Genomic DNA, 52,172 nt, shown 5'->3' with positions numbered 1-52,172 from the left:
GTCTGACCTCGACCGATGTGGTGGATACGGCCTACGGCTACCTCTACAAGCAGGCCAATGACATCATCCGTGAGGATCTGCGTCGCTTCACCGACATCATTGCAGAGCGGGCGCGGGAGCACAAGTTCACCATCATGATGGGACGGACCCACGGAGTGCATGCGGAGCCTACGACTTTCGGTCTCAAGCTCGCAACTTGGTACAGCGAAATGAAGCGCAACATTGAGCGTTTTGAGATTGCGGCTGCGGGTGTGGAAGCCGGAAAAATCTCTGGTGCGGTTGGGAACTTTGCCAACATTCCGCCATTCGTGGAAAGCTATGTCTGTGAGAAATTAGGAATCCGTCCACAAGAGATCTCGACTCAAGTCTTGCCACGTGACCTCCACGCTGAATACTTCTCTGCCTTAGCCTTGATTGCGACGTCTATTGAGCGCATGGCGACTGAAATCCGTGGTCTGCAAAAGTCTGAGCAGCGCGAGGTGGAAGAGTTCTTTGCCAAAGGTCAAAAGGGCAGCTCTGCCATGCCGCACAAGCGCAATCCAATTGGCTCTGAAAATATGACTGGTCTGGCGCGTGTCATTCGTGGGCACATGGTGACAGCCTTTGAGAATGTCTCTCTCTGGCATGAGCGCGACATTTCCCACTCATCAGCTGAGCGGATTATCGCACCGGACACGACCATTCTCATCGACTACATGCTCAACCGCTTTGGTAATATCGTCAAGAACCTGACCGTCTTCCCTGAAAATATGAAGCGCAACATGAACTCGACCTTTGGTCTTATCTTTAGCCAGCGGGCTATGTTGACCTTGATTGAAAAAGGCATGACACGGGAGCAGGCCTATGACCTGGTGCAGCCAAAGACTGCTCAGTCTTGGGACAATCAAGTAGACTTCAAGCCTCTGCTCGAAGCGGATCCAGAAGTCACTTCCCGCCTGACTCAGGAAGAGATTGATGAAATCTTCAACCCGGTTTACTACACCAAGCGCGTAGATGAAATCTTTGAGCGCATTGGATTGTGAGAGTAGATAATGAATGTAGATAATATATTAAACTGGTTGAGCAATGTGATAAAAACCATACCGGATGGTATAATTCAATCATTAATTTTAGGTATTTGTATATTAATTTTCAGGAAAATATTCGCTAAACTACCGAAGATAGGCCCAAGGTTTTCTGAATGGAGTAATAAACTATCAAACTTTTTTAATAAGAACTCACTAGAAATTTCAGAAAATACAATAATAATTCCAACGCCTAGATATAAACCAGGATTGGATTTTAAATTTATAAGAAAGAAACCTAAGCAAGATCAAACTAATAAAAATATGAGTGATGATGATTTTTGGGGAATTATTATTTTATCGTTAATTGGTATTGTTGGAATAGTTTCTATGTTTATAAAGTATAAAAATGAAATTTCACTAGTTTTAAAATGGTATGGTTTAGTTCCTCTAATTTCCTCAATAGTAATTTTATTCATTGTTGCGATTAGTGGCCGTATCCAAAAATCTACATTAGTTTATCTTTTTTATTCAATACCTATCTCTATGCTAACTATTTATTATGGAGTTAACCTATTAACAATCTCTGAAGGGATGTCAGCAGCTTTGACAAATAGCGAGTTTATTCAAAGTGCGTATAAAATAATTGGTTTATTAATTGCGATTGTCCAACAATTCCTGGCATATGCTATGATGTTTAGAAACTTGTTAATTCATTTTGCAAGAAAAATAAAAGTTCCTGAATTTATAAAAAGAGTTATACATAATACAGCATTTTTAGAGTCGCAAGTTGTCCTATTTATAATGATTATTTTATTTTCCTTGTTGTCATACTTGATGACATCGGGTATACTAATCTCGTGGCTTCAAAATTATTCAAAATAATATAGCATGCGGATTATAAATCTTTAAAAAACATCAATAAGTCCATTCACTATGCTACAAAAGCGCGTGGGGCTGGATTAAACAAAAAAACGAGCCTGGGCAAAAAGTCCAGGCTTTTGAATTTAAATTAGAAAAATAAATGATGCAGTGGTTGATTGGCATCTTCCTTCGCTTTTTAAGCTTCAAAGATGACTTAATCAACTGTCCGGGGGTGGGAAGACGAACTTTTTTAACTTGTTTGAAGTTCTTTCCCACTCCCATTTTCTTTATCTTAAATTTGACTGGCCAGTTGCCCGATTTTCTTGAGCATTTCTTGGCGTTGTTGGTCTGTTTTACGTTCTACTCCGTTGAGCTCGGTCAGTTTGACTGGAGAAATACCACAAAGTTTCAGGATTTGATTTTTAAGTACCTTGCCGTAGTCTTGGACAAAAGGCAGGGCAAAACCTGGTGTATTATGACTGACGATAATCCAGCCGGATTTCCCTTGCAGGTGGCCTTGGAGTCCGATTTTCTTATAAGAGTAGGCAAAGTCAGCCGCAAAGACGCGGTCGATAAAGCCTTTGAGAATGGCCGGCATACCGCTCCACCAGATAGGGAAAATGAAAATCAGATGGTCTGCCCAAGTAATCAAATCCCTGTATTTTGCCATTTCAGGGTCTTTGTGCAGGTCACGGCGTCTATGTTCTTGGTCAAAGCGCAAGATTGGATCAAAATTTTCAGCATACAAGTCCAAGGTTTTTACCTCATGCTTCTTAGAAAGATTGCTTTGAACTTCTTTGAGAATAGCAGCATTGAAGCCTGTTGGGCTGGGGTGGGTGTAAATAATCAAGGTTTTCATGATCGTTCTCCTTTGATATAAATGTCAAGCATGTGCTCGATCGTGCTTTGGATGGCTCGAGGATCAAGGTCTTGGCCGATAGGACTGTTGGTCAGAACGGCCAGACCTGTGATAAAGCTCCAAAAGTGAAAAAGGCTTTCCGCTTCGCTATTGTTAAACTTTTCCTCCTTGCGAAGCTTTAAAACGAGCTCCTTAAATTTATCAAATCCAGGCAGGTCAGACTCCAAGAGAATAGTGTCCTGCGTCACCTTCATATATTTAAAAGGGAATTTGATAAAGAGTGCTTCGAAAAAATGAGGGTAGGTCTTGGCAAAAATAATGAAATTAAGACCAAGCTGGGTCAGCTGATCACGCGCAGAACCTGTCGCATCAATATTTTCATTGATTTCCTGATTGAGAAACAGCGAAAGCTGGGTCAAAACCACCTTGAGGTAGCCTTCCTTGCTCTCAAAATGGCGGTAAGGGCTGCCGTGAGTTACACCGCAGGCCTTGGCAACAGTCCTTAGCGAGAGCTGTTCAATTCCATGTTTTCCGATTTCGTCAATCCCTGTTTGAATGAGCTGTTCTTTCAGCTGGGCAGTATTGCGTTTCATTCATTTTCTCCTAAAGTATACACTGTCTACTTATCTATTTTTAGTATACACTGTCTACTTTTTCTTGTCAACTAATTTGATGCTTTCTTCTAGTCTAAGATGTGGCAGAATTTGCTTTCGGTAAGATAAAATGTTAAAATAACATTAAAATGATAGCGCTTTCTTTTTAGGGCGAATTGCTCATTTTAGAGAAGCGCCGAGAAATGGAGGACACCTATGAAGAAAATTATCAACGACCCAACAGCGGTTGTGGACGAGATGCTGGACGGCTTGGCCTATATTCACAGCGATTTGGTTTATCGGGTGGAGGGCTTTGATATCATTGCCCGCAAGAGTGAGAAGACAGCCAAGGTTGGCCTGATTTCTGGCGGTGGCAGTGGTCATGAGCCTTCCCATGCTGGCTTTGTCGGTGAGGGCATGCTGTCGGCTGCTATCTGCGGAGCGGTCTTTACTTCGCCAACACCTGACCAAGTCTTGCAAGCTATCAAGGAAGCGGATGAGGGAGCCGGCGTCTTCATGGTAATCAAGAATTACTCCGGTGACATCATGAACTTTGAAATGGCTCAGGAAATGGCTGAGATGGAAGGGATTGAGGTGGCTAGTGTCGTCGTAGATGACGATATCGCAGTGGAAGACAGTCTCTATACTCAAGGTCGCCGTGGAGTGGCTGGCACCATTCTTGTCCATAAAATTCTAGGAGATGCGGCGCGTGCAGGCAAATCTCTGACTGAAATCAAGGCTCTAGCTGATGAGCTGGTCAAAAATATCCACACGGTCGGCTTGGCTCTGAGCGGAGCAACCGTTCCGGAAGTCGGCAAGCCTGGTTTTGTTTTGGCTGATGATGAGATAGAGTTCGGCATTGGCATCCATGGTGAGCCCGGCTATCGCAAGGAAAAGATGCAGCCGTCTAAGGACTTAGCCAAGGAATTGATCGAAAAACTCAGTCAGTCCTTTGAGCTCAAATCTGGTAAGAAAATTGGCATTCTCATCAATGGTATGGGTGCAACACCGCTTATGGAGCAGTATGTCTTTGCGGCCGATGTAGCAAATCTCTTGGCAGATGCTGGAGTTGAAGTTGTCTATAAAAAGCTGGGTAATTACATGACCTCCATTGACATGGCAGGGATTTCTCTGACCTTTATCGAGCTGGACCAGTCAGACTGGCTGACAGCTCTCAATAGTCCTGTCACGACAGCCGCTTGGTAAGGAGGTGCTTATGGACACAGCAAGAGCAAAAAAATGGATGCAGTTGTTCAATGAGAAAATTCAGGAGCAAAAGGCCTATCTATCTGACCTTGATACTCCCATCGGCGACGGAGATCACGGTGGCAATATGGCCAGGGGAATGGCAGCAGCAGTAGAGAGTCTAACTGCTAAGGACTTTGCCAATGCGGCTGAGGTTTTTCAAGCTGTTTCCATGCAGCTGATCAGCAAGGTCGGTGGTGCTTCCGGCCCTCTCTATGGCTCGGCCTTCATGGGCATGGCCAAGGCCGAAAAAGACGGCAAAGACTTGTCAGAAGTCATCCAAGCTGGGCTGGACATGATTCAGAAGCGGGGCAAGGCTGTGCCGGGTGAGAAGACCATGGTGGATGTCTGGTCGGGGATTCCTGTTTCTCTGCAGTCCGGATGCTTGACGCATGAAAAAATTGGCTCCCTAGTGGAAGCGACCAAAGATCTGAAAGCGACCAAGGGGCGGGCTTCCTATGTCGGTGAGCGGTCTATCGGTCATATTGATCCCGGTTCGGCTTCATCTGGTCTCCTCTTTGAGGCTCTGTTAGAAACGGAGGCAGGCTGATGGCAGATACTGGCATTCTTATCGTTTCCCATTCCAAAAACCTAGCCCAAGGCTTGTTTGACCTCATTTCGCAGGTGGCGGCAGATGTGGCCATCAGCTATGTGGGCGGGTTGGACGACGGTAGCATTGGGACCAGCTTTGAAGGGATTCAGGCAGCTTTAGATGCCAATGACAAGGACACTATTTTGGCCTTTTTCGATTTGGGCTCAGCTCGCATGAATCTAGAAATGGTCGCAGACTTTTCTGACAAGGAAATCATTATCAATAATGTTCCTTTGGTAGAGGGAGCCTATACGGCTGCTGCCCTTCTTCAGGCTGGGGCAGATTTGCCTAATGTTTTGCTTCAGGTCCGTGAATTAGAAATAAAGAAATAGCAGGTTTTCTAAAGACTTGATAAACGAATTCATTTGCAAAATAAGGAACATTTTATATCGAAAAGTTGGGATTGAATCCCAGCTTTTTTGCTTTATCATTGTACTAATTTTCAGGAGAACAGCCTGTGTTTCTTATTTTTTCTTCTTTAGAATAATTAAAAAATAGAACAAAACAATAAACTGTGCTTACTTTTTGACACAATTCACTTTTTAATGAACAAAAGTTCTTAGAATGGATTGCAAATTGGTATAGATAGACTTATAATAGATATAAGTACACAAGATGAAAGAAAAAACGACAGCCGATTAGAAGCCATCGTTTTTAATCTTAGTGGTCCCGATTGCAGGAAATGAACTTAATCTTGAAGAAGTCACCGCGTTTGTAAGTTTCGCTGTACTCTAAGATCTGTCCAGTACTTTCCAGCTGGGTAATCTTCACCTGATGAACGGTCGGGAAGTTGGTATCAACTTCCAGTACTTTCGCAACATCTTTTGGTGTTGGAAAGACAATTTCATTGGTCTCTTCAAAATGTTCATCATTCATGTGAATGTGGTAGTCAGTTTTGAAGCGGTTGTAAATGGAGCTGTAGTAGTCCATATCTGGATAGTTAGGATTGATGTATTGCTCAGGGATATAGGTTTGGTGATAGATATAGACTTTATCGCCAGTCCGTCTGATCCGGTCAATCTTATAGTAGAACTGCGTTGGTGCCAGTTCTAGCTTATCCAAGATTTTCAGGTCATTCCCACGTTTGATGGAGAGAACAGTCACCTTATCTTTTTGGATAGGGAATGTCTCAACGTCAGAAAATTCCACCAGCTTGTGCTTTCTTGCACGTGAAACGAAGGTTCCCTTGCCTTGCTGGCGGATGATGTAACCATCGTTGGCCAGTTCATTCAAAGCGCGGACAACAGTAATGGAGCTGACATTAAACATCTGAATCAGCTCAGCCTCTGTGTAAAACTTATCGCCATTTTCAAATTTGCCAGAAATGATTTGCTGCTTGAGCTCATCTTTGATTTGTTGGTATTTTGGAATAGCCATTTTGTTCACCTCTCTTTTTTTACTTTTCTTACTTAAGATTTTAACATATTTTTAAAAAAAATGTTGACATTTATGCAAAAATTTATTATATTAATATTAATAAGAGATGAAAGCGGTTTTACACCGAAGGGAACATCAGATGGCAAGATTCAAAATTGGTCATTCTTTCTGTTTGGATGATCGGGAGTTTAAGATTTTATCGGGAGCCATTCACTATTTTCGGGTACAGCCTGAGGATTGGTATCATTCCCTTTATAATCTCAAAGCTCTGGGCTTTAATACAGTGGAGACCTATCTTCCCTGGAATATGCACGAACCTCAAAAAGGTGTCTTTAACTTCCAAGGGATTTTAGATATTGAGGCATTTTTACAGACGGCTCAGGATTTGGGACTTTATGCCATTATCCGCCCTTCGCCTTTTATCTGCGCGGAGTGGGAGTTCGGTGGTCTGCCGGCCTGGCTGCTCAATGAAAATATGCGCATCCGCTCATCAGATGAGGCCTTTCTGCAGGCTGTAGCCAGCTATTATGACGAGCTGCTGCCGCGACTGACTCCAAGGCTTCTGGACAATGGGGGAAACATCCTCATGATGCAGGTGGAAAATGAGTACGGTTCCTATGGGGAAGACAAGGCCTACCTGAGAGCAATCAGACAGCTCATGGAAGAACGAGGTGTAACCTGTCCACTCTTTACTTCAGACGGACCTTGGCGGGCTACGCTTCAAGCAGGTACACTGATTGATGATGATGTCTTTGTAACAGGAAATTTCGGCTCTAAGGCAGATTACAATTTTGCCCAGATGCAGGAATTCTTTGACGAGCATGGCAAAAAGTGGCCGCTCATGTGTATGGAGTTCTGGGATGGCTGGTTCAATCGTTGGAAAGAGCCTGTCATCAAGCGAGATCCAGACGAGTTGGCTCAAGCTGTCCATGAAGTGCTCCAGCAGGGCTCAATCAATCTCTATATGTTTCATGGCGGTACCAACTTTGGCTTTATGAACGGCTGTTCGGCCAGAGGGGTCATTGACCTGCCACAGGTAACTTCCTATGACTATGATGCTCTACTCGATGAGCGTGGCAATCCGACGGACAAGTACTATGCAGTCCAGAGGATGCTGAAAGAGCATTATCCAGAGTATCCACAGATGGAGCCGCTGGTGAAAGAGTCTTTTGAACTCAGGAATATCCCGCTCAGTCAGAAAGTTAGTCTCTTTGAGACACTGCCTGACTTGGCTCAGCCTATCGAAAGTCTCTATCCGATGAAGATGGAGGAGCTGGGGCAAAATGTCGGCTACCTGCTCTATCGGACTTGGGCTAGTTGGGATGCTGATCAGGAAAGGCTCCGTGTCATTGACGGCCGCGACCGTATGCAGCTCTATGTGGACGGTCAGCACATAGCAACCCAGTACCAGACAGAAATCGGTCAGGATATCATGGTGGACGGCCAGAAAAAGGCAGAGCACCAGATTGATATTTTGATGGAAAATATGGGCCGGGTCAATTATGGCCACAAGCTCTTGGCAGATACCCAGCAAAAAGGCATCCGTACCGGTGTCTGCAAGGACTTGCACTTCCTGCTTGACTGGCAGCATTATCCATTGCCGTTGGATCATCCAGAAAAGATTGATTTTTCAAAAGGGTGGCAGGAAAAGCAACCAGCTTTCTACGCTTTTGACTTTAAAATGAAAGCGCTTAAAGATACTTATCTGGATCTGTCCGACTTTGGCAAGGGGGCCGTCTTTGTCAACGGTGTCAGCATTGGCCGTTTCTGGAATGTCGGACCGACCCTATCGCTCTATATCCCGCATAGCTTGCTCAGAGAAGGCGACAATCGCATCATTATCTTTGAGACAGAAGGGATCTACAGCGAAACCATTCACTTAGTTAACAAACCTACATTTAAAACAATAAAGGGGGAAAATCTATGACAATAGTAGGTGCACGTATCGATGGACGTTTGATCCATGGACAGGTAGCCAATCTTTGGACTACCAAGCTTAACATTTCACGCATTATGGTGATTGACGATGAGGTAGCTGAAAATGCTATCGAAAAGAGCGGGCTCAAGCTCGCAACGCCAGCTGGTGTGAAACTTAGTGTCTTGCCAATCGCTAAGGCAGCAGAAAATATCTTGGCCGGCAAGTATGATTCACAGCGACTCTTGATTGTCGCTCGCAAGCCAGACCGCTTCCTGCGGTTGGTCGAAGCTGGTGTTCCTCTGGAAACGCTGAACGTTGGCAATATGTCTCAGTCAGACGAAACTCGCTCCATTACCCGCTCTATCAACGTGGTAGATGCAGATGTTGAAGCCTTTCACAAGCTGCACGAAAAAGGAGTCAAACTGACAGCGCAAATGGTTCCCAACGATCCGGTTGAGGACTTCATGAAGTTATTAAAATAAGACAAAATTTTAGGAGGACATTGTTATGATACAATGGTGGCAAATTTTACTACTCACTTTGTACTCAGCTTATCAAATCTGTGATGAGTTGACCATCGTTTCGTCAGCAGGATCCCCTGTATTTGCTGGTTTCATTACTGGCTTGATTATGGGTGATTTGACGACTGGTTTGTTTATCGGTGGTAGCCTGCAATTATTCGTTCTTGGTGTAGGGACATTTGGTGGGGCTTCTCGTATTGATGCAACATCAGGTGCCGTTTTGGCGACAGCCTTCTCTGTAGCACAAGGCATTAAGCCAGAGTTGGCTATTGCGACAATCGCAGTACCAGTAGCAACTTTGTTGACATACTTCGATATCTTAGGTCGCATGACAACGACTTACTTTGCTCACCGTGTGGATGCAGCAGTTGAACGCTTCGACTATAAAGGTATTGAACGCAACTATCTCTTAGGTGCCCTTCCTTGGGCTCTGTCTCGTGCCCTGCCAGTCTTTCTGGCTCTGGCTTATGGTGGAACATTTGTTCAAGCGATAGTAGATGGTGTTGCTGGTGTGAAATGGCTGGCTGCAGGCTTGACACTGGCTGGTCGTATGCTTCCAGGGCTCGGGTTCGCTATCTTGCTTCGTTACCTTCCAGTTAAACGTAATCTTCACTACTTAGCTCTTGGTTTTGGCTTGACGGCTATGCTGACTGTGCTTTACTCAAACATTCAAACTTTGGGTGGTGCTGTATCTAGCATTGTTGGAACTCTTCCAAAAGATGCTGCGATCACATTTGCCAACAACTTCAAAGGTTTGTCTATGATTGGTGTAGCTATCTTTGGTGTCTTCCTTGCAGTACAGCATTTCAAATACAGCCAAAGAACAGTAGCTGCTACTCCAGCTGCTAGCACAAACTCAGAAAGTGAGGAAATCGAAGATGACGAACTCTAATTACAAATTAACAAAAGAAGATTTTAAACAAATCAATAAACGCAGCTTGTTCACTTTCCAATTAGGCTGGAACTACGAGCGGATGCAAGGTTCTGGCTATCTCTACATGCTCTTGCCTCAGCTGCGCAAAATGTACGGAGACGGCACACCAGAATTGAAAGAAATGATGAAATTGCATACGCAATTCTTCAATACATCACCTTTCTTCCACACCATTATTGCAGGTTTTGACCTAGCTATGGAAGAAAAAGACGGTGTTAAATCAAAAGATGCGGTCAATGGTATCAAGACAGGTCTTATGGGGCCGTTTGCTCCTCTTGGAGACTCTATCTTTGGCTCTCTTGTGCCAGCCATCATGGGATCTATCGCTGCTACCATGGCTATCGCAGGCCAGCCTTGGGGAATTTTCCTTTGGATTGCTGTAGCAGTTGCTTATGACATTTTCCGTTGGAAACAGTTAGAATTCGCCTACAAAGAAGGGGTTAATCTCATCACCAACATGCAAAGTACTTTGACAGCTCTTGTTGAAGCGGCTTCTGTATTGGGTATCTTTATGGTGGGTGGTTTGATTGCTACTATGATTAACTTTGAAGTATCTTGGGTATGGAACATCGGTAAAAAGGCTATTGATTTCCAAGACATGATGAATCTGATTTTCCCACGTTTGATTCCAGCAGTCTTTACAGGCTTTATCTTCTGGCTCTTGGGCAAGAAAGGAATGAACTCTACTAAGGCTATCTTCATTATCATTATCATGGCAGTAAGCTTCTCTGCTATTGGCTATTTCCTGCTGGGACAAGTACCAGAATAATGGAGCGATTTATGAGTAAGAAATTAGTTTTAGTCAGCCATGGTCGCTTTTGTGAAGAGCTGAAAACCACTACGGAAATGATTATGGGGCCTCAGGAAGACATCCATGCAGTAGCCCTGCTTCCGGAGGAAGGTCCAGAAGACTTCGTAGCTAAATTCTTAGAGACGGTCAAAGATTTTGAGGATTACTTGGTCTTTGCGGATCTCTTGGGGGGCACTCCTTGTAATGTAGTCAGCCGTTTCATTATGGAAGGACAGGATATCGAGCTTTATGCGGGGGTCAATCTGCCCATGGTCATTGAGTTTATTAACGCTTCTTTGACAGGAGCAGAAGTCAGCTATCCATCCAAGGCAGCAGAGAATATTGTTAAGGTCAATGATGTTCTAGCTGGCCTAATGGATGATGAAGATGAATAAAAGCTTGAACAATCACTTCTAGTTAGGTCAAGTCCTTGCGCTGTCAGCAGATGGGAGACTGATGATAGCTGAGGATTGACCACAGTGGTTGATTCAAGCATACTGGTCTAAGAGGAATTTGGGAGATGCCTCTTGGCCTAGGGAAATGGATGGTTCAGCATTGCAAAATGCAGTCGCTGTCTGGTTTGAAAAAGCTTGTTAAAAGCATATTTCAAGCCTAGCCATCGTCGCGGGGGTGGGACAGCGAGCCGAAAATCTTGGATTTTCTGGATTTCTGTCTCGCTCCCCCTTTTTTCAAAATAATGGAAAGGAATGAGAAAGAGAATGTTAGATTATTCACAGGAAGAATTGCAGCGTCTGGGGGCTGACATCACAACGAGAGAAATCTATCAGCAGCCTGAGGTTTGGCAGGAAGCCTTTGACAGTTACAAGGCTCAAGCCACAGCTATCGCTGCTTTTCTGAAAAAAATCGAGAACAAACATGACTACATCAAGGTCATTTTTTCCGGAGCTGGCTCATCAGCCTATGTCGGAGATACTTTGACTCCTTATTTTAGGCAGATTTATGATGAGCGCAAATGGAATTTCAACGCCATTGCAACGACAGATATCGTGGCCAACCCCTTGGTGCATCTGAAGAGAGAAGTACCGACGGTACTGGTTTCCTTTGCCCGCAGCGGAAATTCCCCAGAAAGTGTAGCGACCGTGGACTTGGCCAAGCAGTTGGTAGATGACTTGTACCAGATTACCATTACTTGTGCTGTCCAAGGCAAGCTAGCCCAGCAGGCCCAAGGTGATGAAAAGAATCTTTTGCTCCTGCAGCCGGAAGCTTCTAATGATGCTGGCTTTGCCATGACCTCTAGCTTCAGCTCTATGATGCTGACAGCCCTTTTGGTCTTTGACCGGGCTGAACTAGACCAGAAGGAAGCTAAGGTTGCGGCTCTGATTCAGCTCAGTCAAGATGTTTTAGGACGCGTTGCAGATGTGCAGCAGCTGGTTGATTTGGATTTCAGTCGGGTCATTTATCTGGGGGCAGGGTCTTTCTTTGGTTTGGCGCATGAAGCCCAGCTTAAGATTTTAGAGCTTACAGCCGGCCAAATTGCGACTATGTACGAAAGCCCAGTCGGTTTCCGGCATGGACCTAAGTCGTTGATTAACCAAGACACAGTTGTTTTGGTCTTTGGTTCGGCATATGGCTATACCAAGGCTTATGATTTGGACTTGGTGCGTGAAGTAGCTAGTGACGGAATTGTCTGCAGACTGGTACTGCTGACTGACCAGGAGGAGGAGTTGGAAGGAGTCGAGCAAGTAGTGCTAAGTACCCAAGAGCCTCTGGGAGATAGCTATCGCATCTTCCCTTGCATCGTTTACGCTCAGCTCTTTGCCCTCTTGACCTCGCTCAAGGTTAAGAACCGTCCAGATACACCGTCTCCGACAGGAACGGTCAATCGTGTAGTACAGGGAGTTATCATTCACCCTCTTGGGCAGTAAGAAAAGGAAAATCTATGGAGAAATTACAAATCAGCCACAAAAAAGTGAGCCATTTGAAAAAACTATCAGACGAGCAGGGAATTATCGGGGCTTTGGCTATTGATCAGCGTGGATCGCTCAAGAAAATGCTGGCCAGAGGAGAAGATGTGTCTTCTGGTAATCAAGCCCTGGTTCAGTTTAAAGAATTAATCTCTAGTCAACTGACGCCCTATGCCAGCTCCATCCTATTGGATCCGGAGTTCGGTCTGCCTGCAGCCAAGCTGCGGGATGCGTCCTGCGGGCTGATAGTGGCCTACGAGAAGACTGGCTATGATGCGACAGCCGAGGGCCGCCTGCCGGACTTGCTGCCAAACTGGTCAGCTAGTCGTATCCGAGATATGGGCGCAGATGCCGTCAAGGTCTTGATTTACTATGATGTAGATGATAAGCCGGAAATCAACGACATCAAGCAGGCCTGGGTTGAGCGCGTGGGCAGTGAATGCTTAGCTGAGGATATTCCCTATTTTCTGGAGATTCTGACCTATGATGCGAAGAGTGACAGTGTCTTGGACGCTAACTATGCCAAGCTTAAGCCGCATAAGGTCAACGAGGCAGTCAAGCTCTTTTCAGATCCCCGTTACCATGTAGATGTCTTAAAGGTTGAAGTGCCGGTCAATATGAACTTTGTCGAGGGCTTCACCAAAGAAGGGGTTGAGCCAGTCTACAGCGTGACAGAAGCCCAAGCTTTCTTTAAAGAACAGTCAGATGCGACGCACTTACCTTTCATCTTCCTCAGCGCTGGTGTCAGTGCCGAACTTTTCCAAGAAACGCTGCGGCTAGCCCATGAAGCGGGCTCACAGTTTAATGGTGTTCTGTGCGGACGGGCTACCTGGAAAGATGCAGTCTCAGTCTTCGCTCAAGAGGGAGCTGTAGCAACTCGAGCGTGGCTGGACGAGACAGGCCGTCAGAATATCGAGGATCTTAATCAAGTCTTGCGCCAAACAGCGGTGTCTTGGGTGGACAAGCTTGACCTGCCTTTTGAAGACAGGACTTGGCAAGTTCGTGATTTTTAACAGGATAGATAAAAGAGGTTTGGTATGAAATCTTACCGAGAATCCATTTTTGGAAAGCTGGGCGGTCAGGAGATTCTGGCTTATACTTTTGAAAACGAACGAGGTTATCGTCTGACAGTCATGAACTACGGAGCAACCGTCGTCCAGTATGTCACTCCTGACAAAAATAATCACTTTGACAATATCGTCGTTGGCTTTGATCAGTTTGAGGATTATATTGGAAACAGCCCTAAGCATGGAGCCAGTATTGGTCCGGTGGCTGGACGTATTGCCGGAGCAGCTTTTGAGCTGAATGGTCAGACCTTTCAGCTAGAGACCAATAATGGCTTAAACTGCAACCATAGTGGCTCCAGCGGCTGGGACAGTAGCGTTTTTGAGGTTGAGGAAGTCAGCAATGACGGGCTCACCTTTTATGCAGAGCGGCCTGACGGAACTGGCGGCTTTCCTGGCAATCTGAAAATCTGGGTTTCCTATACCCTGACAGAGAAGGGCGAGCTGGAAATCTCTTATCAGGTACAGACTGATCAGGCTACCTTGGTCAATCCGACCAACCACAGCTATTTCAACCTGTCTGGTCGTTTCAATCAGCCCATTGATGATCATATCCTGCAGCTTAATACTGATGGTGTCTATCCTATCGCAGCTGACGGTCTTCCTGAAAAAAAGGCTGATGCAGAGCGTGACTTTGTCAAGAAGCTGACCAAGGGCGCTGCCCTTAAAGAAATTTTCGATGCGACCGATGAGCAAATCCAGCTGGTATCTGGCTTGGATCATCCCTTTGCGCTAAACCCAAGCCGAGACCAGGCAGGCACGCTCTATCATCCAGCATCGGGCCGCCGCCTGACCATTCAAACTCAGGCGCCCTGCCTAGTGATTTATTCAGCGAATTGCGTGGATGATTCTGTTCGGTTTGACGGACAGCCTATGATTCAGCATAATGGCTTGGCTCTGGAAGCCCAGGCTTTGCCGGATGCCATTCACAGCAGCCAGCAGTCAGATGTCATTCTCAAGGCCGGTCAGATTTTTACCAGCAGGACAGTGTATTTTGCTGATGTACCAGCAACTTTATAAAGAAACAATCGCGAAAGAGCACAGAAAACGGCAGTACCTCCTTCTGCCGTTTTTCTTTGTCCAGTTTTCAGAGACTATGTTTTCAGTAGCCAATCTTAAGCAAGGAAAAAGGCTCCACAATCAAAAGCAAAATTTTTTTGCTAACTGAATTTTACTTTAAGTTTTTCTTAAGCTAAGAGCAGTATACTATGAGTATCAAATGAAGCCCCCTAACTTTGTTTGATAATCCTAAACTTTTTCATAATAATCTCCCATAAAGGCCACCCAATCCGGTGGTCTTTTTTTGCTCAAATTTTAGAATAAGACAGGAAGTTTATCGGATTGTAACTCAAATGTTAAATTTTAAAGGATACGTTATACAAAGTTAAGGTTTCTTTAAGTTAGGGGCAGTATACTATGAGTATCAAATGAAGACCTCCTAACTTTATTTGATAGAAATCCTAAACTTTTTCATAATAATCTCCCATAAAGGCCACTCAATCCGGTGGTCTTTTTTTGTGTTCAGACGTTGATTAGATTTGCTTCCTCTGCTTTATTTTCTGCTATAATAGTTCTATGAGTAGAATTTTAGATAATGAATTAATGGGTGATGAGGAATTAGTGGAGCGCACCTTGCGTCCCCAGTATTTACAGGAGTATATCGGTCAGGACAAGGTCAAGGACCAGCTGAAGATTTTTATTGAAGCGGCTAAGCTAAGGGATGAGGCGCTGGACCACACCCTGCTTTTTGGCCCTCCAGGTCTGGGGAAGACGACCATGGCTTTTGTTATTGCCAATGAACTAGGCGTAAATCTCAAGCAGACTTCTGGTCCGGTGATTGAAAAGTCCGGAGACTTGGTTGCAATCTTAAATGACCTTGAACCGGGGGATGTCCTCTTCATAGATGAGATTCACCGCTTGCCAATGGCGGTAGAGGAAGTGCTGTATAGCGCTATGGAAGACTTTTACATCGACATTATGATTGGCTCGGGCGAGACCAGTCGCAGCGTCCATCTGGATTTGCCGCCTTTCACTCTGATTGGGGCGACCACTCGGGCAGGCATGCTGTCCAATCCTCTGCGGGCTCGCTTTGGGATTACCGGTCACATGGAGTATTATGAAGCTGGCGACTTGACGGAAATTGTCGAGCGGACGGCAGAGATTTTTGAGATAGCTATTACCCACGAGGCTGCGAAGGAGCTGGCTCTGCGTAGCCGAGGCACACCGCGGATTGCCAACCGTTTGCTCAAGCGGGTGCGGGACTATGCGCAGATTATGGGCAATGGCCTGATTGATGATAAGATAACCGACCAAGCTCTCTCCATGCTGGATGTGGACCAGGAAGGTCTGGATTACGTGGACCAGAAGATTTTGAAGACCATGATTGAGGTCTACGGTGGCGGTCCCGTGGGGCTGGGAACCCTCTCGGTCAATATTGCTGAAGAGCGCGAAACTGTTGAGGACATGTATGAGCCTTACCTGATTCAGAAAGGCTTTGTCATGCGGACACGGACTGGGCGCGTGGCTACCCGTAAAGCCTATGAGCATCTAGGATATGAGTATATGAAGGAATGATGACAGAAAAGGAGATTTTAGACCGACTAGGTCAAGATTCAGACATCCGAGCGATTTTGGAAATTATTCGCAGTCTGGAGCTCAAGGATTCTTGGTTGGCGGCTGGATGTGTGAGGAATTTTATCTGGAATATGCTGTCAGAGCGACCAGGTTTTGATTCTGACACGGATGTAGATGTCATTTTCTTTGATCCGAGTTATGCTGAGGCAGAGACGATAGAGCTGGAAGCCAAGCTCAAGGCAGACTGGCCACAGTATCGATGGGAGCTGAGAAATCAAGCCTATATGCACCGCTATAGTCCTGGAACGGCGCCTTATAAAAATGCTTGCGAAGCCATGAGTAAGTATCCTGAGCGCTGCACGGCTATCGGCCTGCGCTTACTGGAAAATGACAAACTGGAACTTTTTGCTCCCTATGGTTTGGAGGATATCTTAAACTTTCAGGTCAGACCGACTCCTCATTTTCTTGAAAATAAGGAGCGCCAGCTTGTCTATGCTGAACGTTTGGCTAAGAAGAGTTGGCAGAAACGCTGGCCGCAGTTGGAATACCACTATCCTGATAAATAGGTATAAGCTAAGAGTAAAATGTTTAAGTTATTTTAAGGAAGTTTTAAGGAATGGATATTATACTATAAGCAAGTTAAGAAATTAACTTAACTCCTAAAACTTTTTTCTTTTTAAAAAATAATCTCCCTACAAAAAGCCACCAAATGAGTGGTTTTTTTGCTATTTTTAGACATGAGAGGGGCGGGGCTTGTCAGTTTTCAACGAGAATCAGGAAACTGTAAACGATTCAGTGCTAGTTTTTGCCATTATTTTGTTATAATAGATAGCGAGGTATTGTATGAAGAAAATTGTATTTGTATGTTTGGGCAATATCTGCCGCAGTCCGATGGCAGAATTCGTCATGAAGAGTTTAACAGACCAACTGAAAATCGAGAGCCGGGCAACCTCAAGCTGGGAGCACGGCAATCCCATTCATCGGGGAACACAGGCTATTTTTAAAAAATATGCTATTACTTATGATAGGAACAAGACTTCTCAGCAGATTTCAGCAGTGGATTTTGCGGATTTTGACTACGTCATTGGTATGGATGAAAGCAATGTTCGAGATTTGAAGCGGATGGCGCCTGAGGATTTTCAGCATAAAATTTATCAGTTTGAAGAAGAAAGTGTGCCAGATCCTTGGTACACAGGAGATTTCGACCAAACCTATGATTTGGTCTTGGCTGGCTGCAAGAAGTGGCTAGAGCGTTTGGATGGATAGGAATATGGATAAAGTAAAAGAATTTTACGATAAATACAAGGTCTATCTGACCCGGCAGAATTTAGAACTCTTGGCTGTAACGGTCATTGTACTGTCAGCTATTCTGGTCTTTACTTCGGGGATTCCTGGTAAGGGCGTTTTAACGCTGGATCAGGGCAAGATCAAGTATGATGGGACCTTGGTTCGCGGGAAGATGAACGGTCAGGGCACTATGACTTTTCAAAATGGGGACAGTTATAGCGGTCAATTTCGCAATGGCATCTTTGACGGAAAAGGAACCTTTACCTCGCAGGCTGGCTGGAAATATGAAGGGGACTTCAGCAAGGGTCAGGCTGATGGACAAGGGAAGCTAACGACAGAAGGCAATGTCGTTTATGAAGGAACGTTTAAACAAGGAATTTATCAAAATGCGCATTAAATGGTTTTCGCTCGTCAGAATCACGGGGCTGCTTCTAGTTCTGCTTTATCATTACTTCCAGGGCGTTTTCCCTGGCGGTTTTATTGGAGTGGATATCTTCTTTACCTTTTCTGGCTTCTTGATTACCGCTCTGCTTATTGACGAGTTTGCCAAGAAGAAAGAAATCGATATCCAAGGCTTTTTCAAACGGCGTTTTTATCGGATTGTACCACCTCTGGTCTTTATGATTTTGGTCGTTATGCCCTTTACTCTCTTGATACGTAAGGATTTTGTGGCTGGGATTGGGACGCAGATTGCGGCTGCTTTGGGCTTTGTGACCAACTTTTATGAAATGCTCTCAGGCGGCAGTTATGAGAGTCAGTTTGTGCCGCACATCTTGATTCACACTTGGAGTCTGGCTTTAGAAGTGCACTATTATGTTCTGTGGGGATTGGCCGCTTGGGGCTTGGGCAAGATTGCCAAGTCAACGGCCCGCTATCGTGGCATGATCGCGCTGGTTTCTGCAGGTCTCTTTTTGGTCAGCTTTGTATCAATGTTTGCTGGAGCTTTGACCACTAAGAATTACTCTGATATTTATTTCTCAAGTTTGACCCACGTCTTTCCTTTCTTTGCAGGAAGCATTCTGGCGACCTTGTCTGGTATTGGCCATGTCAGCAGTCGCTTTAAGATGCTGGAGCAAAAGCTGGCTCTCAAGCAAGTACTAGGAATTATGGGGGGCAGCGCAGCTATTTTGCTTTTGCTCAGCTTCCTGCTCAAGTTTGACAATCTTTGGACCTATCTAGTAGGGTTCTTGACTTCGACTACCTTGGCCTGTCTGATGATTTTGGCAGCTAGGATGCTGCATGATAAGCTTCCTGATGTGAAGGAGCCTGGCATTGTCAACTTTATCGCAGATACCAGCTATGGTGTTTATCTCTTCCACTGGCCTTTCTATATTATCTTTACCCAGCTGATGAGTAATGGCTTGGCTGTTCTCTTGACCACGCTGCTGTCTCTTACTTTTGCAGCCCTGTCTTTCTATATCTTGGAGCCAACTCTTGCTGGTCGTCAGCCAGTTATCATGGGAACCAAGATGGACCTATCTTCTCTTACTAGACCAATTTTTTACAGTATGATTCCACTGACTTTAATCATGTTCTTTATCTCGGTGACAGCACCAAAGGTAGGAGCTTTTGAGGAAAGTTTGATTGTCAATGCTCTGAATCAAGCTGACACTAAGATGCAGACAACTCGCAGTCAGGTTGATCAGTCCAAGGCGACTGAGTACAATGTGGCGGACGGGATTACCATGATTGGTGACTCTGTTGCCCTGCGCTCTAGCGATCAATTGCAGCAGATCTTACCAGGAATCGAGCTAGACACTGTCGTTAGTCGCAGTCTGAGTACAGGCTTGGAGGTCTACAAGACAGATATTGCTAATAGAGTGCTGAAGAAGCAGGTTGTTCTGGCTCTTGGAACCAATTCGTCCGGTTACTCGAATGAACTTTTGGATGAATATGTTTCCAGCTTGCCTAAGGGGCATCAGCTGATTCTCGTGACTCCTTATGACGGTCGCTCAGAGGGCGGTGTCTTGGCCCAGCAGCGGGAGTATGAGCTGGAATTAGCCAAAAAATACGACTATGTCTTTGTGGCTGACTGGCATCAAACTGCTATCGAAAATCCGCAGATTTGGGAAGGGACAGACTATGTCCACTTTGGCTCGAACTCAGAGTCCATCATTGAAGGGGGAACTCTCTATGCCAATACCATTAAGCAAGCCATAGATGAAGCCAATTCAGGTAATGTGAAACCATAAATAATCAGCTCGGTTCGTCCGAGCTTTTTATATCCAAAAAAGAAAGCGCTTTCATATATTATGTGAAAGCAAAAGTATGTGAAAGCTCTAAAAAATTAAAAAAGTTTTTCACAAATTAGACAAAAATAATCTGATAAATAAGCGCTTATTGTATAACATTCACAAAATAACAGGAAAAAGTTTGTGAATGTTAAGTGAAAGTGTTTACAAAAATCATTAAATAGGTTATAATTAAATTGTGAAATATTTAACAAAGGTTAGTGTTCTTCGTCTAACCTAAGGCAAAACCATTGGAGGAATAGAATGGCTGAAAAGAAGAAAACGGTAGAACAAGAAGACAAGGCTTTGGCAGCACAAAAGCATGTCGATGAATTGGTGCAAAAGGGTCTGGTTGCACTAGAGGAAATGAGAAAGCTGAATCAGGAACAGGTGGACTACATTGTAGCCAAGGCCTCTGTAGCAGCTTTGGACGCTCACGGTGAGTTGGCCCTGCACGCTTATGAAGAAACAGGCCGCGGAGTTTTTGAAGACAAGGCAACGAAAAACCTTTTCGCCTGTGAGCACGTTGTGAATAATATGCGCCACACGAAGACTGTTGGCGTTATTGAAGAAGATGATGTAACTGGTTTGACCCTGATTGCGGAGCCAGTGGGTGTTGTCTGCGGTATCACACCGACTACCAACCCGACTTCAACAGCGATTTTCAAATCTTTGATTTCCTTGAAGACTCGTAATCCGATTATCTTTGCTTTCCACCCATCTGCTCAAGAATCATCTGCCCATGCAGCGCAAATCGTGCGTGATGCAGCGATTGCAGCAGGTGCGCCTGAAAACTGTGTACAGTGGATTACAGCGCCATCGATGGAAGCAACTTCTGCACTTATGAACCACGAAGGGATTGCGACTATCCTTGCGACAGGTGGTAATGCAATGGTGAAGGCAGCTTACTCATGTGGTAAGCCAGCTCTTGGGGTTGGTGCCGGAAACGTACCAGCTTATGTTGAAAAATCCGCTAATATCCGTCAAGCAGCGCACGATATCGTTATGTCTAAGTCCTTTGACAATGGTATGGTCTGTGCTTCTGAGCAAGCGGTTATCATTGATAAGGAAGTTTATGATGAATTTGTAGAAGAGTTCAAATCTTACCATACTTACTTTGTCAATAAGAAAGAAAAAGCTCTCTTGGAAGAATTCTGCTTCGGTGCTAAGGCAAACAGCAAGAACTGTGCTGGTGCTAAGCTCAATCCGGATATCGTTGGTAAGCCAGCTACTTGGATTGCAGAGCAGGCAGGCTTCAGCGTGCCAGAAGACACGAATATCTTGGCCGCAGAGTGTAAAGAAGTTGGGGAAAAAGAGCCGTTGACACGTGAAAAATTGTCACCTGTCATCGCTGTTCTCAAGTCCGAATCCCGTGAAGACGGTGTTGAAAAGGCCCGTCAAATGGTAGAATTCCATGGTCTTGGTCACTCAGCTGCTATCCATACAGCGGACGAAGAGTTGACCAAGGAATTTGGTAAAGCTGTCCGTGCTATCCGTGTTATTTGCAACTCACCTTCTACTTTCGGCGGTATCGGTGATGTTTATAATGCCTTCCTGCCATCACTGACTCTGGGCTGTGGCTCTTATGGTCGCAACTCAGTGGGTGATAACGTTAGTGCTGTGAATCTCTTGAACATCAAAAAAGTAGGAAGACGTAGAAATAATATGCAATGGATGAAACTCCCTTCAAAAACTTACTTCGAGCGTGACTCTATCCAATACCTGCAAAAATGTCGCGATGTGGAACGTGTCATGATCGTTACAGACCATGCTATGGTAGAACTTGGTTTCCTAGATCGTATCATCGAACAACTTGATCTTCGTCGGAATAAGGTTGTTTACCAAATCTTTGCAGACGTAGAGCCAGATCCAGATATCACAACAGTTGAACGTGGTACAGAGATTATGCGTACCTTCAAACCTGATACAATCATCGCGCTTGGTGGTGGTTCACCAATGGACGCAGCTAAAGTAATGTGGCTCTTCTATGAGCAACCAGAAGTGGACTTCCGTGACCTTGTTCAAAAATTCATGGATATCCGTAAACGTGCCTTCAAATTCCCATTGCTTGGTAAGAAGACTAAGTTTATCGCAATCCCAACCACATCTGGTACGGGTTCAGAAGTGACACCGTTTGCCGTTATTTCTGACAAGGCTAACAACCGCAAGTACCCAATCGCTGACTACTCTCTGACTCCAACTGTAGCCATCGTAGACCCAGCTCTGGTACTGACTGTTCCAGGATTTGTCGCAGCAGACACTGGTATGGACGTGCTGACTCACGCAACAGAAGCTTATGTCTCTCAGATGGCCAGCGACTTTACAGATGGTTTGGCTCTCCAAGCTATCAAACTAGTCTTTGAAAACCTGGAAAGCTCTGTTAAGAATGCTGATTTCCATTCTCGCGAAAAGATGCACAATGCCTCTACTATTGCTGGTATGGCCTTTGCCAATGCCTTCCTGGGAATTTCCCACTCTATGGCTCATAAGATTGGTGCTCAGTTCCATACGATCCATGGTCGTACAAATGCGATCTTGCTGCCATACGTAATCCGCTACAACGGTACACGTCCAGCTAAGACAGCGACATGGCCTAAGTACAACTACTACCGTGCGGATGAGAAATACCAAGATATCGCACGCATGCTTGGACTCCCAGCTTCTACTCCGGAAGAAGGGGTTGAATCTTACGCAAAAGCTGTTTATGAACTGGGAGAACGTGTCGGTATCGAAATGAACTTCAAGGCTCAAGGTATTGACGAAAAAGAATGGAAAGAACATTCACGCGAATTGGCCTTCCTTGCCTATGAAGACCAATGTTCTCCAGCTAACCCACGCCTTCCAATGGTTGACCACATGCAGGAAATCATCGAAGACGCTTACTATGGCTACAAGGAACGCCCAGGACGCCGCAAATAAGCGAGCAGCTTCCCCAATTAAAAATAAGACAGTTTGTCGGTCATCCCCTGCCCTTTGGTGGGGGATATTTCTATGTGTCTTAGCGAGGCAAGACCGTTGGTCGAAGCTGAGCTTAGAGACATGGTTGCTGAGGAGCGGAGCGACGTAAGCGCTAGGCCTCTTAACGAAAGGAACTTGCTGGGGTACAAAGACGTAAACCTTCTGACTACTTGTGATTGAGTGAGCTTTTGTGCTAAGATAAGGGGACAATGGAAAAAAGGAGACCAATGTGATTTTTTTATCTTTATGGGCTGGGTTGTTGAGTGGTCTTTGCTGGTTATTGGGGGATATTCTGCTGGTTGGCTTTGAGGTAGACAAGGAAAGTTATGCCTCTTTTACGGAGCAGAGTCGGATTGGCAATAAGAATCTAGCTATGCTGATGCTATCCGGCTCTGTCGGTCGGCTGCGTCTGGGCGCTCTGGTGGCTAACTTCTCAATCCCTCTTATGTTAGTCTCGCTTTATGCTCTCTTTGGTTTGACAAATAAGGGCTTGTGGGCCTATCTGTCAATAGCCTTGTTAGGAATTGGATTTGCCCTGTCGCCGGTGGCACACGTGGCCTTTTACTACGTTGGGATCATCAGCAAAAAGGCTTATAAAAGAAGCAACGGACAGGTCTGCTCAGACGAAGATAGCGGGCTTATCAATGAAGCAGTGCTCTTTCTAGATATAACCTGGCGGACAGCTATCGCTCTGACAGGTCTAGGCTGGCTCGTTTACTCACTGCTAATAGTTACCGGTCAGACAATATTGCCTGCTTATCTGGGGCTGCTGACTCCTTTACCGCTCAGTCTGTTGACTATCTTACTGGTAGAAAAGCTGAGAATCGGACGCCCCTACCTTAACGGAGCAGGCTTAAACATAGGATTTAGTTTGTTCTATTTACTGCTCCTGCTTCATATAGCTTCTTAGGCAGTGAATCGGTAAAATTTCAGAAAAACAGAAAATCTATATATTGACCTATTGAATATTTCTTCTTTCTATGGTATGATGAAAGAGGTTTCAAGAATCGTTGGGAGGATAAGACATGAAAAACCCTACTTTACTTAAAGAAATGTTACATTATCGCGGAAGAGATGAAATGCCCGACGATTTTGATACCTTTTGGGAAAAAGCTATGGTGGTGGCTGCTCATTGGTATGCTACTGACCTATCTCCAGATATGAGCTTTAAAACAAGCTTGTTTAGCATACGGTCTGAGAGGTTTTTATTCTTTCAGGCTGGAAGTCTACAAAACTGCTTCCCCCTGGGACTAGGCATTCGCCTAGTTCTTTTTAGTTGTAGAAAAATGTTGGAACAGTCACGGAAAAAATAAATATTTTAGCTATATTCGTCTGTATAAGTTTCAAACTGAGATGAAAAAAGTAATACCCGAAAAGAAAGTACTTTCTAAAAGTAAAATCATATTGAAACTAATTGCAATAAATGTTAAGATAATAAATGTAAAGACTTACAATAAATGAGTAAGGAGGATAGGAATCAAATGGAAGAGTTGAGACATAAGTTGATTGTGTCGTGTCAGGCTCTACCAAACGAACCATTACATAGCGACTTTATCATGGCTCGTATGGCAGTGGCGGCCAAAGAAGGAGGTGCTAGCGGAATTCGGGCTAACTCGGTTATAGACATCAAGGCTATTAAAGAAGCGGTGGATTTGCCAGTTATTGGGATTATCAAGAGAGATTATCCAGATGCCCAAGCTTTTATTACACCAACTATGATAGAAGTAGATGAGCTGATGGAAGCCCGTCCGGAGATTATCGCTTTAGATGCGACAAATTCCAGCAGACCTCAAGGAGAGAGTTTGAAAACATTTTTCCAGAAAGTCAAAGAAAAATATCCTCAGCAGCTTTTGATGGCTGATTGTTCAACTCTTGACGAGATGCTGGAAGCTGATCGAATGGGATTTGATTTTATCGGAACAACCTTGGTAGGCTACACTAATCAGAGCGAGGGAGATAAGATTGAAGCTAATGACTTTGAAATCATCCGAAAAGCTTTAGCTGAGATTCAGCACCCTCTGATTGCTGAGGGGAATATTGATAGTCCTGAAAAGGTGAAAAGGGTTCTAGAGCTAGGAGCCTTTAGTGTGGTAGTAGGATCTGCCATTACACGGCCGCAGCTGATTACAAGGAAGTTTGCAGACGCAACGAAAGAATAGAAAAGAGGAAGAATATGTCAAGATTAGAAAAATATGAAGGTGTCATTCCAGCTTTTTATGCTTGTTATGATGAAGCAGGAGAGGTAAGCCCAGAACGTGTTCGTGCTTTGACTCAGTACTTTATTGATAAGGGAGTTAAGGGTGTCTATGTTAATGGTTCTTCTGGTGAGTGTATTTACCTCAGTGTAGCAGACCGGAAATTAATTTTGGAAAATGTCATGCAAGTGGCTAAGGGCAAACTGACAGTTATCGCTCATGTAGCTTGCAACAACACTAAGGACAGTGTGGAACTGGCTAAGCATTCTGAAAGTTTGGGTGTTGATGCCATCGCTGCTATTCCTCCTATTTACTTCCGTTTGCCGGACTATTCTATCGCTAAGTACTGGAACGATATGAGTGCAGCAGCTCCGAATACTGACTTTGTCATCTACAATATTCCGCAGCTGTCTGGAACGACCCTGACACCAGCACTCTATGCAGAAATGCGTAAAAATCCACGAGTTATTGGGGTTAAAAACTCTTCTATGCCGACTCAAGACATTCAAATCTTTGTCGCAGAAGGTGGGGATGATCACATCGTCTTTAATGGTCCAGATGAACAGTTTATCAGCGGTCGGGTCATTGGTGCTAAGGCCGGAATTGGCGGAACCTATGCTGTGATGCCAGACCTCTTCCTCAAGCTCAACCAGCTCATCATTGACAAAGATCTGGATCGTGCTAAAGAACTGCAACATGCGATTAATAGTGTGATTTACAAGATGGTCAGCGGTCGAGCAAATCTCTATGCTGTTATGAAAGAAATTCTTCGTCTCAATGAGGACTTGGATATCGGATCTGTGCGAGCACCGTTAGAGCCTCTATCTGAGGGAGACTATGCGATTGCCAAAGAAGCAGCTGCTATGATTAAGCAGGTAAGAGAAGACTTCTTGTAATATAAAGAGTGTGACACCAGAGTATAGGGCGGGCTAAACCTGTCCACCCTAGGCTCTGATGATGAATAATAATGGAGAAATTCTATGGGAAATGTTGGTTTTACTACAATCGATATGATTATTCTGATTGTGTATTTACTAGTTGTTCTGGTAGCAGGTTTGCTCTTCTCGAAAAAAGAGATGCAGGGTAAAGAGTTCTTCAAAGGTGATGGAACGGTGCCTTGGTATGTAACATCTGTTTCCATTTTTGCTACATTGCTAAGTCCGATTTCCTTTATGACACTGGCGGGGAACTCTTATGCAGGGACTTGGCTGCTTTGGTTTGCCCAGCTGGGTATGATTTTTGCCATTCCAGTGGCTATTCGTTTCTTCTTGCCGATTTATGCACGTCTGGATATTGATACAGCTTATGACTACCTGCAAAAACGTTTTGGCTCTAAGGCCTTGCGGGCTTTGTCAGCTGTCTTCTTCATCATCTATCAAATCGGCCGCATGTCCATCATTATGTATCTACCTTCAGTAGCTCTGGCTACTCTAACGAAGATTGATGTCAACATCTTGATCATTGCGATGGGTGCGATAGCCATTGTTTACTCTTATACCGGTGGAGTCAAGTCAGTTCTGTGGACAGACTTTATCCAAGGTTCAGTACTCTTGATTGGTACAGTTGTGGGACTTTTCTTCCTGATTGCTAATCTCAAGGGTGGCTTTGGCGATATTGCTAGTGAGCTGGCCAGCGGTAAATTTATCTCAGGAAAAGAAACTATTTTCAATCCTAACTTGCTGAAAGATTCTATTTTCCTGATTATCTTGGGATCTGGTATCAATACCCTGTCCTCTTATGTATCCTCGCAAGATATCGTTCAGCGCTTTACGACAACTCAGAATGTGAAGAAACTCAATAAAATGATGTTTACGAATGGAGTTTTGTCAATCTTTATCGCCTCTGTCTTTTATCTGATTGGTACAGGCTTATATGTCTATTATCAAGTACAGCATCCAGGCACTGAGGGTAGCTCTATTCCTCAAGACCAGATCTTCACTTACTTTATCGCCTATGGTCTTCCAGTTGGAGTGACCGGTGTTCTGATTGCGGCAATTTACGCAGCGGCTCAATCTACTATTTCTACGGGTCTTAATTCTGTAGCGACTTCTTGGACTCTGGATATTCAAGATGTTGTGTCCAGCAATCTGGACGACAAGAAACGGACTAAAATTGCTCAATATGTTTCTCTAGGTGTAGGAGTCTTCTCCACAGTAGTTTCAATCGTGATGGCTCATACAGGTATTACATCGGCCTATGTTTGGTTTAATGGCTTTATGGGCTTGGTGCTAGGTGTCTTGGGAGGAATCTTTATTCTGGGAATCTTCACCAAGCGTGCCAACCTCAAGGGAGCTTATGCAGCTATGATTGCTTCCAGTATTGTTCTGCTAGTCATCAAGTACGCTCTGCCAGCAGAAGCGGTTAGTATCTGGGCTTATTCATTGATTTCAATTGTTGTTTCCTTGATTGTAGGCTATGTGGTTTCCGTCTTAACTGGCGGCAAGGCTGCGCCAGAGAATACAACAGTTTACGATATTGCAAGCATTCATGCAGATAAATCCTGGGAGGTACGGCACTAATGGAACTAGTTCAATATAAAGGAGCAGCTGTTGAGAGAGACATTCAGCATCCTGCCTTAAAAAAAGTCTTAGAATTTTTACAGACACATGATGTCAGCCAAGATGAAAAGGGCAATCACCCTGTGTCTGATGATTTCTTTTACAATGTCATTGAAATGACGACCACGACCGAAGATGAACGGGTCTGGGAAAGTCATAGGGAATTTTACGATGTGCATCTGATTTTTGAAGGACGGGAGCGCATCCACTATAACTTTTTGTCCAATATGGAAGAAGGGGATTATGATGCGGAAGGAGACTGGCAGCAGATGTCCGGCCAAGCTTTGTTTGACTTGGTATTCACTCCTGGCAACCTGCTCTTGCTGGATCCTAATGACGCCCATAAGACTGGACTGATAGCTGAAGAAGCCGGCCCCATCCGTAAGGTTGTCTTTAAAGTAAAAATTGTATAAAAGGCTGCGGGCGGGATGAGAAAGACGGATTGTTCTTAACATGCTGCCCCAGCTTTTTTAGTCAGTTTTGAACTTTATTTTCTGCTAGAGAATTCTAGCAAGGAAGGGTTGGAATTACTTTTGAGAAAGTGGTAGAATAAAGAAAATAGTTGCAGGAGGAAAATGTCTGATGATTTCTTTGGAAAAAAACATTTTGCCAGTGATTGAGTCTGTATATGGTAGTCTGACACACCTGGAAAAGAAGATTGCAGATTATTTTCTGTCTGATGAGGCACTGACAGCTGATCTATCGGCTCAGGCGGTGTCTCAGAAGCTCTATGTCTCTGTGCCTTCTCTGACTCGCTTCGCCAAAAAATGTGGCTTTTCAGGCTATCGGCAGTTTATCTTTGAATTTCAGGAATCCAGTTCAGAAAGTAAAAACGTCAGTCGGGATTTGACGAGAAATGTCTTGTCTGATTATGGCGAATTGCTTAATAAGACTTTTTCCTTGATTGATGAAGAACAGTTCCTGCGCGTGGGGGATATGCTCAACAATGCTGGTCGAGTCTATATCTACGGACAGGGGAGTTCAGGCTTAGTGGCTCGGGAAATGGAGTTTCGGTTCATGCGGTTGGGAATGGTTTGTAAGGCCATTACGGACGACCATATGATTCGGGTGAATAGAGTCATGCTGGATCCGGACTGTCTGGTTATTGGCATTTCCATATCTGGTGAGACTAAAATTATCACGCAGGCGATCCAGAATGCAAAAAAAGTCGGAGCCAAGACTGTGCTGGTAACTTCCAATAACAGCGACGATTTGAGGCAGCAGTGTGATGAACTGGTCCTAGTAGCTGTCAAGAAGCACTTAGCACAGGGCAATAATATCTCTCCTCAGTTTCCGGTTTTAGTCGTGATGGACATTTTCTATGCCTATTATATGGATTTAGACCGGGATCATCGCAGCCAAATCTTTACAAATACACTTTCAGCTTTAGAAGAAAATCAAGAAGAGAAGGAGCATGAATCGTGAATATTGTGGGAATAGATATCGGTGGGACAACGATTAAAGCAGATCTCTATCAGTCTGACGGACGTAGTCTAAATCAATTTCGAGAAGTTGCCACTGAGATCGACTTTGAAAAGAAAACGAATCAGATTTTAGAACAGGTTTGCCAGCTAATAGCATTTTATAAGGAGAAGTTTGAGCTAGATGGAGTGGCGATTTCATCTGCTGGTGTAGTTGACAGCCAGTCTGGGAAAATCAGTTACGCTGGCTATACCATTCCAGGCTATATTGGGACGGATTTCCGTAGTCGGATTTTAAAAGAATTTGGTTTACCGATTGCGATTGAAAATGACGTTAATTGTGCTGCTCTGGGTGAGGCTTGGCTAGGTGCTGCCAAAGGTCATGCTTCTGCAGTTATGATTACTGTCGGTACAGGCATTGGCGGCGGCATTATCAATAATGGAAAGATTGTCAATGGATCTACTTATACTGCTGGTGAGGTAGGCTATCTGCCCATGGAAGATGGACAGGACTGGCAATCCCTGGCCTCAACAACTGCCTTGTTAGCATTATACAGCCAAAAGACAGGCGAGCAAGGCCATACTGGGCGTAGCTTTTTTGCAGAGGTAGATCAAGGAGATAAGCTGGCGCAGGAAACACTTGATATATTCTTGGGTCGCCTAGCTAAAGGTCTCTTAACCCTGTCCTATATTCTAAATCCAGAGGTGTTGATTGTTGGTGGCGGCATATTAGCTAGATCTGAGCTTATTCTGCCACGTCTTGAAAGTCTGATGAAGCAGCAAGTAGTAGATCCGCGCTTTTTGCCTAAAAACTTAGTGGCAGCAGCCCTAGGGAATGAAGCCGGACGATTAGGCGCTGTTCGACATTTTCTGAATCAGGAGAAAAACTCTGTTTGAAAAAACTGTTTTCAGAAAGAATGTGATATAATTTATGCAAGTACGAAGCTGTACTCCAGAAGATGACTTGCCAGAAGGTTGGCTAGTTAGCCAGGAATGCAGATTTTAAAATCCGTTTTCGAAGGTTTTTGAAAACGAGGGGGTGAATAGATGGCCAATGAAACACTTGAAAAAATGCAGGAAATTGAAACTGCTGCAGAAGAAGTTTTGATGGGCTACAGGACGCAGACTCAGGAGCTGCGACAGCAAGTAGATGAAAATCTCAGGCAGCTAGGTCTGACTTATGACGCTGAAACGCAGAAGCTGGCAGAGGAATTAACTGCGACTTCCCAGCAACAGTTGGTGCTCCTGCAGCAAGACTTGGAGCAGACAACCCAGCAAAATGAGGACAAGGTTGCGGCTGCTTTGACGGACAAAAAAGCAGACTTGGCGCGAGCCATTGTAGAGAAGGTGGTAGAAGCCTATGGCCATTAGTCAAATGCGGCAGTTGTCTCTGCTTCTGCCCAAGGAACTGCTAGACCAGCTTCTCTTTTACCTACAGGGCTTAGAGTCGGTTCAGATTCATGACCTGCGGCAGGAAGAGGACTGGCAGGCAGCCTTTGAGCAGGCTTTAGTCGGTCGACCAGATCGGCAGCTATCTCAGCAGGATTTGCTCAGACGCCAAGAAAAGCTCGAGAGACTGATTGAAGAGCTGGAGCCCTTTATGCCCAAAAAGAAACTGCTGGAATCCTTAAAAGAAGAGCCTTTAGAGTTGTCCTTTACTGCTTTGGAGCAGGCAGGGAAAGCCCGGGATGAGATTGCGCTGTTAGAAGGAATCAGCAAGCAGCTCAAGGTCTTGCAAGAGGCCAAGGATCAGATAGAAGCTGACCGCTTGGAAGTGGCTGCGCTGGAGAAGTGGGAGCAGCTGGAGCTAACACCGCAAGCAGCTGCGACTTTCAGTCATCTGGGAGCGTTGATTGGGACGATTCCCAATACAGATGACGATGCTCTGCGCCTGACTCTCGGAGCACATCCTGACCTGAAATTTCAGGAAGTCTTTACCGATGATACGGAGCAGGGGGTTCTTATTTTTTACAAGACAGGCTCTCTGGAAGAAGTTCGCAAAATCTTGAAAGAGTATGGCTTTAAGCCTTTTGAGTATGACCATGCGGAACTGCCTGCTGAGCGGGTAGCCCAGCTCAAAGCCAATATTCGACAGCAGGAGGCGGTGGCAGATGCTATGACCAAGAGTCTGGCAGCTTCTAAGAACGAGTTGGATCAGCTCAAGGTTCAGCTGGACTATCTCTGCAATCTCTCTTCCCGCCAAGAAAGTAAGAACCAGTTAGCCAGCACGCAAAATCTGGCGGCTTTGGAAGGCTGGATCGAAAGCAATCAAGTTCAAGCTCTTGAGGAATGCTTAACAGAGCAGTTTGGTCAGAGCATTCTCATCCAGACCAGAGAGATTCGACAGGACGAGGAAGATAAGGTTCCGACCAAGCTAAAAAACAATGTCTTAGTGGAGCCTTTCGAGCTAGTGACGGAGATGTATTCCTTGCCTAAATATGGTGACAAGGATCCAACCCCTGTCGTTTCCCTATTTTATTTTGTATTCTTTGGCATGATGGTTGCCGACATTGGCTACGGCCTCTTACTCTTTGTGGGCACCAGCCTGGCGCTGCACTTCTTGCATGTCAAGCCGGGACTGGCTAAGAATCTGCGATTCTTCCGCTTGCTGGGCGTAGCAGTTATCATCTGGGGACTGGTTTATGGCTCTTTCTTTGGCTTTGAACTGCCCTTTGCTCTGATTAGTACCAGCTCTGACGCCATGACGATTCTGGTCATTTCGGTCGTCTTCGGCTTCATTACAGTACTGGCGGGCCTTTTCCTCAGCGGTCTGAAAAATATCCGCCTCAAGGATTATGCAGAAGCTTATAATGCAGGCTTTGCTTGGGTGCTGATTTTGCTGGGGCTGCTACTCTTGGCCCTAGGAAATTTCTTCCCATCCTTGTCCTTTGCGGCAACGATTGGTCAATGGCTAGCCGTCATCAATGCACTTGGCGTATTGGCAGTATCCATTGTCAGTGCTAAGAGTTTGGCAGGGCTGGGGTCAGGTCTCTTTAATCTTTACAATGTCAGCGGTTATGTGGGAGATCTTGTCAGCTTTACGCGGCTGATGGCTCTGGGGCTTTCGGGAGCCAGCATTGGCTCGGCCTTTAACTTGATTGTCAGCCTCTTTCCACCTGTCGCTCGCTTTAGCATTGGCATTCTGCTCTTTATTGCCCTGCATTTGGTCAATATGTTTCTATCTTTTCTGTCCGGCTATGTGCACGGAGCGCGTTTGATTTTCGTGGAATTCTTTGGAAAATTCTACGACGGCGGTGGCAAGCCTTTCACTCCGCTTAAGCCTAGTGAGAAATACGTTCAGCAAAGCAAGAAATAAAGATTAGGAACTAGGGTAAGAGATGAGAAGTTCATCTTAAAAAACACTTTCTGCAACATCAAAACAAGTATCATTCATTCAACTAGCTGTTGATTTTACGATGATTACAGCATTTTCATAGGAGTAAATCATGGAACATTTAGCATCATATTTTGGAACATACGGCGGCGCCTTTTTTGCAGGTCTGGGAGTAGCTTTGGCGGTCTTTCTCAGCGGAATGGGCTCAGCTCTGGGTGTTGGAAGCACTGGTCAGGCAGCGGCAGCTCTCTTGAAAGAACAGCCGGAAAAGTTTGCTCAAGCTCTGATTCTGCAGCTTTTGCCAGGTACCCAAGGTCTCTATGGCTTTGTTATCGGGATTACCGTCTTCTTTAATATCAAGCCAGAATTGGCTCTGCAATCAGGCGTGGCTTATTTCCTAGCCGCTTTGCCAGTTGCCATCGTAGGCTACTTTTCAGCCAAGCACCAAGGTCGAGTAGCGACAGCTGGTATTCAGATTTTAGCCAAGCGTCCGGAAGAGGTCATGAAAGGGGTTATCCTAGCGGCCATGGTTGAAACCTACGCCATCTTGGCCTTCGTTGTTTCCTTCATCATGGTTCTGAATGTGAAGTAAGGAGGCTTTTATGTCTGACATATCAGATCTCAAAGCTTCTGTCTTGGAGCAGGCTCACGAAAAGGGGCGTTTGCTTTTGGCCGAAGCTACTGAGAAAATAGAACAGGAAGCCAAGGAACGTGAGGCCCAGTTGGTTCGGCAAAAGCTTGGACAGCGGGAGCAGCAGCTGAAAGAAATCAGCCGGTGCAGTCAGCGTGAAATTCAGCAGTTGGAAAATCAAAAGCGCCAGTCTACTCTGGTCATCAAGCAGCGGGTTCTCAGAGAGCTTTTTGAGGAAGCCTATGCTCAGATGGCGGCTTGGTCACCAGCTGAAGAGGAGCATTTTCTGAAGAGTGTCCTGGCTAAATACCCAGAGGAAGAATTGACACTGACTTTCGGTGCTCTATCATCTGAGAAATTTAACTCCATCAAGTTAGAAGACTTGAAAAAGGTCTTTCCGCAAGTGCATTTTTCAGACCAGTTTATAGCCAATCAAGCAGGCTTTGTGCTGAGCCAAGGACGGGTGGATGATAGTTATCTCTATCGCGACTTGCTGAACTCTGTCTGGCAGGAGGAAAGCTACCGTCTGGCTCAGGATATTTTCAAAGACCAGGCAGAATAGGAGGCGGACCATGAGTGAAAAAAACTTCTCTCAAGTCAATACAGCCATTAGTGTGCAAGAGGCTTCCTTTTTGACACCCCAGCAATATGATCAGTTGCTGCAGGCTGACGATCCTGTCAGCCGTTCGGCTCTTCTGCAGGGAACGGTCTATGCCATGGATGCTGAAGCGATTAAGGATCTCAATGCGATTGAGCAAGTACTGATGAAGCATTTGTATTCCGTTTATAATTGGGCGCTTGAGATCAGTCCAAGTAAGGAGTTAGTGGAGATTTTCACGCTCCGCTATACCTACCACAATCTCAAAGTTTTTCTCAAGGGTCGGGCGACAGGTCAGTCCCTGGAGCATTTGCTGATGCCGGTGGGGACCTATTCGCTGGAGGTTTTAGAGCACCTAGTTATGGCCTTTTCGGCTGAGTATTGTCCAGATTTCATGCTAGACGAGGTGCTTGCGACCTGGCAGGAATACCAGGATTATCAGGATGTGCGCGTGCTGGAGGTTGGCATGGACATGGCTTATTTCCAGCATCTCAAGCGCCTGACACAGGAATTGGAAGATGACCATCTGCTGCAGCTGGTGAATCTGACTATTGATTTTTACAATGCCATCACCGTCAAGCGGGCTGTTGTCTTGGACAAACCGCGCAGCTTTATGAGGCAGCTCTTGTCTGATGAGGGAAGCCTTTCTGCTGACAACTGGATTGCCATGGTAGAGCAGGGAGATTTCTTGACTTGGTTTAGCCAGATCAATCCCTGTGGTTACGATCTGGAACTGCGCTCCTATGAGGAGAAAATGCGGAACCAGACCTTGACGACAGTAGAGTTAGAATATCTAGCGGACCTCTTGCAGGCTAAGTTGCTGGCGGCTGGTCAGTTTGAGACAGATGGCCCGCTCCCTCTGGCCCGCTATCTGTTGGGCAAGGAGCTGGAAGTCAAGAATCTGCGGCTGATTTTGACCGGTATGGACAATCAGCTGCCCGTAGAGCTTATCAGAGAAAGGATGCGACCGATTTATGGACAAGACTAGCTACAAGATTGCGGTCGTGGGGAATCGCGACACCATTCTCCCATTTAAGCTGATTGGTTTTCAGACCTTTCCAGTGAAAGAAGCTCAGGAGACGGTCAATACCCTGCGTCGGCTCGCCCGTGAAGATTTCGGCATTATCTATCTGACGGAGGATATGGCTGCGGATATTCCAGAAACTCTGGCCTACTATGACCAGCTGGAGATTCCTGCTCTTGTGCTCATTCCTACCCATAAGGGGAGCACGGGTCTGGCTCTTTCGCGGATTCATGAAAATGTCGAAAAGGCTGTCGGACAGGATATATTGTGAGGTTTTTATGCGAATGAATGAACTAGGTCAGCCCATTGGGGATGCTCTGTCGGATTTTCAGCCGGGGGACTTGCCCAACCTGGAGCGAATCGAAGGCCAGTATGTTATTATCGAGCGTTTGTCCAAGGACAATCATGGAGCGGATTTGTATGAAGTGTATGGCCCCGATTCTCCTGCAGATATGTGGACCTATCTCTTTCAAACTCCTGTCCAAAATCAGGAAGAATGGTCTCAGCTGCTAGATCAGATGCTGGCAGCACAGGATCGTTTTCACTATGCCATTGTGGACAAGGAGAGCGGTAAGGCTCTAGGAACTTTTGCCTTGATGAGGATTGACCGAAATAACCGCGTTATCGAAGTGGGAGCTGTGACCTATTCGCCCGAGCTGAAGCGCACCAGACTGGCTACTGAAGCTCAGTACTTGCTGGCACGCTATGTCTTTGAAGAGCTGGAGTATCGCCGCTATGAATGGAAATGCGATGCCCTTAATCAGCTGTCAAGGCGGGCAGCAGAGCGGCTTGGTTTCACCTATGAGGGTAGGTTTCGTCAGGCTGTTGTATATAAGGGGCGCAACCGAGATACTGACTGGCTGTCCATGATTGACAAGGATTGGCCGGCCGTCAAGAGCCGTCTAGAAAAATGGCTAAGCCCAGACAATTTCGACGAAAAGGGTCAGCAAATAAAAGCCTTATCTGATTTTTAAAATAAAAAGAAACAATACTTGCCGTAGAGTTAGCTAAGAAAGATTTCAAACTCGCGGCAAGGATCAAAAAACACTCTTTGGAAATTAAATTCAAACTAGGTCCGTATCTAACTTAGTTTGCTCTTTGATTTTCATTGAAAAGGAACAAAAATCTCCCAAGAATGGAGGAAGATTGTGAGTCAAGGAAAGATTATCAAAGTTTCTGGTCCTCTGGTGCTGGCATCAGGGATGCAGGAAGCGAATATTCAGGATATCTGCCGGGTTGGCGATTTGGGGCTGATCGGTGAAATTATTGAAATGCGGCGGGACCAAGCCTCTATTCAGGTTTATGAGGAAACTTCTGGCTTGGGTCCGGGAGAGCCGGTCATCACGACTGGAAGTCCTCTGTCCGTTGAGCTGGGACCAGGTCTGATTTCTCAGATGTTTGACGGGATTCAGCGGCCTTTGGAGCGTTTCCAGACCATCACGGAGAGCGACTTCCTCATCCGCGGTGTCCAACTGCCAAATCTAGACCGAGAGACTAAGTGGGATTTCGTTCCAAGTCTGTCTGTTGGAGATGCAGTTGAGGCTGGCGATATTCTGGGTACAGTGCAGGAGACCAATCTGGTGGAGCACCGCATCATGGTGCCGGTAGGCGTCAGTGGCCGCTTGGCCAACATCTCAGCAGGTAGTTTCACTGTTGAAGAGACTGTTTATGAGATTGAGCAGGCGGACGGGTCTATCTTTAAAGGGACTCTGATGCAAAAATGGCCAGTCCGTCGTGGGCGTCCTTTTGCTCAAAAACTGATTCCGGTTGAGCCTTTGGTGACAGGTCAGCGGGTCATTGATACCTTCTTCCCAGTGACCAAGGGTGGGGCAGCTGCTGTACCAGGACCATTCGGAGCTGGTAAGACTGTCGTTCAGCACCAGGTGGCCAAGTTTGCCAATGTTGACATCGTTATCTATGTCGGCTGCGGCGAGCGTGGCAATGAGATGACCGACGTACTCAATGAATTTCCAGAACTAATCGACCCATCGACTGGCCAGTCCATCATGCAGCGGACAGTGCTGATTGCCAACACCTCTAATATGCCGGTGGCAGCCCGGGAAGCGTCGATTTACACAGGGATTACTATTGCAGAATACTTCCGTGACATGGGTTATTCCGTGGCCATCATGGCGGACTCCACCTCTCGCTGGGCAGAAGCCCTGCGGGAAATGTCCGGCCGTCTGGAAGAAATGCCAGGTGACGAAGGCTATCCAGCCTATCTTGGCAGCCGGATTGCTGAGTATTATGAGCGGGCTGGTCGGGTCAAGACACTCGGTTCAACTGCGCGCGAAGGCTCTATAACCGCTATCGGAGCTGTATCACCTCCGGGTGGAGATATTTCTGAGCCGGTGACGCAAAATACCCTGCGGATTGTCAAGGTCTTCTGGGGCTTGGATGCCCAGCTGGCTCAACGCCGGCATTTCCCAGCTATCAACTGGTTAAGCTCTTACTCGCTCTATCTAGACGAAGTGGGAGCATATATTGACCAGCATGAGAAGATTGCTTGGGCAGAAAAAGTCACCAAGGCCATGAATATCCTGCAAAAGGAAAGTGAACTGCAGGAAATCGTGCGCTTGGTTGGCTTGGATTCCTTGTCTGAAAAGGACCGGCTGACTATGAATGCAGCCAAGATGATCCGCGAGGACTACCTGCAGCAGAATGCCTTTGATGATGTTGACACCTATACTTCTTTCAAAAAACAGGTGGCTTTATTGAGCAATATTCTGACCTTCGATGCGGAGGCCAATCGTGCCTTGGAGCTTGGGGCTTATTTCCGGGAAATCATGGAAGGAACGGTGGAGCTGCGTGACCGAATTGCCCGCAGCAAGTTTATCCATGAAGACCAGTTGGAAAAAATTCAGGCCCTCAGTCAGACTATCGAGGAAACCCTGCACCAGATTCTTGCCCAAGGAGGACTAGACAATGAGCGTCATTAAAGAATACCGCACCGTCAGTGAAGTTGTCGGCCCTCTGATGATTGTCGACCAAGTCGCTGGCGTGCATTTCAATGAATTGGTAGAAATCCAGCTGCATGACGGTAGCAAGCGTCAGGGCCAGGTTCTGGAAGTCCAAGAAGACAAGGCTATGGTCCAGCTTTTTGAGGGATCTAGCGGTATCAATCTGGAAAAAGCCAAGGTTCGCTTTACCGGCCGTCCACTAGAGCTGCCAGTGTCAGAAGACATGGTGGGACGGATTTTCAATGGAATGGGCAAGCCGATTGATGGCGGTCCAGCTATCCTGCCAGAAAAATATCTGGATATTGACGGTCAAGCCATCAATCCAGTAGCTCGCGATTATCCGGATGAGTTTATTCAGACTGGAATTTCGGCTATCGACCACCTCAATACCTTGGTTCGGGGGCAAAAACTGCCAGTATTCTCTGGCTCTGGTCTGCCACACAAGGAATTAGCTGCTCAAATCGCCCGTCAGGCTACCGTGCTTAACTCTGATGAAAACTTCGCCGTGGTCTTTGCGGCCATGGGGATTACCTTTGAAGAAGCCGAGTTCTTCATGAATGACCTCCGGGAGACGGGAGCCATTGACCGCTCGGTGCTCTTTATCAATCTGGCTAATGATCCGGCTATTGAGCGGATTGCGACGCCGCGGATTGCCCTGACAGCAGCTGAGTACCTGGCTTATGAAAAGGACATGCACGTTCTGGTTATCATGACTGACATGACCAACTACTGTGAGGCCCTGCGGGAAGTTTCCGCAGCTCGTCGTGAAGTGCCGGGCCGCCGTGGGTATCCGGGTTACCTCTATACTAACTTGTCCACCCTTTATGAGCGGGCTGGACGTCTAGTTGGCAAGAAAGGATCGGTGACGCAGATTCCGATCCTGTCCATGCCAGAGGATGATATTACCCATCCGATTCCAGACTTGACGGGTTATATTACAGAGGGGCAGATTATCCTTTCACGCGATCTCTACAACAGCGGCTATCGTCCGCCCATCAATGTCCTGCCATCTCTGTCTCGTCTCAAGGACAAGGGTTCAGGTGAGGGTAAGACTAGGGGAGACCATGCTGCGACTATGAACCAACTATTTGCTGCCTATGCGCAAGGTAAGCAAGCCAAGGAGTTGGCTGTCGTTTTGGGGGAATCCGCCCTGTCCGAAACGGACAAGCTCTATGTGCGCTTTACTGACCGCTTCGAGCAGGAATACATCAATCAAGGTTTCCAGACCAATCGAACCATTGAGGAAAGCTTGGATCTGGGCTGGGAACTCCTATCCATCTTGCCAAGAACAGAGCTTAAGCGGATTAAGGACGATATGATTGACCAATACCTGCCGCAGACCAAGGAGGAAGAAAGATGACGCGACTCAATGTCAAGCCGACTCGGATGGAGCTGAATAACTTAAAAGCCCGTCTCAAAACGGCTGTCCGCGGGCATAAACTGCTCAAGGATAAGCGGGATGAGCTGATGCGGCGCTTCATTGAGTCTGTCCGTGAGAACAATCAGCTTCGCCAAAAGGTTGAATCCGCCCTGGTCGGTCATCTACAGGATTTTGTCATGGCCAAGGCGCTGGAGAGTGACCTCATGGTCGAGGAGATTTTCGCTGTGCCCATGCGGACAATCAATCTGCATGTGGAAACGGAGAATATCATGAGTGTGCGCGTGCCCAAGATGCACGCCCATATTGACAATCCCTACGGTGATGACGAGGGAGACGTGGTTTATAGCTATGTGGCGTCTAACAGCCAGATGGATGAAACCATTGAAAGCATGAGCGATCTGCTTCCTGACCTGCTGCGACTAGCTGAGATTGAAAAAAGCTGCCAGCTCATGGCGGATGAAATCGAGAAAACCCGCCGTCGGGTCAACGGACTAGAGTATGCTACCATCCCTGACCTCAAAGAAACGATTTACTACATTGAAATGAAACTCGAAGAAGCCGAACGGGCCAGCCTCGTCCGAATGATGAAGGTGAAGTAAGATGTGGAGGCGTTAAAAAACGACTGAAAAATAGGAGCTGGACGATGGATTCGATGAATCTGACTCTAGTTCTTTTTTTACACTCTCTTTCTTACCCTATCTCTTGTATGGTATAATGGGACAAGACGAACGCTGTTAGCTTCAATAAATATACCGATGGCCGTCAGGACTATAAAATGGTAGAATGATGAGGGTGGCGATGAAGAATAAGAAAACATTGGTATGGGGCGCTGGGCTTCTCCTTGTGCTAGCTTTGGGGATGTTTAGTTTTCTCTATTTCAATAGACGAACTTCGAATAAGGATGAAACATATAATACTTTTAAATCAATTACATCAAGTGATATCATATCATTTGGAGAAAACAAACAATTTGTAGCGATGGCAGGAGGCTGGGGGCCGGGGAAGCGATATACAGTCAGTCAAGAAGGGCATCTTCTTGATAAAGTAGATGGCGAGCATGTGCCAAACCACCCTCAGCGAAAAGGCGAGTATTTTAACTTGGTCATTTTTGACTTGGATCAGGAGGGATATCCTTCCCAAAAGGTGGATCTTTATCAGGTTGTTCGGTCATATAATTCATCTTATTTTCCAATTGATTCTGACTATATTACCCATTACCAAGGAACAGATTATTTATGTTTGATTATCAGGCCTAAAGGAGCAAAGGATTCGGACAGGGATAAGAAAGTGTTTCTGAATTTAGAGACGCATGAAATCAGTGAGATTCCAGAAGATTATAAAAAGCTTAATCCAAAAAATCACTGGGCTGATCCTTCCAATCCCACTTTATCTAGAGATGTCAATGCGACAACTTTAGATGCTATTGCTCAAGAAAATGGCTACGTCCTGTTAGATCACTTGACAAGGGATACCTCCAAAAAAGGTGGCAGGATTAATTTAACAAGCGAAAATCCTCAGGTTAAAGAAATTTTAGACAGAGGAGGTACAGTGTATGGTCGTCAGGGTGTCGTAACGTCGGAGGACTGGTTTAACCATATGCTTCATTGGCTGGCGCCAGAGGGAGAAAGTGATTTAACGGTCTATCCCGTTGACAGACCCTATGCAAGCAATGCGAAACCCTTAACAGACTATCCTATACAAAGCTATCAGGACTACCTCAATTGGAAAGAGCAACAAGAGAAAAAGGAGTAACTTATGGGACAAAAAGATATTAGTCCGACACGTCTAACCTCGGCTCGTACAAGTTTTAAAGCGATGGAGGCGGCACTTATAAACTCTGCAGGCTCCTTAAAATATACCGATGGCCGACAGGACTATAGACTGGTAGAATGATGAGGGAAGCGATGAAGAATAAGAAAACATTGATATGGGGCGCTGGGCTTCTCCTTGTGTTAGCTTTGGGCTTGTTTAGTTTTTTCTACTTAAATAGAAGCGCCCATAAAGAGAAAAAAACTTATCGTACTTTTGAAGCAATAACCTCTCGTGATATTATTGTATTTGGAGAAAATAAGCAATTTGTGGCTATAACGAGAGGGGGGGCTGCAGGGAAACGATATACCATTAGCGAGGAGGGACGTATTCTTGATAAAGTAGATGGGAAACGTGTACCAGACCATCCTCAACGAAAGGAAGAATACTGGAATGTGGTTATCTTTGACTTGGATCAGGAGGGGTATCCTTCCCAAAAGGTAGACCTCTATCAGGCTGTTCGGTCATATAATCCATCTTATTTTCCAATCATGTCAAACTATCTCGTCCATTATCAAGAAGTGGACTATCTTACTGTGACGATTCGTCCTGAAGGGGAAAAGGATTCGGACAAGGATAAGAAAGTGTTTCTGAATTTAGAGACGCATGAAATCAGTGACATCCCAGAAGACTATAGCAATAATAATGCTTTCGATGATAGACCTTCTTCACTAGATCATGATTTATATGCAGATACCAATCGTACGACCTTGGCAAAGGTAGCAGATGAGAATGGTTTCTTATTGAGCAACACATTGCATAGTACATCTTCCAAGAATGAAGCTAAAATAAATTTATCCAAAGAGTACCCTGAAGTGATGAAGATATTAGATGCAAAAGGCACCATCTATCCACGATTTACTATGGTAAGCTCAGAGGATTGGTTTAACCATATGCTTCATTGGCTGGCGCCAGAAGGAGAAGAGGTATTGACAGTTTATCTTGTTGAGAATAGATATAACAAGAATAGCCAGCCCTTAACAGACTATCCTATACAAAGCTATCAGGACTACCTCAACTGGAAAGAGCAACAAGAGAAAAAGGAGTAACTTCATTAAGTTCTAGAAGTCCAAAAGAAAAAACAGAACCCCTCTAAATGGGGTTCTTTTACTTATTGCAAATATTTATATGTTACAAACAAATCTCCATATTACAGGGGGCAGACAGTTTTGTTAAATAGGTCGAAAAAGGCTTTTTTCTTAGAAAATTTATGGTAAGATGGTTTTCGTATCATGAATGATTAGGAAGGTGCATTTTGCATATGAAAATGAATAAGAAATTACTTTTGGCTTCAACTGTTGCTTTGTCAGCATTGCCTTTGTTGACAACGAAAGCTGAGGAGCAGCCACAAAACTGGACTGCCAGAACAGTTGAGCAAATTAAAGCGGATATTACGAGTAATGAAAACCAACAAACGTACACTGTTCAATATGGAGACACTTTAGGCAATATCGCTCAAGCGATGAACATTGACCTTGTTGACTTAGCTAAAATCAACCAAATTGCCAATGCTGACTTGATTTTCCCAGGTACTGTTTTGACCGTTACAACAAATGGACAAAATGAAATTGCCTCTGTAGAAATCCAAAGCTACCAAGCAGGAAATAACGCAGGATATGTAACAGAAAGTTATACAGCTGACGAGATTTTTGGTACTGAGCAAGCAGCACCCGCAACTCCTGCTCAACCAGCAGAAACTCCAGCTCCAGCTGTTGAGGAAGCTGTTGCAGCTCCAGCAGACCAAGCACCAGCGCCTGCTGAAGAAGCTCCTGCCCCAGTAGCAGAAGTTGCAAGTGAAGCAGCCCCAGCTGCGGAAGAAAATGCAGCAGCTCCTGTAGAAGCAGCGCCACAGCCAGCAGTGGCTGCAAGTCCAGAAGCTCCAGAGGTGACTGAATTAGGCCAAGACCAAGTCAATCAAGCAACTGCCGCTGTTGAACCAACAACTTACAATGCTCCAGCTGTAACAGATGCTGCTAGCGTAACAACTAACAATCCTGCTAATGAAGGTCTTCAGCCACAAACTGCAGCTTTGAAAGAAGAGATAGCAGCTAAATATGGAATTACAGAATTTAGTCTCTACCGCCCAGGTGATAGTGGTGACCATGGTAAGGGCTTGGCGGCTGACTTTATCGTTGGTGAGAATACTGAATTAGGAAACCAGGTCGCAGCCGATGTTACTTCTAACATGACTGAAAGAGGAATCTCTTACGTTATCTGGCAGCAACAGTTCTATGCACCATTTGAAAGCATTTATGGACCAGCTAATACTTGGAACCAAATGCCAGACCGTGGCAGCGTAACTGAAAACCATTACGACCACGTTCACGTATCTATGAATGAATAAGATGGATACAAGCCCAGAAATGGGCTTTTTCTTATATTCTCTGTGAAAAAGCGAGAATTTTCTGATAAATTTTGGTATAATAAAGCGAACTACAGATAAAGGATGAGAGAGAATGACCTTAGTTTATCAATCAACACGCGACGAAAAGAATAGAGTAACAGCTAGCCAGGCGATTCTGCAAGGCTTGGCAACAGACGGCGGGCTCTTTACGCCTATTACCTATCCGCAGGTCGATTTAGACTTTGCCAAGCTCAAAGACGCTTCTTATCAGGAAGTAGCCAAGCTGGTTTTGTCTGCTTTTTTGGATGATTTTTCTGAAGCAGAGCTGGACCACTGTATCAACCATGCCTATGACAGCAAGTTTGATGATGCGGCGATTGCTCCCTTGGTCAAGCTGGATGGTCAGTATAATCTAGAACTTTTCCACGGAGCGACCATTGCCTTTAAGGACATGGCTTTGTCCATCCTGCCTCATCTGATGACAACCGCAGCCAAAAAGCACGGCTTGGAAAACAAAATTGTTATTCTGACAGCTACTTCTGGCGACACAGGCAAGGCGGCTATGGCAGGCTTTGCGGATGTTCCAGGAACTGAGATTATCGTCTTTTATCCGAAAGATGGTGTCAGCAAGGTCCAAGAGCTGCAAATGACGACGCAGACAGGTGCCAATACGCATGTGGTGGCTATTGATGGCAACTTTGACGATGCCCAGACCAATGTTAAGCACATGTTCAATGACACAGACCTACGGGCTCGTCTTCTGGAGCATAAGCTGCAGTTTTCATCTGCTAATTCCATGAATATCGGCCGTTTGGTGCCTCAGATTGTCTACTATGTCTATGCTTATGCTCAGCTGGTGAAGACGGGAGAAATCACAGCAGGAGACAAGGTCAACTTTACCGTTCCGACAGGGAACTTTGGTAATATTTTGGCGGCCTACTATGCCAAGCAAATCGGTCTGCCAGTTGGCAAGCTGATCTGTTCATCGAATGAAAACAATGTCCTGACTGACTTCTTCAAGAACCACGTTTATGACAAGAAGCGGAGCTTCAAGGTGACATCTAGTCCATCCATGGATATTCTTGTTTCCTCTAACTTGGAGCGTTTGATTTTCCATCTATCTGGTAACAGCTCTGAGAAAACAGCTGCTTTGATGGCGGCTCTGAATGAGCATGGACAGTATGAACTGACGGACTTTGATGCTGAAATTTTAGAGCTCTTTGCGGCTGACTATGCGACAGAGGAAGAAACAGCTGCTGAAATCAAGCGGGTCTACCAGGCCTCTGACTACATCGAAGACCCTCATACTGCCGTTGCGTCTGCTGTCTATCAAAAATACTTGGCAGAAACAGGGGATCAGCGCAAGACTGTTATTGCGTCTACCGCTAGTCCATATAAATTCCCAGTTGTAGCCGTTGAGGCTGTGACCGGTCAAACAGGACTCAGTGACTTTGAGGCTTTGGGCCAACTGCACGAACTTTCTGGCGTAGCCCTTCCACCAGCTGTGGACGGCTTAGAAACTGCCCCCGTTCGCCACAAAACGACGGTCGCTGCAGATCAAATGCAGGCAGCAGTCGAGGATTATTTGGGATTATAAAAAACAAAAACATCAGCTTATTCATTGGCTGATGTTTCATAATCTATTTCAACACAATCAACTGCTTGCCAGCTAGGCTGTAACTGTCAGCTAGCGGTGCGATTGGTTTTTGGGCATCAATGGCTGGGTATTGGAGGTGTAGCTTCTGCTTGTTTTTGTTTTCGTAGACAGCCTCTTGGTTGCCAAAGTTGATGACGATTGTCATACTTTCTTTGCTGTCTTGAATCTTGTACTCCAATAAACTGTCTGTCAGCCAGTTGACCTGACAGGCTTGCTTGATGGCGGTGCTGGTCTTTAGATGCAGCAGCGGATGTGCCCTGCGAAAGGCAATCAGCTTTTTGACAAAAGCGATGTCTTCTGTGTAATGCAAAGAGCGCAGCCAGTCTAGCTTATTAATCTCGTCGGGCATATTATAGGTGTTGTCAATCAGATTTTTAGTCCGGAAAAATTCCTGACCGCTGTGGATAAAGGGAACACCTTGAGCCAGCAGGACGAAATGGAGAGCCAACCGCGAATTGGCCAGCCGATCCCGCAGGGTGATAGCAGGGTTGACGATGTCAAAGTAATCAAAAACCGTTGCATTGTCATGGCACTCGACATAATTAATAGCCTGCTGGGGCGCTGTGAAGTGAGCCTCGCCTTTTAGACCAACATTGGCTGTCAGGACATTTTCAAGCTGACTGGCAGGAGTCTTGCTCTCAATTTGCCGGCCTTGGGCGATGGTCTGCTTGAGACTGTCGCGGAAATGGTCACTGAAAAATCCATAATCGGGCAGTTGGGAAGCATTGTACTGATGGGCCAATCGCTCATTTGCCAATCCAGTATCCATCTGCCAGCCTTCACCATAGAGATAGATGTTAGGATAGAGCGCCTTGAGTTCGTCAGCTATCTGCTGCATGGTTTGGATATCTAAAATCCCCATCAGATCAAAGCGGAAGCCGTCAAAACCATAGAGGCTAACCCATTGCTTGACCGACTGCTTGATATAGCGGCGGACCATGGCCTTCTCACTGGCTACATCATTGCCGCAGAAGGTTCCGTTGGTCCGGTAGCCCATGTCATTGAGCCGGAAAAAATAGCCGGGCACGATTTTTTCAAAAGCATAGCTGTTGGCGTCATAGACATGATTGTAGACCACATCCATGATGACGCTGATATCAGCATTGTGGTAGGCAGTAATGGCCGCCTGCAGCTCTATGATACGGGCATGGGGATCTCGTGGGTCGCTGGCAAAACTGCCGTCTGGTACATTATACTGGACAGGGTCGTAGCCCCAGTTGTAGACGAGCTCAGGATGCTTTTCATCAACGCTGCCAAAATCGTAGACAGGCATAAGCTGCACATGGCTGATACCTAGCTCTTTCAGATAGTCCAGACCGAACTTCTGACCGTGGACGACTGGAGATTCGCTCAGCGAGGCAAACTTCCCAGGATAGGAGAAACCAACTTCTTTCTGCATAGAAAAATCGCGGACGCTCATTTCATAAATGACGGCTTCTGTCGGATTCAGCTGTGTTTTTGCTCGTTTGATAGGCTTTTTAATCTTGTCTAGATCGATGACATAGCTGTTGCCCGAATTGACATCTGAGGATAGGGCGTAGGGGTCGTGGACTTCCACCCACTTGCCATTGATCTTATGGAGATAAGAATAGGAGGCCCCCTCTAAATCTCCTTCAATCCGAGTATGCCAGACTCCCCTATCCAGACGTTTGAGATGGTGAACCTGGTCTTTCAGATGTAGGAGGACTTTTTCGGAAATGGGTGCCCAGAGTCTGAAGTCGGTGGCTTGGGGGCTGTACTGAGCTCCCAAATCGTCGCCTGCATAGTCAAAAATCTCATCGAAAATAGGCTTTTTCACGATATGGCGGTACTGCAGGTCAGTATGGTTGCGGTCTTGGTCATAGACCTTGTAGGATTGCGTCAGGTCAATGGGCTCATTAGCCGACACGGTATAGATAATCCGCTCTTCCTGATTGTTGATATTTTTGATAGTTAAAGGGCTGGAGCTGTGCTTGTCTTCCAGTGTAAAGTGGATGGAATAGGCTTCAAAGCTCTTTTCCAGTTCGATGGTGATGATATTTTCGTCATCTAAATAGGCTTGAAAAATACGAAAGGCCATGTTTTTCCTCTTTCTTTGTTAGTTTCTCTTTGGGTAATTGTTTTGAGTTTAGGGCTCTGCCCTGGTTGGGACAAGGCCGATATGTGAATCGTTGATGAATGAGCAAAAGCACTCGGATTAGCGAGTGCTGATGCTATGCGGAATCAGCTGGCGATAGCAGATTTGCTTGTCTTCTTTATTGTCCTTGATGATTTGGAAGAGGGTCCGGAAGGACTCTTTCCCAAGCTCGAGGGCATTGATATCGATATAGGCATCCACATCAATGCGCGGTTTGATAGAATCAAAGGTGATAATGGGAATCTGGTAGTCCTGATCTTTGAGATAGTGCAGGGCTCCTTCTGCTACCAGAGTATCGGAGGTTACGATGGCTTCAATCTCATCCAGCGGCAGCTCCTCCATAATCTTGTAACTGTTGTCTTCTAGAAGGAAACCGAAGGCAAATTTGATAATGCGTTCATCAAAAGGCAGACTTACTTCATTCAGGGCTTGCTTGTAGCCTGTGTAACGATCCTGGGAAACGACTAGCTCCTTATTCCCGGCTAGAAAGGCGACTTTCCGATAGCCCTTGTCTAAGAAATATCTGGTCGCGTCATAGCCGGCCTTAATATTGTCATTGTCTACCAGAGAGATGAAAGGTGAGACAGCTTTCCCTAGGATAAGGAAGGGGAAGTTGTTTCTGACTGCAAAGTCAACCAAAGGATCGTCCTGCTTAGAATAAAGGAAGATCAGTCCGTCTACCCGCTTTCCTAAAATCATCTGCTTCATATTTTCCAAGCGGTGTTCTTCATCTTGCCCTGTGCTAATCTGGATGGCATAGTCATAGTCAGAAGCAATCTGAGAAATCCCCCGCAATACAGTTGGGAAAAAAGGGTTTTGATAGAAGACATCTGAGTCGTCTGGCAGGACCAAGCCGATGACTTGGCTGGACTGGCTGACCAGACTTCTGGCATTGAGATTGGGATGATAGTCCAGCTCCTTCATAGCAGCGCGGACCCGTTTTTTAGTTTCTTCACTGATGGTTGATTTATTTTGCACGACGCGGGTCACGGTAGAGGGTGATACGCCTGCTAGTTTTGCGACTTCTTTGATAGTAACTCGCATAAAAACCTCCTAAAGGCCTGCATTTGCTGGAAATCCTTACGATAACATGAACTATTTTAATTCTACTAGCTAGAAGCACTTGCTTTCTAAGAGTCATGCAAACCTGTGCCAAAAATAGCTAGTAGGGTCAGTAATTTTGCCTGACTATTGTGGTCAAAAAAGCAAGTATAAAGCAGTTTCTCAGTAAACGCAAACGTTTTCTGTTTGTAAGAACATTTTAACACAAAAAGAGAACGCTTGCAAGAAGAGAAAAACGGTAAACAATTGGGGCAGTAGGATAGTCCTAAAAGAGCATTATATCCATTAACCAATAAATTGAAAAAAATCTCAAAAACCCCTTGCACTAAAAAAAAAAATAGGTTATAATCAAGTCGACGCAAACGTTTGCATTAAGTAAAAATGAAAAGGCGTAGAGGAAAAATAACGAGGTGACAAAATGAAAAAACGTCAAAGCGGCGTGCTCATGCACATTTCATCCCTTCCGGGCAAGTACGGTATCGGATCTTTTGGCCAAAGTGCTTATGATTTTGTAGACTTCTTGGTTCGCACCAAGCAGCGCTATTGGCAGATTTTGCCACTGGGAACTACCAGTTATGGTGATTCTCCTTATCAGTCTTTCTCTGCTTTTGCGGGGAATACCTACTTTATCGATTTTGATATTCTGATAGAAGAAGGTTTGCTGAACGAGGCAGATGTCAAGGGAGCTGATTTCGGAGATGATCCTAGAAAAGTGGATTATGCAAAGATTTTTGATGCTCGCCGTCCAATCATGGAAAAAGCAGTTGCTCGCTTCTTGAAAGCAGACGATCTGTCTGACTATGAGAGCTTTGTGGAGCAAAATGCAGCTTGGCTGGAAGTTTTCGCTGAGTACATGGCTATCAAAGAGCATTTTGATAATCTAGCTTGGACAGAGTGGCCAGATGAAGCCATCCGCCGCCGTGAGGCAGCTAGCCTCGCTTCTTATCGTGAAAAGCTGGCTGACAAGCTGACCTACCATCGTGTGACCCAGTATCTCTTCTTTAAGCAGTGGTTAAGATTAAAAGCCTATGCTAATGAACATCACATCGAGATTGTCGGAGATATGCCAATCTATGTGGCAGCTGACAGTGCTGATGTGTGGGCACAGCCTCACTTCTTTAAGACAGATGCTGTTGGCAAGCCAACTTGTGTGGCAGGATGTCCGCCAGATGAATTTTCAGAAACTGGCCAGCTTTGGGGCAATCCTATCTATGACTGGGAAGCTATGGATAAAGATGGCTATGCATGGTGGATTGAGCGTCTGCGTGAAAGCTTCAAGATTTACGACATTGTCCGTATCGACCACTTCCGCGGCTTTGAGTCTTACTGGGAAGTACCTGCTGGCTCAGAAACATCTGCTTCTGGTAAGTGGGTCAAAGGTCCAGACTACAAGCTCTTTGCAGCGGTTAAGGAAGCCTTGGGTGATTTGAATATCATCGCAGAAGACCTAGGCTTTATGACGGATGAAGTGATCGAGCTGCGCGAGCGCACTGGTTTCCCAGGAATGAAGATCTTGCAATTTGCCTTCAATCCTGATGATGAAAGCATCGACAGCCCGCATCTGGCGCCAAACAACTCAGTTATGTATACCGGAACCCATGATAACAATACTGTTCTGGGCTGGTACAAGGATGAGATTGACGACGCTACTCGCCAGTACATGGCTCAGTACACCAACCGTAAGGAGTACGAAACAGTACCCCATGCAATGCTGCGCACAATCTTTGCTTCAGTCAGCTTTATGGCCATTGCGACCATGCAAGACCTGCTGGAATTAGACAGTGCAGCACGGATGAACTATCCATCCACAATTGGTGGCAACTGGACTTGGCGGATGACAGCTGAAGAGCTGAATCCAATCGTCGAAGGTGAGCTTTACAGCTTGACCAAGACATACCGTCGTATGAATACCGATTTAATTAACGAATAAAGAACAGCCGAATCAGGCTTGAAGGGATTAATCATGTCAAACTTACAAACTTATATCAAAAATACTTATTCAAAAAATCTTGCTGATTGCAGCAACGAAGAACTTTACTTGGCTCTTTTGAACTACACTAAATTAGCCAGCGCTCAAAAGCCAGTCAACACTGGTAAGAAAAAACTCTACTACATCTCAGCTGAGTTCCTGATTGGTAAACTCTTGTCTAACAACTTGATCAACCTTGGACTTTACGATGATGTGAAGCAAGAGTTGGCAGATGCTGGTAAAGACTTGATCGAAGTAGAAGAAGTTGAGTTGGAGCCGTCTCTGGGTAACGGAGGCTTGGGCCGTCTGGCTGCCTGCTTCTTAGACTCTATTGCAACCTTGGGCCTCAATGGTGATGGTGTAGGACTGAACTACCACTTTGGTCTTTTCCAACAGGTTTTGAAAAACAACGAACAGACAACGATTCCTAACTTCTGGCTGACTGAGCAAAACTGGTTGGTTCGCTCTAGCCGCAGCTACCAAGTGCCATTTGCTCACTTCACCCTGACATCTACTCTTTATGATATTGATGTGCCAGGTTACAAGACAGAAACTAAGAACCGTCTTCGTCTCTTTGATTTGGACTCAGTGGATGCGGATATCATCACAGACGGTATTGACTTCGATAAGACAGATATTGCCCGCAACTTGACCCTCTTCCTCTATCCAGATGATAGTGACAAGCAAGGGGAATTGCTCCGTATCTTCCAGCAGTACTTCATGGTTTCAAATGGTGCTCAGCTGATTATTGACGAAGCGATTGAAAAAGGCAGCAACCTGCACGACTTGGCAGACTACGCTGTCATCCAAATCAATGATACCCACCCATCTCTGGTTATCCCAGAAATGATTCGTCTCTTGACTGAGCGTGGTTTGGTTTTGGATGAAGCAATTGCCATCGTACAGAAGATGACTGCTTATACAAATCACACGATTTTGGCAGAAGCTCTTGAAAAATGGCCTTTGGAATTCTTGAAAGAAGTAGTACCGCATCTGGTACCAATCATCAAAGAGCTTGACAAGCGCGTGAAAGCTAAATACGCAGATCCAGCAGTGCAAATCATTGATGAGGACGATCGTGTGCACATGGCTCACATGGATATCCACTACGGATACAGTGTCAATGGGGTTGCTGCTCTGCATACAGAAATCCTGAAAAACTCTGAGCTCAAGGCCTTCTACGATATCTACCCTGAAAAATTCAATAACAAGACCAACGGTATTACTTTCCGCCGCTGGCTCATGCATGCCAACCCACGTCTGTCTCATTATCTAGATGAGTTGCTGGGCCGCGACTGGCACCATGATGCAACTAAGCTCGAAGGCTTGTTGGAATTCACTGGCGCTGCAAATGTTAAAGAAAAATTGGAAGGCATCAAGGCTCACAACAAGCGTAAATTGGCTCGTCACTTGAAGGAAGCCCAAGGTGTGGAAATCAATCCAGAATCTATCTTTGATATCCAAATCAAGCGTCTGCATGAGTACAAGCGCCAACAAATGAACGCTCTGTACGTTATCCACAAGTATCTGGACATCAAGGCTGGTAACATCCCTGCTCGTCCAATCACTGTCTTCTTCGGTGGTAAGGCTGCTCCTGCTTACACAATTGCACAGGACATCATCCACCTCATCCTTTGCTTGTCAGAAGTGATTGCTAATGACCCTCAAGTGGCTCCACACCTGCAAGTAGTTATGGTAGAAAACTACAATGTTACAGCGTCTAGCTTCTTGATTGCAGCTGGTGATATTTCTGAGCAAATTTCCCTGGCTTCTAAGGAAGCATCTGGTACTGGTAACATGAAGTTCATGCTTAACGGTGCTTTGACTCTTGGTACTATGGACGGAGCGAATGTTGAGATTGCAGAGCTGGTCGGCGAAGACAACATCTATATCTTCGGTGAAGATTCTGAGACTGTTATTGACCTCTATGCAAAATCTGCTTACAAGTCTAGTGAGTACTATGCACGTGAAGCTATCAAGCCGTTGGTTGACTTTATCGTCAGCGATGAAGTATTGGCAGTTGGTAAAGCAGAACGCTTGGAACGTCTTTACAATGAGTTGATCAGCAAGGACTGGTTCATGACCTTGCTGGATCTAGAAGACTATATCCAAGTCAAAGAGCGCATGCTGGCGGACTACGAAGACCGCGATGCTTGGATGGACAAAGTTATCGTTAATACCGCCAAAGCTGGCTTCTTCTCATCTGACCGTACTATCGCTCAATACGAAGAAGAAGTATGGCACTTGAACAGCTAATATTCTTGGCTCTTTGTCAACTGTAGTGGGTTGATGAAAAGTTATAATCTGGAGAGGACTAAATCAGTCCTCTCCTTTTTGATATTCAAAGCGATGAGGATTCTAGTTTTAAAGTTTTCAA

48 protein-coding genes are annotated in these 52,172 nt (G+C 45.5%); 43 read left to right on the top strand and 5 right to left on the bottom strand.

The window, feature by feature from the left end; translation table 11 throughout:
• Together purB and RWS24_RS06545 are read left to right on the top strand one after the other, a co-directional pair.
• On the top strand, window positions 1–1,022 hold a 1,022-nt coding region (gene purB, locus RWS24_RS06550), incomplete at its 5' end, for an adenylosuccinate lyase (protein WP_314366204.1).
• 9 nt (window positions 1,023–1,031) lie between these two features.
• Window positions 1,032–1,889: a hypothetical protein gene (locus RWS24_RS06545; RefSeq protein ID WP_314366203.1), complete on the top strand. Its 858-nt coding sequence runs from the start codon at window positions 1,032–1,034 to the stop codon at window positions 1,887–1,889.
• Window positions 1,890–2,160: 271 nt separating this feature from the next.
• On the opposite strand, the gene RWS24_RS06540 is transcribed toward RWS24_RS06545, so the two are convergent.
• A complete protein-coding gene (locus RWS24_RS06540; protein WP_125348032.1) occupies window positions 2,161–2,727 on the bottom strand; it encodes an NAD(P)H-dependent oxidoreductase in 567 nt (188 codons plus the stop codon).
• Entirely contained in the window at window positions 2,724–3,320 is a 597-nt protein-coding gene (locus tag RWS24_RS06535) for a TetR/AcrR family transcriptional regulator (protein ID WP_314366202.1), read from the bottom strand. The genes RWS24_RS06540 and RWS24_RS06535 overlap by 4 nt, the downstream gene beginning before the upstream one ends.
• Before the next feature lie 216 nt (window positions 3,321–3,536).
• On the opposite strand from RWS24_RS06535, the gene dhaK reads away from it, so the two are divergent.
• The 3 genes from dhaK to dhaM are packed head-to-tail and all read left to right on the top strand — an operon-like array spanning window position 3,537 to window position 5,489.
• Window positions 3,537–4,526: a dihydroxyacetone kinase subunit DhaK gene (gene dhaK / locus RWS24_RS06530; RefSeq protein ID WP_125406409.1), complete on the top strand. Its 990-nt coding sequence runs from the start codon at window positions 3,537–3,539 to the stop codon at window positions 4,524–4,526.
• 10 nt (window positions 4,527–4,536) lie between these two features.
• The gene (dhaL, locus tag RWS24_RS06525; RefSeq protein WP_314366201.1) at window positions 4,537–5,115 is read left to right on the top strand and encodes a dihydroxyacetone kinase subunit DhaL; all 579 of its coding nucleotides are present in this window, start codon (window positions 4,537–4,539) and stop codon (window positions 5,113–5,115) included.
• On the top strand, window positions 5,115–5,489 hold the full coding sequence (gene dhaM, locus RWS24_RS06520; RefSeq protein ID WP_002898815.1) for a dihydroxyacetone kinase phosphoryl donor subunit DhaM: 375 nt from the start codon (window positions 5,115–5,117) through the stop codon (window positions 5,487–5,489). The genes dhaL and dhaM overlap by 1 nt, the downstream gene beginning before the upstream one ends.
• A 328-nt stretch (window positions 5,490–5,817) precedes the next feature.
• On the opposite strand, the gene RWS24_RS06515 is transcribed toward dhaM, so the two are convergent.
• Entirely contained in the window at window positions 5,818–6,534 is a 717-nt protein-coding gene (locus tag RWS24_RS06515; RefSeq protein ID WP_002907683.1) for a GntR family transcriptional regulator, read from the bottom strand.
• A 106-nt stretch (window positions 6,535–6,640) separates the two neighbouring features.
• Here RWS24_RS06515 and RWS24_RS06510 point away from each other — a divergent pair, with 106 nt between their 5' ends.
• From RWS24_RS06510 to thrC, 36 genes are all read left to right on the top strand, one after another.
• Entirely contained in the window at window positions 6,641–8,461 is a 1,821-nt protein-coding gene (locus RWS24_RS06510; RefSeq protein WP_314366200.1) for a beta-galactosidase, read from the top strand.
• Window positions 8,458–8,934: a PTS system mannose/fructose/N-acetylgalactosamine-transporter subunit IIB gene (locus RWS24_RS06505; RefSeq protein ID WP_002898809.1), complete on the top strand. Its 477-nt coding sequence runs from the start codon at window positions 8,458–8,460 to the stop codon at window positions 8,932–8,934. Before RWS24_RS06510 ends, RWS24_RS06505 begins: the two co-directional genes overlap by 4 nt.
• 25 nt (window positions 8,935–8,959) lie before the next feature.
• Window positions 8,960–9,865, top strand: coding sequence for a PTS mannose/fructose/sorbose/N-acetylgalactosamine transporter subunit IIC (locus tag RWS24_RS06500; protein ID WP_227965174.1), 906 nt, complete (start codon window positions 8,960–8,962; stop codon window positions 9,863–9,865).
• Window positions 9,852–10,676, top strand: a complete 825-nt coding sequence (locus RWS24_RS06495; RefSeq protein WP_002907685.1) for a PTS system mannose/fructose/sorbose family transporter subunit IID — start codon at window positions 9,852–9,854, stop codon at window positions 10,674–10,676. Before RWS24_RS06500 ends, RWS24_RS06495 begins: the two co-directional genes overlap by 14 nt.
• A gap of 11 nt (window positions 10,677–10,687) precedes the next feature.
• The gene (locus RWS24_RS06490; RefSeq protein WP_004184462.1) at window positions 10,688–11,092 is read left to right on the top strand and encodes a PTS sugar transporter subunit IIA; all 405 of its coding nucleotides are present in this window, start codon (window positions 10,688–10,690) and stop codon (window positions 11,090–11,092) included.
• 312 nt (window positions 11,093–11,404) lie between these two features.
• Window positions 11,405–12,583: an SIS domain-containing protein gene (locus RWS24_RS06485; protein WP_268697398.1), complete on the top strand. Its 1,179-nt coding sequence runs from the start codon at window positions 11,405–11,407 to the stop codon at window positions 12,581–12,583.
• A 14-nt stretch (window positions 12,584–12,597) separates the two neighbouring features.
• Window positions 12,598–13,635, top strand: coding sequence for a tagatose-bisphosphate aldolase (gene lacD, locus RWS24_RS06480; RefSeq protein ID WP_314366196.1), 1,038 nt, complete (start codon window positions 12,598–12,600; stop codon window positions 13,633–13,635).
• Window positions 13,636–13,659: 24 nt separating this feature from the next.
• Complete coding sequence (locus tag RWS24_RS06475) at window positions 13,660–14,706, top strand: aldose epimerase family protein (protein WP_314366194.1); 1,047 nt, start codon at window positions 13,660–13,662, stop codon at window positions 14,704–14,706.
• Between the two features lie 555 nt (window positions 14,707–15,261).
• Window positions 15,262–16,260: a Holliday junction branch migration DNA helicase RuvB gene (gene ruvB, locus RWS24_RS06470; protein ID WP_314366193.1), complete on the top strand. Its 999-nt coding sequence runs from the start codon at window positions 15,262–15,264 to the stop codon at window positions 16,258–16,260.
• On the top strand, window positions 16,257–16,826 hold the full coding sequence (locus RWS24_RS06465) for a nucleotidyltransferase family protein (protein ID WP_314366191.1): 570 nt from the start codon (window positions 16,257–16,259) through the stop codon (window positions 16,824–16,826). Before ruvB ends, RWS24_RS06465 begins: the two co-directional genes overlap by 4 nt.
• A 277-nt stretch (window positions 16,827–17,103) precedes the next feature.
• Window positions 17,104–17,526 carry a low molecular weight protein-tyrosine-phosphatase gene (locus RWS24_RS06460; protein ID WP_314366189.1) on the top strand — a complete coding sequence of 141 codons (423 nt, stop codon included), beginning with the start codon at window positions 17,104–17,106 and terminating at the stop codon, window positions 17,524–17,526.
• Window positions 17,519–17,944: an MORN repeat-containing protein gene (locus RWS24_RS06455; RefSeq protein WP_002907692.1), complete on the top strand. Its 426-nt coding sequence runs from the start codon at window positions 17,519–17,521 to the stop codon at window positions 17,942–17,944. The genes RWS24_RS06460 and RWS24_RS06455 overlap by 8 nt, the downstream gene beginning before the upstream one ends.
• Window positions 17,934–19,739, top strand: a complete 1,806-nt coding sequence (locus RWS24_RS06450; RefSeq protein WP_314366206.1) for an acyltransferase family protein — start codon at window positions 17,934–17,936, stop codon at window positions 19,737–19,739. The genes RWS24_RS06455 and RWS24_RS06450 overlap by 11 nt, the downstream gene beginning before the upstream one ends.
• A gap of 303 nt (window positions 19,740–20,042) precedes the next feature.
• Window positions 20,043–22,697, top strand: a complete 2,655-nt coding sequence (gene adhE, locus RWS24_RS06445) for a bifunctional acetaldehyde-CoA/alcohol dehydrogenase (RefSeq protein WP_002901984.1) — start codon at window positions 20,043–20,045, stop codon at window positions 22,695–22,697.
• A 268-nt stretch (window positions 22,698–22,965) separates the two neighbouring features.
• The gene (locus RWS24_RS06440) at window positions 22,966–23,646 is read left to right on the top strand and encodes a DUF6796 family protein (protein WP_314366188.1); all 681 of its coding nucleotides are present in this window, start codon (window positions 22,966–22,968) and stop codon (window positions 23,644–23,646) included.
• Window positions 23,647–23,761: 115 nt separating this feature from the next.
• On the top strand, window positions 23,762–24,049 hold the full coding sequence (locus tag RWS24_RS06435) for an acetylxylan esterase (RefSeq protein WP_314366186.1): 288 nt from the start codon (window positions 23,762–23,764) through the stop codon (window positions 24,047–24,049).
• A 144-nt stretch (window positions 24,050–24,193) separates the two neighbouring features.
• On the top strand, window positions 24,194–24,895 hold the full coding sequence (locus RWS24_RS06430) for an N-acetylmannosamine-6-phosphate 2-epimerase (RefSeq protein WP_314366185.1): 702 nt from the start codon (window positions 24,194–24,196) through the stop codon (window positions 24,893–24,895).
• A 14-nt stretch (window positions 24,896–24,909) separates the two neighbouring features.
• Complete coding sequence (locus RWS24_RS06425; protein ID WP_314366183.1) at window positions 24,910–25,827, top strand: dihydrodipicolinate synthase family protein; 918 nt, start codon at window positions 24,910–24,912, stop codon at window positions 25,825–25,827.
• A gap of 84 nt (window positions 25,828–25,911) precedes the next feature.
• The gene (locus RWS24_RS06420) at window positions 25,912–27,450 is read left to right on the top strand and encodes a sodium:solute symporter (RefSeq protein ID WP_314366182.1); all 1,539 of its coding nucleotides are present in this window, start codon (window positions 25,912–25,914) and stop codon (window positions 27,448–27,450) included.
• Window positions 27,450–27,902 (top strand): YhcH/YjgK/YiaL family protein, encoded by a 453-nt coding sequence (locus tag RWS24_RS06415; protein WP_125445499.1) that lies wholly within the window; start codon window positions 27,450–27,452, stop codon window positions 27,900–27,902. Before RWS24_RS06420 ends, RWS24_RS06415 begins: the two co-directional genes overlap by 1 nt.
• A gap of 169 nt (window positions 27,903–28,071) precedes the next feature.
• Complete coding sequence (locus RWS24_RS06410) at window positions 28,072–28,914, top strand: MurR/RpiR family transcriptional regulator (protein ID WP_314366180.1); 843 nt, start codon at window positions 28,072–28,074, stop codon at window positions 28,912–28,914.
• The gene (locus tag RWS24_RS06405; protein WP_314366179.1) at window positions 28,911–29,807 is read left to right on the top strand and encodes an ROK family protein; all 897 of its coding nucleotides are present in this window, start codon (window positions 28,911–28,913) and stop codon (window positions 29,805–29,807) included. The genes RWS24_RS06410 and RWS24_RS06405 overlap by 4 nt, the downstream gene beginning before the upstream one ends.
• Before the next feature lie 150 nt (window positions 29,808–29,957).
• Window positions 29,958–30,281 carry a hypothetical protein gene (locus RWS24_RS06400; RefSeq protein WP_161543990.1) on the top strand — a complete coding sequence of 108 codons (324 nt, stop codon included), beginning with the start codon at window positions 29,958–29,960 and terminating at the stop codon, window positions 30,279–30,281.
• Window positions 30,271–32,226, top strand: a complete 1,956-nt coding sequence (locus RWS24_RS06395; RefSeq protein WP_314366176.1) for a V-type ATP synthase subunit I — start codon at window positions 30,271–30,273, stop codon at window positions 32,224–32,226. Before RWS24_RS06400 ends, RWS24_RS06395 begins: the two co-directional genes overlap by 11 nt.
• A gap of 130 nt (window positions 32,227–32,356) precedes the next feature.
• Window positions 32,357–32,836, top strand: a complete 480-nt coding sequence (locus RWS24_RS06390; RefSeq protein ID WP_002898768.1) for a V-type ATP synthase subunit K — start codon at window positions 32,357–32,359, stop codon at window positions 32,834–32,836.
• Between the two features lie 10 nt (window positions 32,837–32,846).
• On the top strand, window positions 32,847–33,437 hold the full coding sequence (locus RWS24_RS06385) for a hypothetical protein (protein ID WP_314366173.1): 591 nt from the start codon (window positions 32,847–32,849) through the stop codon (window positions 33,435–33,437).
• A 10-nt stretch (window positions 33,438–33,447) separates the two neighbouring features.
• Window positions 33,448–34,461: a V-type ATPase subunit gene (locus RWS24_RS06380; protein ID WP_314366171.1), complete on the top strand. Its 1,014-nt coding sequence runs from the start codon at window positions 33,448–33,450 to the stop codon at window positions 34,459–34,461.
• On the top strand, window positions 34,448–34,768 hold the full coding sequence (locus RWS24_RS06375) for a V-type ATP synthase subunit F (protein WP_002894448.1): 321 nt from the start codon (window positions 34,448–34,450) through the stop codon (window positions 34,766–34,768). The genes RWS24_RS06380 and RWS24_RS06375 overlap by 14 nt, the downstream gene beginning before the upstream one ends.
• A 7-nt stretch (window positions 34,769–34,775) precedes the next feature.
• Complete coding sequence (locus RWS24_RS06370) at window positions 34,776–35,471, top strand: GNAT family protein (RefSeq protein ID WP_314366168.1); 696 nt, start codon at window positions 34,776–34,778, stop codon at window positions 35,469–35,471.
• 174 nt (window positions 35,472–35,645) lie between these two features.
• The gene (locus RWS24_RS06365; RefSeq protein WP_314366166.1) at window positions 35,646–37,436 is read left to right on the top strand and encodes a V-type ATP synthase subunit A; all 1,791 of its coding nucleotides are present in this window, start codon (window positions 35,646–35,648) and stop codon (window positions 37,434–37,436) included.
• Window positions 37,423–38,817, top strand: coding sequence for a V-type ATP synthase subunit B (locus RWS24_RS06360; protein WP_002902006.1), 1,395 nt, complete (start codon window positions 37,423–37,425; stop codon window positions 38,815–38,817). Before RWS24_RS06365 ends, RWS24_RS06360 begins: the two co-directional genes overlap by 14 nt.
• Complete coding sequence (locus RWS24_RS06355; RefSeq protein WP_314366163.1) at window positions 38,814–39,437, top strand: V-type ATP synthase subunit D; 624 nt, start codon at window positions 38,814–38,816, stop codon at window positions 39,435–39,437. Before RWS24_RS06360 ends, RWS24_RS06355 begins: the two co-directional genes overlap by 4 nt.
• 199 nt (window positions 39,438–39,636) lie before the next feature.
• Complete coding sequence (locus RWS24_RS06350) at window positions 39,637–40,590, top strand: hypothetical protein (RefSeq protein WP_314366161.1); 954 nt, start codon at window positions 39,637–39,639, stop codon at window positions 40,588–40,590.
• Window positions 40,591–40,742: 152 nt separating this feature from the next.
• The gene (locus tag RWS24_RS06345; RefSeq protein WP_314366160.1) at window positions 40,743–41,696 is read left to right on the top strand and encodes a hypothetical protein; all 954 of its coding nucleotides are present in this window, start codon (window positions 40,743–40,745) and stop codon (window positions 41,694–41,696) included.
• Window positions 41,697–41,908: 212 nt separating this feature from the next.
• Window positions 41,909–42,991 carry a LysM domain-containing protein gene (locus RWS24_RS06340; RefSeq protein WP_314366159.1) on the top strand — a complete coding sequence of 361 codons (1,083 nt, stop codon included), beginning with the start codon at window positions 41,909–41,911 and terminating at the stop codon, window positions 42,989–42,991.
• Window positions 42,992–43,103: 112 nt separating this feature from the next.
• Window positions 43,104–44,588 carry a threonine synthase gene (gene thrC / locus RWS24_RS06335; RefSeq protein ID WP_314366158.1) on the top strand — a complete coding sequence of 495 codons (1,485 nt, stop codon included), beginning with the start codon at window positions 43,104–43,106 and terminating at the stop codon, window positions 44,586–44,588.
• A 43-nt stretch (window positions 44,589–44,631) separates the two neighbouring features.
• Here thrC and pulA read toward each other — a convergent pair whose 3' ends face one another.
• Together pulA and RWS24_RS06325 are read right to left on the bottom strand one after the other, a co-directional pair.
• On the bottom strand, window positions 44,632–46,707 hold the full coding sequence (gene pulA, locus RWS24_RS06330; RefSeq protein WP_314366157.1) for a type I pullulanase: 2,076 nt from the start codon (window positions 46,705–46,707) through the stop codon (window positions 44,632–44,634).
• A gap of 117 nt (window positions 46,708–46,824) precedes the next feature.
• Entirely contained in the window at window positions 46,825–47,808 is a 984-nt protein-coding gene (locus RWS24_RS06325; RefSeq protein WP_314366156.1) for a LacI family DNA-binding transcriptional regulator, read from the bottom strand.
• Between the two features lie 436 nt (window positions 47,809–48,244).
• Between RWS24_RS06325 and malQ the strand changes: the two genes are divergently transcribed.
• Entirely contained in the window at window positions 48,245–49,756 is a 1,512-nt protein-coding gene (malQ, locus tag RWS24_RS06320) for a 4-alpha-glucanotransferase (RefSeq protein WP_002899306.1), read from the top strand.
• 33 nt (window positions 49,757–49,789) lie between these two features.
• Window positions 49,790–52,051 carry a glycogen/starch/alpha-glucan family phosphorylase gene (gene glgP / locus RWS24_RS06315; protein ID WP_314366155.1) on the top strand — a complete coding sequence of 754 codons (2,262 nt, stop codon included), beginning with the start codon at window positions 49,790–49,792 and terminating at the stop codon, window positions 52,049–52,051.
• Window positions 52,052–52,172: the final 121 nt, after the last annotated feature.

The organism is uncultured Streptococcus sp. (genome assembly GCF_963528215.1).
In the GTDB taxonomy this organism is placed as follows: domain Bacteria; phylum Bacillota; class Bacilli; order Lactobacillales; family Streptococcaceae; genus Streptococcus.
This window is presented reverse-complemented; position numbering and strand designations above follow the sequence as displayed.

Coding starts and splice junctions, on each gene's coding strand:
- RWS24_RS06545 (WP_314366203.1), top strand. CDS start 1,032: ATGAATGTAGATAATATATTAAACTGGTTGAGCAATGTGATAAAAACC.
- RWS24_RS06540 (WP_125348032.1), bottom strand. CDS start 2,727: ATGAAAACCTTGATTATTTACACCCACCCCAGCCCAACAGGCTTCAAT.
- RWS24_RS06535 (WP_314366202.1), bottom strand. CDS start 3,320: ATGAAACGCAATACTGCCCAGCTGAAAGAACAGCTCATTCAAACAGGG.
- dhaK (WP_125406409.1), top strand. CDS start 3,537: ATGAAGAAAATTATCAACGACCCAACAGCGGTTGTGGACGAGATGCTG.
- dhaL (WP_314366201.1), top strand. CDS start 4,537: ATGGACACAGCAAGAGCAAAAAAATGGATGCAGTTGTTCAATGAGAAA.
- dhaM (WP_002898815.1), top strand. CDS start 5,115: ATGGCAGATACTGGCATTCTTATCGTTTCCCATTCCAAAAACCTAGCC.
- RWS24_RS06515 (WP_002907683.1), bottom strand. CDS start 6,534: ATGGCTATTCCAAAATACCAACAAATCAAAGATGAGCTCAAGCAGCAA.
- RWS24_RS06510 (WP_314366200.1), top strand. CDS start 6,641: ATGAAAGCGGTTTTACACCGAAGGGAACATCAGATGGCAAGATTCAAA.
- RWS24_RS06505 (WP_002898809.1), top strand. CDS start 8,458: ATGACAATAGTAGGTGCACGTATCGATGGACGTTTGATCCATGGACAG.
- RWS24_RS06500 (WP_227965174.1), top strand. CDS start 8,960: ATGATACAATGGTGGCAAATTTTACTACTCACTTTGTACTCAGCTTAT.
- RWS24_RS06495 (WP_002907685.1), top strand. CDS start 9,852: ATGACGAACTCTAATTACAAATTAACAAAAGAAGATTTTAAACAAATC.
- RWS24_RS06490 (WP_004184462.1), top strand. CDS start 10,688: ATGAGTAAGAAATTAGTTTTAGTCAGCCATGGTCGCTTTTGTGAAGAG.
- RWS24_RS06485 (WP_268697398.1), top strand. CDS start 11,405: ATGAGAAAGAGAATGTTAGATTATTCACAGGAAGAATTGCAGCGTCTG.
- lacD (WP_314366196.1), top strand. CDS start 12,598: ATGGAGAAATTACAAATCAGCCACAAAAAAGTGAGCCATTTGAAAAAA.
- RWS24_RS06475 (WP_314366194.1), top strand. CDS start 13,660: ATGAAATCTTACCGAGAATCCATTTTTGGAAAGCTGGGCGGTCAGGAG.
- ruvB (WP_314366193.1), top strand. CDS start 15,262: ATGAGTAGAATTTTAGATAATGAATTAATGGGTGATGAGGAATTAGTG.
- RWS24_RS06465 (WP_314366191.1), top strand. CDS start 16,257: ATGATGACAGAAAAGGAGATTTTAGACCGACTAGGTCAAGATTCAGAC.
- RWS24_RS06460 (WP_314366189.1), top strand. CDS start 17,104: ATGAAGAAAATTGTATTTGTATGTTTGGGCAATATCTGCCGCAGTCCG.
- RWS24_RS06455 (WP_002907692.1), top strand. CDS start 17,519: ATGGATAGGAATATGGATAAAGTAAAAGAATTTTACGATAAATACAAG.
- RWS24_RS06450 (WP_314366206.1), top strand. CDS start 17,934: ATGCGCATTAAATGGTTTTCGCTCGTCAGAATCACGGGGCTGCTTCTA.
- adhE (WP_002901984.1), top strand. CDS start 20,043: ATGGCTGAAAAGAAGAAAACGGTAGAACAAGAAGACAAGGCTTTGGCA.
- RWS24_RS06435 (WP_314366186.1), top strand. CDS start 23,762: ATGAAAAACCCTACTTTACTTAAAGAAATGTTACATTATCGCGGAAGA.
- RWS24_RS06430 (WP_314366185.1), top strand. CDS start 24,194: ATGAGTAAGGAGGATAGGAATCAAATGGAAGAGTTGAGACATAAGTTG.
- RWS24_RS06425 (WP_314366183.1), top strand. CDS start 24,910: ATGTCAAGATTAGAAAAATATGAAGGTGTCATTCCAGCTTTTTATGCT.
- RWS24_RS06420 (WP_314366182.1), top strand. CDS start 25,912: ATGGGAAATGTTGGTTTTACTACAATCGATATGATTATTCTGATTGTG.
- RWS24_RS06415 (WP_125445499.1), top strand. CDS start 27,450: ATGGAACTAGTTCAATATAAAGGAGCAGCTGTTGAGAGAGACATTCAG.
- RWS24_RS06410 (WP_314366180.1), top strand. CDS start 28,072: ATGATTTCTTTGGAAAAAAACATTTTGCCAGTGATTGAGTCTGTATAT.
- RWS24_RS06400 (WP_161543990.1), top strand. CDS start 29,958: ATGGCCAATGAAACACTTGAAAAAATGCAGGAAATTGAAACTGCTGCA.
- RWS24_RS06395 (WP_314366176.1), top strand. CDS start 30,271: ATGGCCATTAGTCAAATGCGGCAGTTGTCTCTGCTTCTGCCCAAGGAA.
- RWS24_RS06390 (WP_002898768.1), top strand. CDS start 32,357: ATGGAACATTTAGCATCATATTTTGGAACATACGGCGGCGCCTTTTTT.
- RWS24_RS06385 (WP_314366173.1), top strand. CDS start 32,847: ATGTCTGACATATCAGATCTCAAAGCTTCTGTCTTGGAGCAGGCTCAC.
- RWS24_RS06380 (WP_314366171.1), top strand. CDS start 33,448: ATGAGTGAAAAAAACTTCTCTCAAGTCAATACAGCCATTAGTGTGCAA.
- RWS24_RS06375 (WP_002894448.1), top strand. CDS start 34,448: ATGGACAAGACTAGCTACAAGATTGCGGTCGTGGGGAATCGCGACACC.
- RWS24_RS06370 (WP_314366168.1), top strand. CDS start 34,776: ATGCGAATGAATGAACTAGGTCAGCCCATTGGGGATGCTCTGTCGGAT.
- RWS24_RS06360 (WP_002902006.1), top strand. CDS start 37,423: ATGAGCGTCATTAAAGAATACCGCACCGTCAGTGAAGTTGTCGGCCCT.
- RWS24_RS06355 (WP_314366163.1), top strand. CDS start 38,814: ATGACGCGACTCAATGTCAAGCCGACTCGGATGGAGCTGAATAACTTA.
- RWS24_RS06350 (WP_314366161.1), top strand. CDS start 39,637: ATGAAGAATAAGAAAACATTGGTATGGGGCGCTGGGCTTCTCCTTGTG.
- RWS24_RS06345 (WP_314366160.1), top strand. CDS start 40,743: ATGAAGAATAAGAAAACATTGATATGGGGCGCTGGGCTTCTCCTTGTG.
- RWS24_RS06340 (WP_314366159.1), top strand. CDS start 41,909: ATGAAAATGAATAAGAAATTACTTTTGGCTTCAACTGTTGCTTTGTCA.
- thrC (WP_314366158.1), top strand. CDS start 43,104: ATGACCTTAGTTTATCAATCAACACGCGACGAAAAGAATAGAGTAACA.
- pulA (WP_314366157.1), bottom strand. CDS start 46,707: ATGGCCTTTCGTATTTTTCAAGCCTATTTAGATGACGAAAATATCATC.
- RWS24_RS06325 (WP_314366156.1), bottom strand. CDS start 47,808: ATGCGAGTTACTATCAAAGAAGTCGCAAAACTAGCAGGCGTATCACCC.
- malQ (WP_002899306.1), top strand. CDS start 48,245: ATGAAAAAACGTCAAAGCGGCGTGCTCATGCACATTTCATCCCTTCCG.
- glgP (WP_314366155.1), top strand. CDS start 49,790: ATGTCAAACTTACAAACTTATATCAAAAATACTTATTCAAAAAATCTT.